This window comes from Grimontia sp. THUN1695 (genome assembly GCF_059704325.2).
Map to the genome: position 1 here is coordinate 519043 of NZ_AP046576.1, position 57671 is coordinate 576713.

Genomic DNA, 57671 nt, shown 5'->3' on the forward strand with positions numbered 1-57671 from the left:
AACAGTCATGCGTATTACCCGCCAAGACGGTGGTGTGATCGGCACATGACTTACTGTAAAGCTTAAAGATTAAAAAGGAAGCGGAAATATCCGCTTCCTTTTGGATCATGAGACATATAAAACAACGTATTTAATTGTATTACTCTCTATTTCTCCATTTAGTATTATAAATTAACACGTCATTTTCCACATCAGAAGATAACGAAAATGCTTCTTCCAACGTCATTATTTTACCCATATCAAGAATGATCTTAGCTTTTGAGTCTTTCAAGTGTCCATGCTCGATAGAGTTTGGTTTTATTGTTAACTCAAAAACGTCCTTACCTGAATTAACTTTTAATACACACTTATCGTTTTTACAGTGTGCCGTAACCCTAACTTCCTCTTCTGTAGAGGTGAAGCTAGAAAGATCAATCTTCTCTGGTGAATCATTATCATTGTTAAGAAAAATATGATGATTTGGCTGAGAAACACCCCAAAAATAGTATCTACTGCCTTTTGCACCATAAACTGAGGCCGGATATTTCTCGGTTATATAAACTGTCGTATTTTCTTTTCTTACTTTATATGTAAACTCTCCCTTTTCGTAAATTGCTTTAAAATTAGCATAATCAAATTCACATATATCCCACTTTAATACCTTCAGCATTTTTAGGTTCAATAAGTCATCTGGTGAGAGTAAGCCAAGATCGGGGTGAAATTCAGCAAATTTTTCCACATTAACTCTTTTTAAAAATGGCTTACCTAACTCATCTAGTTCAATCTCCAAGCCATCCGCAGTTAAAATAACCACTTTTCCCTTGTACTCAGAAAAAATATCATCTTTCGGAGCATAGATCTTAATCACTTTCGCTTCATCGTACAAATTACTGTTTAGATATAAATATGTACGTTGGTTATAACAGTTAACATCTTTAATATCATCAATACCACAACCCAGTTGTAAATATTGAATGTTTTCACTTTCTGGTAAATGAATGTCTGCTAAAAAATATTGTCCTTTTACATCAGGAATCGTTACCACATTGCTTCCTTTGCCAAGGTATACATTGCTACGATATCTACCAAGAATAAAATGATTATCCTCTTCATTACCAATAAAGGTATTTTTACCATTATTAGAACCAACAACAGTGTTAATATTTTCATGAACCAGATCCATCATTGATTCCGGAGCAGAATTCCTGTTATAGGTGACAACTGTCTGGCGATATTTTTTATTCAAATCAACATAAACATCCAGAAAAGGAGGTAATTCACTGAATGAAAGGGTATTCTTCACCCCTTTTCTTCCTTGAATATTATAATTACCCACACCATTAGGATAAACAGTGACTCCTTTATCCCCACCTCTAATGGTAAACCAATAATGCGTGAGTGCATTTAAATCTTTTTTGTTCTCAGGATTAAACATTTCAGATTGTACTGCTGGTTGTACTACCTTAACAGCATGATCACCTGTGATAACTTCAGTATGCTTATGCAAATGTTCAACCGTTGGGTATCCATCCCTCGCCACTTCCTTGAAGTCATCCCATGCCATGCGTATCACCTCAGTATTAGCTACAACCTGAGAAGTGTAACCAACAATAACGGTGCTATATTCACCTTCTGGTATCACAGGCATTTGGGAAGGCCAGTTCCGGTTAGCAAAGCCTTTTACTAAATTAGTTACTGTTGACAGATCTCGACAAAGTGTTCCTCCTGAACTTCCAAAAAGATTAGGTACATTAATTTCGTCTCTATTAACACATGAAACGGCATATTGACTTTTTTGTCGGACTTCTTCATCAGAAAGTTTCGGATTATTACCTATCCCTTTACCAGAATTATATGATGGTTTACCGGTCAATTTTGGTGTATTTGAAGATAAATCCAGCGTTAAATCCCCCACAATTTGACATGGAGACAAATCTATTACGCCATTTTCTTTATCAATTTTTACAATGCTATGTGCAGCCTGATTTAAATACTTTTCCACATTCACCCAGGCCGCTCTTCTCGCGTTATCTTGGTGTAAATGCAATTGAAAGTTCCTCACCTCTTGCTGTAAGAACATCAATGGGAATGTAGCTATACCAAGAGGCGGAAAAGCAAAACTGCCAAGTGTTAATGCCGCAAACGTTGTTGAAAAGGCAATATCAATTTCCGCCAGTAATTTTTCTACGCTGCCCTCACTGGCATCCATATATGCTTGAACGGATTCCCCCAAAGACCATAAATTTAATGCAGTATCTAAAAGCGGAAGCCGGGCAACAGTAGCAAACTTAGACAACATTCTTCCTGCTGTTCCACCTACTTTTGTTGCCAATTGGCTGAGCTTTTGTGCTGCTATAGCTTCAAGAGTAATATCGCTAATGCTAGACCCAAAAGTCTTTTTACCCATAAACATGAGTGTAGCACCAACAGCTTTTTCTGTTACTGTCTTAACGTCTGACCCAAAATTAGCATGGTCCACAGCAGAAACATAATCACTATTCTGTGTCAAACGAGCATATTGCATAATGCCTAAAATAGACATAATGCCATCAAGGTTCATATGATCGACCCCTTCTGACAGGGCATCTAATCCCTCACGTAAGGTCATTTTAAAATCTGAAACATCAATATCGATATTTACAGATTTTTTATCATTAAGATCTTCAACTTGTAATTTTATTGCATCACTCTTATCCTCTAATACTATATTTTTCACTTTAAAATTACTAATATTCTTCGTTTTTATGGCCTCTTGAATTTTTTTATAAAGATTAGAAATCAATTGGCTAACACGTTCACTTTGGGCTTGTAATCTTTGTGCAATATGTTTTTCTTTAGCATCATTAGAGAAGATATCGTCAAGACTAATTTGACGTTTTTCATCTGTAGGTTTTAATGATTCTACTAATGTTTTTATCTCTTCATGATCTTTAGCAGTCAGATAATTCTCATCAGTATATTTTTTTAACAACTCAACATTGATTCTTAATTTATCTACGTCAGCACCATCAAATGTCTTTTGACTGACATTCTCATCAATTCTTACACCACCAAGAAAAATACCATATTTATACAAATCAACCAGATCAAATTTTTTACCCTTAATATCAATAGTAATACTCGCTTGCTTGATTTTCTCAAGTGTAGACTGGTGATGTTCAGTAGTAAGATCAAGCGCATCAGAGCTGACAATATCTTTCCAATGTTTATCTTTTACAAAGCTAATCTCAACAAGATCACCGTTTGTCTTCCCGGTATACAGCTCACGGACTTCAGGCGAAATTTGAATAGATGCCTCAACAAAGTTCAACGCCTTTTCCAAGCTTGAAAAATCTGCATAACCGAAATTAGGATCGGTTACACGGTATTTCCCTTCAAAAGCCGAAACAACCATGCTGTGAAACTCAGTCGTTATTAATAGATTTTTTACCTTGATGTCTGTTAAATAGTCCGCAACACTTTTCGTTTGAAAATCAGACAATCTGATTCTCTCAAGATCTGGGGATTGTAATAACTTATTATTACCATGTTGCTGTGCATGTTCGACTTGGTTAAGTGTCGAAGACAATAGAAGTTTATCGCCTTCAGAGAGTTGAGATTGATCGATTTGACTTTCCTGGTACAACGCACTGGCTAAATCCAGATTTTCTTGCAAGGTGTTGTAACGCTGCTCACTATCAGCAAGAAGGTACAACTCTGCCAATCCCATACAGCGACCTTCCTCCGGTGTCAGCAGCATCTGAGGATGGTATTTAGTATTGCTCCCCTCGAATTTTACCACTGCCTCCTGCCACAATTTGGCATTTCTACCATAAAAATCACTCCATTTGAGTGCCCGATATTTAGCCTGAATAGAAATATCATGTAACTTAAGGCCAGAAACAGGTTTTATAATATAACTGTCACTACCTGCATAGCCTAACCCTTTTAATGTTCCTTGCTCAACAAACGTTGACTCCGGCATGGAATAGACTGACGGTGATTGTGATTTTATTTCTTTTAAAATGTTATTCGTGATACTCGGTAATTTCTCCGCAGTTATCTGAGTCGCACATTCTACAAAACTGTCTTTATTTGTTAAGCCTTCACTAAGATCTGTTAATGATATTTCTTTTACATCCTTAATCAAATCCAGATATTTCTGTAAATTTTCATCATCTTGTAACATGAATTGTAAGGATACAGCGCTAAATTTAGTTTTTAATGCTTCTAAAGTTACTGCCTTACCCTGCCTGATATCACTGCTCACGTCATAAAGCGCAGAAAAGTATTTACTCATGCTATCTAACACAATATTATGTTTTTGGGGTAACCCCTCTTTCATCCCCGATATCATAACATCAGATGTTAGAACTCCATCACTGCTCGAAAATCGAATTCCAAGTGCAGAAACATCCTGGTTCATTACAGATAAAAAATATTTCCCCAGATTATTTTTATCCAATGCTTCTAAAACTGTATCAAAAGAGACTTTTAATGCCTGTTCATAACCACTTGGACCAAAATGAGGCTTTCCTTCACCAAAGAAATGGTGATAAAGCCTTTTTAGGATGATTTTTGCATCAGCATCATTACCTCCTGTAATGTCTAATACTGTCTTAACCAATTCATCTGAGGGTGCTGCCATCGCTGCATCTTGTATCATCACACCAGATTCTTGATTAAGAATGCTATACTTTACAATAGTATCGAGATCATCAAATCCATATCCATCCTGAATCATCTTTTTTATTAAATGATTATCTTGTAGATCTTCTGATATATTTTTAATTACTATTCTATCTGCAATATTTTTTTTCTTTGCATCTTTCAATAAATCATCAATAATATAATTATGACTATAAACATATTTTTCCCAAAGTGTAATCAAATCACCATAATAAGCTATATTTCTCAGGTTAGATATGTCTTTTATTTTTAATAAATCAACGTCTATACCATCAATCATAACACTTTTTTTGATGGGTGCAGATTTCGCCTTATCCTCAATATCAACGAGTTTTCTTCCGATCTTATTGCTTTGAATAAGATCATCTATAATAGCCAATAATGATTGATGTTCATTAGGTAATATTGTACCTAGTTGTACTTTTTTCATAAGCACTAAGTAACTTTCTAAGTTGGCACCTATTTTAGGGTCATCAATATTCCTAAGTAAGTCGATTATAGCTTTTCGTCTTTCTTCCAGTATTGTCAGCTCTTTTAGCACTAATGATCTGTTATAGATATCGTCTTTCCAAACTATAACCTTTGTATCGTTGTCACTGGCCAAAAGTGAATAAATAGATTTTTTATTTTTATCTGGACTTATGTTTATATCTGTCAATAAATAATGTGCTTTGTTTTCAATAGGCACAGTAACTTTATTTAATTTTGATGTTAATTGTTCTGACAACGATATACCGACCCACTTAACAAGATTATTGTCAGATGACAGTAAATAGCGATATATTTTTTGATCGATATCAGAAAGTTTGTCTAAATCAATATGATCACCACTCACTATTTTATTATAGTCATCCTGTAATGTTGGCCATTCCTTTTTAAGTGTGTTTCTTAGTTCAGACGGCCATCCGATCATTAACCGGGTAATATCTAGTTTAGTCGGTGTGATTCCAAATAGTCCTCCTGTTTGTTTTGTATAATCAATCTTACTGAGAGTATCCTTTATATCCGGTCTTTTACCCGTCCATGTACTTTCGTCATCTGGTGTAACATCATTAATACCCACTGATTCCTGGTTAACCCAATCATAATGCTCACCATCGGCTTCAACAATTCGGTCTAAATTACCAACGAATGAATCTTTTCCTAGTCCTTTAAAATCATTATCACTCTGATCCAAACGACACTGGCCGAGCTCTCCCAGTGAACGGTAATAGCTTTTCATGGACTTCATGATCATATCTGGCCCAGTGATGTGAAGTGTGCTGTACATTTTGGGAACGATGCCATCCATCCTGTATTTAGAAAACACCGTTCCTTCTGCGTATTTCTTAGGATCAAATGGTATTTTTTTATCTCTAATTTTTATTGTTTTTATTTTTTTTACTGGTTCAAAAACATTGTTCTTTAATATATCTTGTAACGGTTTATCATTAAAGTCTGTTTTATATTTTGATAATTTCTCACCATCTAAAACAACAATACGATCAAAGACAAATGCTTCACCATTTTTATTTAAATGGTACTTATTTGCCTTATTTAAGCCATTTTTACCAAACAGCCCATCAATATATTGACTAAACTTGTCTATATTTGAGAATTCGACGCTTCCTCCATTGGCGTCATAAAATCCATATACCCTATTTTCTCCCTCACCGACAGCCCATGCGGCCATAGCATGCCCGGGCGCTTCCAATTTTAACAATATGGGGTCTTTTTTCTCGCCCATTGATTTCAGCAATGTTACGACCTCACTAATCGGTTGTTTTTCTATTTTTTGTTTCCATATTTGCTCAATAGTAGAGTGCATTGGATTCTTCGCATGAAGTCTTACCAATGTATTTAGAAGTTGTTTAGCTCTTGTCACTTCCGCTTCTGTATAGCGGGCAGGCTCGCTTAATACTGCTGCTGTAGAATATAAATTTTCAATTAATTTCCCAGATTGACCTTGTTGACCTTGACTCTCAAGAAATTTTGACGTCAGCATAAGAATTGATAGAGGATCACATCGTCCACCGTATCCATCACCCACCAAATTCAGTAAGAACAACTGCGGCATTAATTTTTCTTGAGCCAGTTTATCAAAATCTCCACTGGCAGCAACTTTATCAAAAAGTTTATGGTACTCTTCGACTTTAGGCTGAAATGTTACGGATAAGGCGCGCCTTTCTATTTCATACGCTAATGTCCCCAATTGTTTTTCAGTTAGTTTATTCTTCAAATTTTTCAACAATTTAACCAGGTCTTTAATGTTCATCTCTTCCCGGTATCCAAAGATAAGTTTAGATGCATCTCCATCACTGTACCCATTAAGAAAATCTTTGGATGCCCTAATATCCTTGTGTTTTATTTGTTTTGGATCTAGAGAGAATATTTTTCCATATTCTTTAAGATCTTTTTCTAAATCTTTTAGCACCTCTTTTTTTCTTGCCTTTTTATCATTACTTTCCAGGTCAGAAACAAATAGTTTAGCTTCCACCTTTTCACGGCCACGGGGTGGATCATATTGTTCACTATTATTCGGATTATAATAGTGCTGCTGCTCATTCGTACCTTCCGTTCTTAATTGATCTCTTATTTCATATATTTCTCGGTATGCATTTTCCTGCCCTCCAATTACAAATTCTGTGACTTTACTTCCCTTATGAGTTGCAAGAAAATTATTGTTACCCCGAATATTCCAACCTACTCCTTTACCCCACCATTGATAGCGTTTAGACATCACCATAGAATCACGTATTACTTTGGTGTCTATTGGGGAGAATATTTTATTCTTTTCAATTTTATTTATTTTAGTAATAATAGCTTCTAATCTTTTTTTATATTCTTCAGGCAGTTTATTTTTTAACTCTGAACTTGGTTCATCACTAACATATGATAGTATCTCGTCATTAAGTGCACGGCGAAGCTCTTTTTTTTCCAGAAAATCAAAATTATAACTTTCATCCTGGATTATTTTATAGACTTCTTTTGAATATCCGGGTGTAACATCATAGTCTGTGTAAATTCCGCCATAATCTTTTAATATATACATGCGTAGCTGATCGGTAGCCGCCGCATAGTTTCCTCTTAGAATTAACTCTTGCTGATACTGCTGTTTTCGATGCACCTTCTTCATGTCTGGCAATTTTGTCGCATCATTTATTTTTACTTTATCTTCACCAAAAATCTCTTTAAATTTCTTATCTAGATCGTTTATTTTTTCTTTATTACCCTCTAAGATTTCTTTGAAATCTTCTATTTTTTGTTCATCGTAGTGTAATACTTCTTTCAGAAAATCAATACGGTTTTCATCATTAAATGTCAGTAACCCTTTCGTATACGCATAGTTCATTACCGCATCCTGAACTTGTAATACGGATCTCAATAAATATTTATCAAAAAGGCTTGTTAACTTTATATTCAGCTCATTGCTTAAAGGCCGTTCTGACATTAACTGATTGATTTCTTCTTTCGTTAACACGTTTATAACTTCATATTTTGCATTGTCAAAGGCTGCTTCTCTCAATTTTTTATTGAATGCATACGCTGACATAGCATTGGGATCTGTCCATAAATTGAAAACAAAATCAGGATATGTCGCTTTATAGGCTTTTGCATATTTGATTAGGCTTTCTGGTGGCGCTCCTGCAATCCAAATCACATGAATATTTTTATCAATGTCAACTTTATGTGATTTATACTCTGTTTGTATCTCACCAACTATGTCAATAATATTAATTTTTTCAGTGAGGAAATTCTCATCTTGGGCATCAAGATCATTGTAAATTTTTGCTAAGAGATTGGCTTGATTTTTTAAGTTTTCAATACCTGCTCTACTGTTTTTATCTTTAAGTGCTTGATAGTCGTCTATACTATCTTTTAATAATTTAAGTAATTTATGATTAATCTTTGCTTTTTTTTCAGCATCTTTATTAATTTTCTCTAAAATATTCTCACTCGTGAGATCATATTTTTTTTCTATTTTTTCATTATTTACACTTTCACCGCCATTACTATTTTCAAGGCTTCTTTTTTTTCTTATTTTTATTGTGTTAATTTGATTTTCTGGTGTGGTTGATGCTGTCACAGTTGGTTCATGATAGGCCTGAGGCAACAAAACTGAATCTGGCATAGTAGATGCCTGTGGAATAACGGATGTAGTTTCTTCTTGGTATGTATTATCACTACCTATGAGAGACACAGTAGAAGAACGCCCAGACATCAATAATCCAATTCGATGCATGATCGTTGATTTCCAATTTCCACTTGTAGATGTGACAGGTGTCCTTGTTGGGTTAATGGTTCTTCTTATTTCTTCTTGGATTAATCCTCCAATAGCCACTACATCTTCTGTTGAAACATTTTTGACCTTTGTTATTCTATTGATATAAGGTTCATGTGTTGTGTTTTCTGAGTTTATAAATTCTGTAGCTTTATTTGATATGCTGTTTGTTTTCATTTTATTCTAGCCATTTACAAATTAATTAATCACTTTAAATAATTTTATGATATTTTTACTTGATGACGTTTTACATTTACCCCTCTATTTAAAAATTTATACGACAGAAGGCAGAACATGAAATTTTCATTATTCCCTATAAGAAGAATAACTCACGAGATTTTTATTGAAAAAACAATCATATGAATACACACACCTGCTTCAAACACGCACGTCCTTTTGGGGCGCCATATGCGCATCAACATCTTTTCTCAGTTTTTTTCAGATAAAAACAGCATCCACACTCAATAACTCACAAAAAATGACAACAAAGAGCATAGCGTCACCAACTTAGCTCGACAGGCGGCTCTCTTGTCATGTCAAGATTGAGCCGCAGCCTACGTAATGTCGATGATGTTTGTTTTACTTATTGCACGTCAGTGATAATTATTTTCTATTGGATGCTTTAAAATTTGTCACTATTCCTAAAAATAGAACTAATAAAAGGGTTTCATATAATCACAATTACATATCTACAATTTGACCAAAAATAAATTAAATTTTAGGTCATATACCCATTCAACTTGAAGATGCAGGATTGAGCACTTGAAAATTATCATTTATACGAGACGCTAAAGAGCCTGCGATTTGTGGAAGGATCACAGTGAAAAATCGGCCAATAGCCGCTTCAAAATCCCGTTTACTTTTGAAGTAGACATTGTTCCTTACCTGCTCGTTCATCACTTTCCAAAGCCGGCATCTTTTACTAAGTCGCTTCGGTGATACCCTGCACCATCCAGAATGAGGTGGAGCTTATGCGTCAGTGGGTAGCTTTCTCTCAGCTTGCACAAAAACCTAACGATGTTTTCGCTGTTGATGCTCTCGTAATTATCGATAACAGTGCGGCCAATCTCAGAGAGATTTAATGCACCCACTATGTTGAGGCGACTGCGGCTTCCCGTGGTTTCAGAAGCAAGCAGTACCGCTTTAATGCGGTCACGCACTCGACCATTACGCGTTTTATCGTGCTGGTTTTCGAGTTCATGTTTTTGCTTGTAGGTCAGAGTCACTTTCATGGGGCGTAGCATGATCCTCATACCGATGAAAATCAAGCATCTTCAATGATCACGGGTATCTATCGATATTCCTTCACTCAGCCAAGAGTTTGACAATGTAGACATGAACTTGCTGCATGTGTCAGTGAATTACCTGTTTGATGAAATCAGGAAAACAACTGGCACACCAGCACCGAAGTTACCCGCCTCCTTGCTGGTGATGCCCGCCCGGGTGCGCTTGTAGAAAAATGCAGCAGGCACGAAAAAGTTTTATCTGGAAATCCCCCTTTTCAATACCGGCAGTGAAGCACTGAGCTATTCTGACACCAGCGATCACAAACACTACTTCAAAATAAAAATAGAGACGGCGACAGCTGACAACGCTATACAGCGAGACACAGGGAATACACACTGAAATAAAAACAAAAACGGGAGATGGTACTCCCGTTTTTATTACGTTCATTTCACCGACGCTGGCAAAAGGTATTCAAGAAAAATATGGGCCTTCATGCATTTCCACATCCTTACAAGGCACAAATGCTATTTACAAACAAGACCCCAAAGCGCTCCCTCTCCAGAGAAAAGAAAACGGTTAAAGCCAGCGCCTGACACGGATCATGTACTCAGGAAATGCATCAGGGAACTGCCCAATCAAATACTCTTCTTCAGGCTCTATCTGGAAGCGGTTCATATAAACCACAAACGCGACACATCCCAAGGCAGTAAATAGGTTCGCCCAGTAAAAAATACCGCCAATAAGCGCTAATAACATACCGAGATACATAGGGTTGCGAGTACGTTGATAAATACCGCCAGACACCAGGGCGGTTGCATCAGTTTTCAACAAAGGGTTCAACGTGGTTTTATGACGACGAAACTCCATCACCCCACTCACCGCAACAACTACGCCCAGAGCCACCAACAGAGACGGCAGAATAGAAGGAAGGGAAAGCAAAAACTCACTGGATGGGGTAACAAGGGAAATCAGCTTCATCAAGGCAAGCGCCAGCACAACAACAATCACAGGGGGAATCTTCAGTCTCAGCTTATCCATGGTGTCTTTTCCTCAGGTAACATAGCGTTTCGCTATTCTACCGTTTTCTTACGACAAACACGCCTCCGACCAGCCTCTAAAACGATTCAAACAGTAAGATAAAAAAGATAAAAAAAGCAGCCGACGCTGCTTTTTAGCATTACCCGTTCTTGAATTAAGCGAAGATACCCTCGCCCTTTTCACGGATTGACGCCTGATGGACAGCAATCAATTTCTTGGTTGACTCACTGATCATTTGCACTGGAACCGTTGCAAAATACACCGATGCTAAAATCACCATCATTGGGTCAGCGTAAACCGCATATTCTTCCAGGCCTGTCATCATCAAACCCGTCGCAACCAAAAAGCCCACCAAAACCGCTGCACTGATCACCGTGTCCATCAGCCATTGGCTTGATTCTGCTTTCAGTATGGCAGAAGGGCGTTTACCTGACTGTTTACGAACGGTCATATAGGTCGCCAGACAGCCAACCACGTTGATAATGCCAAATACCAGTGCAAAGCCTGCATTCACTTCGCGGCCACCATCAAACATCGCCTGCATTGCCGAGGCGAATGACACCAGGCACACGACACCCACAACCAGCCCCTTGGTCAGCACCACCAGCGATTCAATAACCTCTGCTTTACGTTCAGACACAGACTTCACCTTTTTATTGGCTTTCTCAGCAGGCTTATGGATATACATGCTGGCTGCCAGTGCCATCAAAGAGAGTACCAGACCGACCAGAGAGTATGCGCCATCAAACACAATAACCATGGAGCCAGCCCAGATCCCTAAGCCAATTCCCAATACCGCGAAACAAAAACAGGCAAAGGTTGAAAATTTCAGTAAGTTGCGTTCTTTCGTATATTCACAAGACATAAATCCTCACAAGTGACAAATTTTTTGACAGTAGCGAGAATACCCAAACCACCTCTGTTCGATTGACGCAGTTGTAACAGGCTAAAAAAGCCAACTTTACAAGGTGACTTGGGTATTCCTTAACGCTATTTGGACACAATACCCCCACCAGATAAAACCGATGAACCGCTGAGCGACAACTTTTTCGTCACCAGGTCTTTTCTCTGATTTATTTAGACGTAAAATTAATGACGACAGGATTGATGAAACGGTGTACATAAATGCGAAGCAGCCAAATAGAAATGTTTTTAACTGCGGTGGAAGAAGGCTCTATTGCCGGCGCTGCCCGGGAATTGGAGAAAAGCCGCACCACGGTCAGTGCAGCCATCAGTGCACTGGAAGACAGCTTAGGTGTGGAATTGCTCGCCCGCTCAGGAAACAGCGTCAAGCTCACGGACGTAGGGCGGATGATACACGACGATTGTGAACGCCTCCTGCAAGCTGCCTATGACATCGAAGCCAAGTGCCGGCAATTTGAAAGTGGCATAGAATCGGCCCTTCGGATTGGCCGGGATGATGCCTTGCCAGAGTCTTTCTGGCGCACAACCATGCGCGAAATTCAACAGCAATTTCCCGATTCAAGTGTGTCGATTTACGTGGCACCACCCCCCGAGCTTTATGAGATGGTGGATGAAAATATGGTGGACGTCGCTTTTGGCCTGCTACCACAAACCCGTGCGTTTGGGCGCATCAACGCCAAAAAGCTCGGTCAGGTTCGTATGATGTCAGTGGTGAGAAAAGATCACCCCCTCGCTGCCATGAAACGCATCCAGCGTGCCGATTTGGAGCGCTATACAGAAATCACATTAGCCTATGTTGACGATGAAGGTTTGAAAGCGCTAGACCCCGTTTCCCCGCACTACATCGCACTGCCGTTTTATGAGCACCTGCGTGATGCCGTGCTGGACGGTTCCGGCTGGTCGAATGTGCCCTCCATGCTGTTACGAAAATACCTCCGTAGCGGCACCTTACAAGTATTGCGACATGCGAATGCCATGCAGTGGCAACCTTATGGTGAAATCACTGCCATGGATGCGCGCGGCGGCGCCCTGACAGCCTGGCTCTCTGACAGGCTGGAAAATTTCCTCATTGCGGATGCAGAGTAAACTTCAGCCGCTTTTCAGTGTTACCTTATTTGACGAAATGACTACCAGGAAGATATTGATGACCACGCTAAACACATACCCAATTGGTATCCCGGGAACACCCTGGGGTGAAGAAGAAAAAGCACAATGGCTGGCAACCACCAGCATCAAACGCAACTATCAGGATGATGTTCTGACCAAGATTAATGCGCTAAAAGATCGCTTCGATGTGGAACAATACGGTGCCCTTTCCTTTGATCCAGCACGTTATCCGCTGTTTGGTCTCCGAAACCGCAGTTTCGATGCGTCTAAACCGACCATTCTGATCACCGGTGGCGTGCACGGTTACGAAACCAGCGGTGTGCATGGCGCATTAAAATTTCTAGATACCGAAGCGCTGGCTTTTACCGAACACTTCAACTTTCTGGTCGCGCCCTGCGTCAGCCCGTGGGGCTATGAAACCATCAACCGCTGGAACCCTTATGCCGTGGATCCAAACCGCTCCTTTATTGAAAACAGCCCATCAGAAGAAGCCGCAAATGTTATGGCCTGGGTGAAAGGGTTAGGCATTGAGGTGTTTGCCCATATCGATCTACACGAAACCACAGATACCGATGAATCTGAATTCCGCCCCGCGCTTGCCGCCCGTGACGGCAAAGCATACGAGGCAGATACCGTGCCGGACGGCTTTTATCTGGTTGGCGATTCAGAGCAGCCCAACACCGAATTCCAGACCGCCATCATCAATGAAGTGCGTAAAGTGACCCATATTGCACCGGCAGATGAAAACGGCAACATCATCAGTGTCCCGATTGAGCAGGAAGGTGTGATTCACTATCCGGTGAAGAAACTGGGCCTTTGCAGTGGGTTTACCCACTGCCAGTATGGCACTACCACGGAAGTGTACCCTGACAGCCCGACAGTGACAGACGAAGAGTGCAACGACGCGCAAGTTGCCGCAGTACGTGGGGCGTTGAACTACCTGCTTTCAGTGTGCTAATTCCAGCGGTCATCATCCATTCAACGCATCTCTTTTCTCCTGAAAGGGATGCGTTCTCGCCATTGAGACGGCATACCTGTAAAAGTATCGCTACACTGCCATTTGATTCAGGGATGGTGGTGAAAATGCCAAAGAACAGAAAGTTTTCTAAACTCATTCACTTACTGGAAAACGGCGTACTGATTTTGATTGTGGTTGCCACAGTCTACGCGATTGGCGAAGAAATCTATTCGGTGCTCGTCAACCGCTCCGTCTCAGTCGGCGACCTGTTACTGATGTTCATTTACCTTGAAGTGCTTGCCATGGTGCATGTTTTCTTCGAATCGGGGAAAGTTCCTGTCCGCATGCCTCTCTATATTAGCATTGTCGCCCTGGCCCGCTACCTGATCCTTGATATGAAAAACATGGATGATTGGCGGATACTCTCCATCACGATTGCAGGACTTATCCTGGCAGTGACAACGTTTGTCATTCGTATAGGGCATGTGAAATTTCCCTACCCAAGACCGGACGATGAATAGGGAAACACATCGTCACTTACCTGTAAACATCAGCGAATCCAGCGCGCCCATGCCACTGTGGACACCACCTTCTGTCACTTTGGATGATTTACTGCGGATGAGATACCCTGCATAACCCTTGTTATCAATCAAGGGTTCACCATTTAAGTGTATGGTGAACAAACCAATTTCACTGATAAGATCATCCACCACATAGATTTCGCCTTTTCGCACCATATACGCAGGTTGAGGCCTTGGGATGGGGTGTAAGCGGCGCATCAACGCCCATGCGCTGTATTCATGCGGGCCAAGCCTGTTCAGCCTGGTGATGATATCGTCACCAAAAATACAGTGACCACCACCTTCACCCTGATTTTTCAATACCCAGTCATCCACATTACCTTCAGAGACCTTCTGCGCACTGTTTTCATCAACCGCCACCATTTCACCCAAGAAATGCTTCACCGTTTCAGCTTCACTTTTCGTCAGCCCAAATTGCATCAGGGATTCAACCGGTGCAGATGAAAGTAACATCTGGACACGTTTACTGGTCGCCAGTTGTTGGCTCACCGTCGCATTGACCGCCACATGGTGTTTTTCAATCATCACACGGGTCTGGGAGAGCGCTTCACAACACGCTACATCAACGATGTCGTGAGCGACATAATCGCTGAACTGGTAACCTGCACGAAGATAGACAGTGTCTATCGGGCCAATACCATCCAGTAACAAGCGGTGGTCGTCTCCGGTGGAAAGCCCGTCATAGAGTTCACGGAAGGTGCGGCGGACAGTTCGTATTCCCCTCGCCTGAAGCGCGTGCTCCAACAGGTGTTGGTCATACACATTGTCTTCACGTTCCTGAACCACCATCAGAAACGTTGGCCGCCCACCATCACCAAAATGATTTTTAATGGATTGGGTTGCCTGCGCAACGCCTTCCGCCAGCCTTTCCAGTGCACGGTTTTCTACTAACTCACCCGGTTTTTCTCCTGCCCACTGGACAAACGGTGTCGGCCACTGGATAGCAAGGTAATCATGCAGTTCATGAATGCGCTGGCCGAACGGCCCCATGCCTGCGGCAATGCCATTGAATTCAACCAGTTTTGGGCCAAGTTCGGCATCATCCATAAAATCGCTGCGCATCATCAACAGAGGCACACGGCGTGCAGGTTCATCACTGTGATGAATTTGCCGGTGCATTTTCAACAATGTTCGGAAGAAGGTATTGCCCGCCGTAATGGGAGAAATCGCGTGGTGGATAAAATGCGCATCTTCAGAGACAGCGTGCACCAGTTTGCCCAGCAGGTGAACCGATGAGACCAGATATTCGAAGCGCTCGCGTTCGATGGTAGTGGGGGTCAGCGTAAACGCCGGATGTCTGGCTGAATCAGGGGTTTGTTTCAGTGCCATGCCATGGGTCAACGCCCACTCAACGGCTTCGTTCTTCGCTTTTTCAGTATTTCGGAATGCCATGATGTTGTCCCGGCAGAGGAAAGCGCAGCATTATGCAACGCATCATGTGTCATATACAGAATATTTGTGCGACGAAGGTGATATTCAAGCACTTCCAATACCGTGTTGTAACCACACCATTCAGTCAGCACAAGCGTGTAAACACGTTTGATCGGATAGATTCACCACCTTCACGCTGTTTATTTGATAACCATGTCAATAAATGATCGGTTTGCTGTTCAGTATGCGACATGAATTTTATATAACACTTATTTTTCAAAGCATTATAAAAAGAATAAAAAAACAATTTTGGATGTTTTTTGGGTACATTAGGAACTTTTATGAATGAGATTTCATACGCCAAAGTAGCTAAGAAGGAAAAGCTTGTCCGGTTGGGCGTATTCGTTGCTGTCTTACTTGCAAGTGCTGTGCTTTGGTTCTCAAGCCAGAAGTCTGGTGAAATCGCAACAGCAAAGCTACTTTGCCAGCAGACGGCCCAGTTTTTCCTGATCCAGATACGTTGCATATTCAGAGAGCGCCCCCGAAACTGCAGGATTCGTCATCAACCCTTGCATGCCCACTTTGTATACCATTTCAAATGCCTGGTTAATTGCCTTTGGGTTGCTTTTATACGCAGACACCAACGCTGTCGGGCAGTCTTCCATCAATAAACGGTTAACAATTTCTCCTACCGCTTTATTGGCCTTCTCTCGATTCGCGGTACTGACATTGGCATAGCCGCGCATGTCTGAATGCGACGCAATCGAAAAGAAAACCCATTGCGACAGTTGTTTACGCTCCTTTCCATTCAGTGCTTTCATCATACACGTAGCCAAAGCATCTACATCGGCTTTAGCCGGAACACTAACCATCAAAAGCACCGTGATGACAGCCATGGTGAGCTTTTTTATCATTGTCTTCGTCCATCCTTTGTCGTTGCCATTTAAACGATAGTGTATGAAATCCCGCTCATTGCCTACTTTATCAAAGCGAAATCCCTACGAAATCTCGTTTCTTTTAAACACGTTACTGATATGAAACCTTACATGTACACCGTCGCCCTAGTCGTCCTCTCATCCTTCCCAAACTTGCACCAAACCTCACATACTCAACCCAAGATGATCACTCGGCATTTTTCAGCCTGAAAATAAAATCTGAGATCCTGCCCTTTAAAAGCGGACTTTTGTCCTGATTGTCTAAGGTAGCCGTAAGTAATATTTGCGCCATTAAAACCAAACAGGAAACACAAGATGACTGCTCATATTGCTGGCTGCGCCGAAGATTTTGCGGATACCGTGATCATGCCGGGTGACCCACTTCGCGCAAAGTACATTGCTGAAACCTACCTGGACGATGCCGTATTGGTTACTGATGTCCGTAACATGCTCGGCTATACCGGTTACTACAAAGGTCACCGAATCTCTGTGATGGGGCATGGTATGGGTATCCCTTCCATGGTGCTTTATGGTCACGAATTAATTCACGATTTTGGTGTTAAGCGCATCATCCGCATTGGTAGTGTTGGCGCGACGCAAAAATACGTAAAAATGCGCGATGTGATCCTGGCGCAGGCGGCAGGTACAGATTCACCAACCAACGCTAAACGCAGCAGCGGCTACCACATGGCAACATCTGCGTCGTTTGAACTGCTGCATACCGCCTATTGCGTGGCAAAAGAAAAAGAGATCGATGTAAAAGTCGGCAACGTGTTTACCGGCGATCTTTACTACGATCCCGACGAAGACTTGATCCCGGCGCTGGAACGTTTCGGCGTGTTGGGTGTGGATATGGAAGTGGCTGGACTGTATGGTTTAGCGCACCAATTCGGTATTGAAGCACTGGCGATCCTGACTGTCTCTGACCACTGTATCACTGGCGAAGAAACCACGGCAGAAGAACGCCAACTCTCTTTTAACAACATGATTGAAATTGCGTTGGAAACCGCCATTAAATAAACCCGTCAGGGCGGCACAAGCCGCCTTTCTATAAAAGCAATAATGATTCAGGGCGGGGTATGACTTCGCAAAACATCACCGCCCAGCTCTCTACCGGGGTGCACATGAAAAACAGAATCACACTCACCGCGATCAGCTTTTTAGCCAACTTTATTATGGCGGGTTTTGCCACACAGTTTGGCATGCTGATCGAACCTATCGCAAACGCCTACAACGCAGATGTCAACGAGGTTGCGTCTATCTTCTCGCTGCTTAACGGTGGCGCGTTGGCAGGCACCATTGCCGCTTTCTTCATCATTGAAAAAGTGGGCGTAAAACGCATGACACTGCTGTGCTACTCAACCATTGCCGCAATGGCTGCGTTGATGCACTTCGTGCCGTCACTGAGCATGGTTATGGTTGCCATGACCATCATTGGTTTCTGCGGCGGCGTTGGCCTGTGCATTGCCGGCACCATTGTGGTGTCAGTATGGAAAGATAAAATCCAGAGCACCATGCTGGTGGTACAGGATGCGACGTTCAATGTGGCTGGTGTTATCTTCCCGCTTATTACAACCTATGCTCTGACAAATGCACTGGGCTGGAGCATCAGTTACCTGAGCATTGGCCTGGTGGCACTGGCAACCACACTGATGGTAATTGCAACCAACTTTTCCTCCTGTGAAGCCCCGGCAGAAACACAGGAAGAAGCAAAATCTGAATGGAATTTCGGCATCATCAGCGGCGGTATCGGTCTGTTCCTGGGTATGCTTGCGCTGTACACCTTCCTGACCTGGGCGCCGATGTTTGTGAAAGAAAAATTCGATATTCCTTTCGAACAAGCGGGTCAGATTATTACCCAGTATTGGTCCGCAGCATTGATTGGTGCGCTGGTTTCAACCGTCATCGTGGCACGTGTGAAGATTCAACATTTCCTGTTGGCTATCATCTCAATGGCACTGGCCCTGACCGCCATGATTGTGACTACCCAGCAGGTCGAATGGCTTTCTTATCTCACTTACGGTTACGGCTTTGTATGTGCCGCACTTTACAATGCCTTTATCGCGTATGGCGTCTCTTTCGTGCGCAATGCGAGCAGCAAAAATGTTTCATACATTTTGATCAGCGGCAGCGCCGGTGCCATGTTCAGCCCGGCAATCAGCGCCATGTTTGAAAGCATCATTGGCTTGCAAGCAGTGATGTATGCCATTCCTGTGATTTATGGTGTGATCGTTGCCATGCTGCTGTCTTCCCTGAAACTGACAAAACCTGCTGCGTAACCGTCAAGACAGACAACGACATTGTATGGATGAAAGGGTCAGCCTTTGTGCTGACCCTTATTGCATCAAATACGCTTCCAGTTTTTTAATGTCGACGATTTCAATGTCATGCTTTTTCTTGACGATCAGCCCCAGATTTTCCAGCTCTTTCACTGCGCGCCGGTAAACACGGTCAGACGTCGCAAACCGTTCTGCTTCCAAGTAATCCTTTTGATAGCCTTCAACAGGGAGTGCATTCAAGTGACGCTGGTAGATGTCATACGCCACGTTATAGGCGATAGGAAACAGCATTCTCCGGGCCAGGATCTCTACGGTATCCTGATAGTCGATAGCAATCGCACTGGCAAAAAACAGCGACAGGCGCGGCTGGGCAAGCAACGCAAGCTGCAACTTGTTGGCATCTAACTCAGCCACTTCAATCGGTTCACTGGCGACAATATCCATTTGGCAGAGATAACCAGAGAAAAACTCCATTTCGCCAAACAACTGTTGGTCGCAATCCAGTGTGCCAAGCGAAAAGGTTTTGCCGTTCCGTGCAGTCATACTCATGGAAACCCTTCCTGATTCAACAAGATACAGGTAATTGACCGGCTCTCCCTGACTCAGCACTTTTTCATTTTCATCATACAGGCGCCGCCTTAAGATACAGCTGCGGACGGTCCGGTTGATAAGCGCCATGTTACTGCTCCATTCGGACTCAAACCGGCCTTTTCCCAATGGCTGTAACTGCATAACCCTCTCTCACTCTCAAAAATAACCTGCAGGTTCTACCAGTCGCAGGCAACAACACAGGCTGATCTCACACAGAATAAACGCGATTAATATCACAAAATCAGTATGACGCCACAATATTGATGCACGGTTATTTATCGTTATCGCCACAGCTTTCTTAGCACCCTGTGTCAAAGAAAGCTGTGTGAGTCATCAATCTGGGATTTTTTGACGCTAGCCTTCTATTGCTGTTGTGAAAATTTCCAGGTGCGATAGCCACCAAGCAGGTTCCGGGCTTTAAAGCCGTTATTCACTAGCTGGCGGTATGCCACATGGCCACGCAAGCCTACCTGACAGGCAACGATAATTTCTTTCTCTTTTGGCAGCTCATTGATTCGCTGGCGAAGCTGATCAACCGGAATATTCACTGCATTCGGGAAGCGCCCTACCGATTCCAGCTCGCCCGGATTACGTACATCCAGCAGGATCTGATCATCGGTCAGTGTCTCGATGTCGTGATAATGAATCGCGCGGACATCACCTTTCATCACGTTTGTCGCCACAAAAGCTGCCTGGTTAATCACATCTTTGGCACTGCCATACGGTGGCGCATACGTCAGTTCAACATGCTGCAATTGCTCAACAGTCATCCCTGCACGCTGCGCGACCGCAAGAATGTCAATACGCTTGTCAACACCATCTTTACCCACTGCCTGCGCGCCCAGTATTTTTCCGGAGTCCGGCGCAAACAACAGTTTGAGGGACACCACTTCCGCCCCTGGGTAGTAGCTGGCATGGCTGGCAGTATGGACATAGACTTTTTCATAGCCGATGCCTTCACGCTGGAGGGTCTTTTCATTTTTTCCGGTCGATGCCACGGCCAGATCAAACACTTTGCAGATTGCCGTGCCTTGTGTGCCCTGATAGGTTTCCCGCGCACCGAGCATGTTGTCGGCTGCCATGCGTCCCTGCCGGTTTGCTGGCCCCGCCAGTGGCACCAACGTCTGTTTGCCTGTCACCAGATCTTTCTCTTCAACAGCATCACCGACGGCATAAATAAACGGATCGCTGGTTTGCATTTCTTCATTGACCCAAATGCCGCCCAGCTCACCAATTCTTAACCCCGCTGCTTTGGCGAGCGAAATCTCAGGACGCACACCAATCGCCATGATCAACAGCCCGGTTTTAAGCTGTTCTCCATGATTGAATGACAGTGTCAGCCCATTACCATGGTGTTCCACCGACTCAAGCGCTGTCCCCAGACGGAGGTCAACGCCTTTGGCCCGAATTTCCTGATGGACAAAGCCTGCCATCTCTTTATCCACCGGTGTCATCACCTGATCGGCCATTTCAACCAGAGAGGTCTGGATACCCAGTTGATGAAACGCTTCCATCATTTCAAGGCCGATAAACCCACCACCGACGACTGTTGCATGGGTTGGCTTGTTGGCTTGGATCGCGTTAATGATGCGATCCATATCGGGAATGTTACGAAGTGAAAATGTCAGGGGGTTGTCGATACCCGTGATTGGCGGAACAACGGGGCTGGCACCGGGACTGAGCAGCAGGAAATCATAGCGTTCTTCATACTCAGTCCCTTCAGGCAGGTTCTTCACCGTAACGGTCTTTGTGTCGCGGTTGATTGAAATGACTTCATTCATTACCCGCACATCAACATTAAAACGGGCAAGGAAGCTCTCCGGCGTTTGCAACAACAGCTTGTTGCGATCTTTGATGTCGCCACCGATATGATACGGCAGCCCGCAGTTGGCGAAAGACACAAATTCGCCGCGTTCAAACATGATGATCTCAGCATCTTCACTCAGACGTCTTGCTCTTGCTGCCGCTGATGCACCGCCAGCCACACCACCAACAATGAGGATCTTAACCATACGTAACTCCTGTTTTATAAATCTCCGGACAAACAAACACAGTAGGGCTGACCGACTTTATATATCAAACATTATCAGTATCAGCACACTACATTAGTTAAAACTCATATGCAAATAACTAATTTAGCATTGACTTATATATGGTAATGAATTCTAATGCCTTCACTTTCTTCAGGTTGCAGATTTACTTTAGTTAAGGAGAGAAAATGACGTTCCAAATTCCATGGGATGCACTTTTTGGGGGTGCACTGGTTGGTGTATCAGGACTTGCTCTGATGATCCTGAACGGCCGGGTTGCAGGAATTAGTGGCATTATCAGTGGCCTTTTCACATCCGGAAAATCTGAGTTTTCATGGCGGCTTTTATTCCTTATTGGCATGGTCCTGGCGGGTCTTTCTGCCTCTGCCATGGGATTTTCATTTCCGGACTTTAAATCACTGGCGGCAGAAAGCTCTCCATTGATGATCATCACTGCCGGGCTGTTGGTTGGCATCGGAACCAAGCTCTCTAACGGCTGTACCAGTGGGCATGGCATCTGTGGTATTGGCCGCCTTTCCAAGCGCTCGATTGTGGCGACCCTGACCTTTATGGCAGCGGCTTTTGCAACTGTCTTTGTCCGTTTTCATGTCTAGGAGAACCCCTATGCTTTTTAAAATCGTTGCCTTGTTTTCCGGGTTTCTGTTCGGTTTAGGATTGATGATTTCCGGGTTGGTTGACCCCGCTAAAGTCATCGGGTTTCTGGATATATTTGGCCATTGGGATCCAAGCCTGGCATTTGTTATGGGAAGTGCACTGGGAACCTTCTTACCCGGTTATTTCTTATTGGTCCGCAAGCTCTCTAAACCTGTATTGTCAGATGCATTCTGCGTGAATAAAACACAGCATATTGATAAAAAATTACTATCAGGATCATTGCTCTTCGGTACAGGCTGGGGGTTGGCAGGGATATGTCCTGGGCCATCTGTTACTGCTTTGGGATCAGGCTCTGGCATGATTGCGTTATTCTTTGCCAGCATGGTCGCTGGGATGTATTTGGTGACACGGTTATCCACCCATAAAACCAAGCTAATCCCGTCAAATGCAGCGTAACGGTTTGGGGTAAAAAATCAGGATAAAAAGATCCGGTACAGCTTGCTCAAACAAACCGCTTCGCCGTTAATGGAATGGTGGATCTTTTGATATTGATAAAATGTAATAAAGCTGGCTATCTGGCTTTATACCCATTCAACTTGAAGATGAAAGAGGGGGCGAATACGGTTGAAGGTATCGCCAGAGATACGGCACGCAATGTGGCAAAAGAAGAGTGTATTGTGCTCGACATTGAGGGCGAGGACGTTTTGATTGTGCTCGACAAAGTTGCATCGATGACCGCATTGGTCGATAACCCGCACTTCAGTTCTGTTGCATTCAGTTGATGATCATTCAGCTGATTAAGATATGCAATCGCATCCGTGCTTATTTCGGTTGCGACACGGCGTTAAGTCACCTTTTTAATCCATGCTCCAGCACGATAAATGCGTTAACGCTATGCTTCCTGTGACATCATCGCTTGCGGTCAGTGATTTTTTGCGCTTGGTTTTGCAGCTGGATGTGTGTTTTTTATCTCAGGCTGGAGGCGGTATGCCACTCGCTTGAGTAAGACAGATAACGCCGGAGAACAGCGACAGGAATGACCCATCGCAAGACACAAGATGGCAAGACCGAGCCATTACCTCCCCACTCGCTCCATCATTACATTGATGATGCCAGTCAGGTCACGTCGTTTGCCACGCTGCCTACGGAAACGCCGTTAGCCATCAGCTATAACGGCGTCAGCCATGCAGTAATGATGGTGACACCGCAGGACATCGAAGACTTTATCTACGGTTTTTCCTTCAGTGAACGCATCATCCGGGATGGAAATGAAATTCACGACATTGTGATTGAGCAAAAAGACGATGCCCTGATTGCTGCTGTGCAACTGGCCAACCGTGCCCACGCAAGGCTGTCGCTGACAAAACGCCACCTTGCCGGGCGCACCGGCTGTGGTATCTGTGGTACTGAGTCGCTCGACCATGCAATGCCAGCGTTTGATCCCTTACCCTATATCGCCACACTGGAGAACAGCAGTATCATCAACCTGCGTGAAAGCCTGCGTCAATGGCAGTCACTCGGTCATATCAGCGGGGCGGTTCACGCGGCGATGCTGGTAAATGAAGATGGCGACATTTTACTGTGTCGCGAAGATATTGGCCGCCACAACGCGCTGGATAAAGCGCTGGGAACCGTCATCCGTAGCAAGGCATTATCCCCCTCCCAGGCACTACTGGTAACCAGCCGGTGCAGTATCGAGCTAGTGCAAAAAACCATCCTTACGGGTGTTGGCACACTGATCACCCTGGGAACACCCACTTCGCTCGCTGTTAATACAGCCATCCAGGCCAACCTGAACCTGATTCACCTTCCAAGGCAGGATGCCCCGCGCTTTTATAACCGCGCATCTCAGTAGGTGACGAGCTGTTCGCCTGTTAATCCTCTCTTTTCCGTGGGCCACGACGTCGAAACGATATCGATCTTGACTTTGTCTTTCACAGCCCAAAAGGTGGTTTGAGGTTGATTATGGTAACCTTGATCATCTTTTCAACCAGTTTACTTTTTGTAATCTTGTAGAGGTTTTAACCATGGCACCCAAAATAGAAGTAGACAGCCGCGGCAGAAAAACAGCGTAACGAAAAGAATTGCCAGCAGTTGCATTGTCTTCTCCTTGGTTTATATCTCATCTTGCAAAATACCCTTCATGAAAGGGAAAAGACACGCGAATGAAAGAGAACATGGGGTCCACAGGTCTTTGCTTTTATCGGCCACTGACAGGAATTTCTATGCGTACGTTGTTTACCCTCACCCTGCTTTTCACTTTGCTCTCCCCCGCAGCACATGCTGTGCAAACCTGGAAAAACAGTGGTTCTCCAGCGACTGTCGTTGAGCTTTATACTTCAGAAGGTTGCTACAGTTGTCCGCCGGCGGAAGCTGCATTGAACCAATTGAAAAACAAGTCTGCGCTTTGGCAACGTGTTATTCCTATGGCTTTCCATGTCGATTACTGGAACTACATTGGCTGGATTGACCAATATGCCAAGCCAGAATTCAGCCAGCGCCAGCGTGATAAAGTCTCTGACGGCAAAGGTAGTGGTGTATACACGCCCGGTTGGTTTATCAATGATCAGGAATGGCGCGGATTTTTTGCCAGACAACCTGTACCTTATGCAAATGGGCCACTCGCTCCCGCTCTGAAAGCCTCGCTTGATGGCCGAATTCTAAAGATCGAATTCGAGGGTGATGAAACCCTTACCGCACAATTTGCCCTGCTTGCCATGGACATTACCACTCAAGTTAAACGGGGTGAAAATCGGGGTAAAACCCTTGAGCATGATTTTGTGGTGGTGGACTTTGGTAGCCAGTCAGGTCAAAAGCAGTGGCAATTTGTCCTGAATGACGAAACAGCCGCTTCACCGTCTGCCATTGCCGTATGGCTTACCCCATCCACAGGTGGCGTTCCGGTCCAAACCGTCGCAGGCTGGTTAGCGCCCTGACGCTAACCCAACAAAACCTAGCAGGGGCATTTGTAAGTCCCTGTCCATAAATCCTGTATCAATTGGCTTGTACTGAATCATCCCTTTTGCTTTTTGATTCGGGTTTACTTTCTTGGTTATCCAGTAATTTTTTCAGGTTTTCTATATCAACCGGTCGGCTCAAGTAGTAACCCTGTGCCAAATCGCAACCTTTCGATTTTAGCATCTCGAGCTGCTCTTCTGTTTCTACACCCTCTGCCACTGTTTTAATTTGCAACCCCTGAGCCATAGAAATCACCGCCGTTGCCAGCGCTTCTTTCATTTCCACGTCCGTGATACCGTCCACAAACGTACGGTCTATTTTAAGTGCATCGAACGGGAACTGGAGAAGGTAACTCAACGACGAATAACCGGTTCCAAAATCATCCATCGAAAACTCGGTGCCCAGATTGTGGAGCTTTTTGATCATCCTTTTCACGTTAGGCAGGTTGCTTAGCAGCAAGTTTTCTGTGACTTCCAGCTCTAACCGACTGGCTTCAAACCCATGTTTTTCCAGAATACCGGTCAAATCATCGATAAAATGCGGTTGACGAATCTGCTGGGGGGAAATATTGACCGCCAAATGCAAGGGGTTTCCCGACGGATCATTCAACGAAGAAAAATCTTCCATCGCCTTATCCAACACAAACTTGCCGATTTCATAAATAAGATTTGACTGTTCTGCAATTGGAATAAACTCTGCGGGTGCTACTGCACCAAGCTCATCATTGTTCCAGCGAAGTAACGCTTCTGCACCGGTAATACTGTTGTTTTTCAGATCATACAACGGCTGATAAACCAAAGAGAACTCACAGCGGGAGAGCGCCCAGACCAAGTGATATTCGAGCCGCAATCTGCGGTGAACATTATCGTTCATTTCACTGGTGAATAGCCGGAAGCTGTCTTTCCCACCTTCTTTGGCCTGGTGTTTCGCAACGTCAGCATTGCCGAAAAGGCGTTTGAAATCATCGGAGTCCAACGGAGAGAGAGAGAGCCCAATACTGGCGGTCACATGCAATTCGCCACCACCGTTGATTTCAATGGGTTGGTTAATGGCTTTACGCAACTTGCTGGCAAGCTGGCAGGCATTTTCCGTTTGGTGCAACCCGGGTAAGACGATAAGAAATTCATCACCACTGACCCGCCCTACGGTGTCGACTTCCCGTAACGTCTTCACAATACGACGCGATAATTCAACCAGCACCTGATCGCCGACATCATGACTCAGGGTGTCATTGATCATTTTGAAATTATCAATATCTACCAGCATCGCCCCCGTCATCAACCCTCGGCGCAGATCATGGGCAATGGCATATCGCAACCTGTCGAGGGTAAGGTTGCGGTTAGCGAGTCCCGTCAAGGAATCATAGAGCGCGCGCTGCATGATCAAGGCTTCATTACGCCGTATCCTGAGCTGGTTGTAGATACGCAATTTCACCTCTGCCGGTGACACCGGCTTAGAGATGTAGTCAGCGCAACCTATCCTCATCCCCATCTCCCGGCCTTCATCTTCTTGATGTTCGGTGATCAGGATCACTGGGATGTCCTTGGTGTCGAGATCGGTTTTAAAGGTTTGGCAAAGTGAATAACCGTCGATATCGGGCAGTTGAACATCCATCAGGATAAGTCTGGGCACCTCCGATTTTGCCAGCACTTTCGCTTTCTCTCCCGAGGTGGAGAAAATCACTCTGTATTCTTCGCTCAAAATCGCATTCAGGATCCGGATGCTGTTCGGTGAAGCGTCGACAAGCAAAATGGTGTCCTTATCCATGGCGGTAGGGTTAGCGTGCATGCGAAGCTCCTTGTTCATCTGCCAGCCCGATGTCTAATTTGCTCTCTTTGACAAAATGGTTGAAGGCAATGATCGCTTTGGCGTAGTCCAACTCAATCAACTTATCACCCACCGGTTTGAGTTCCCGGGCAAGGTCATGGTAATCAACCAGCATCTGATAGTAGGTATCGATAGCCATCAAATCCTGCGATAGCATTTGGTCGCGGAAAAGGGTCAAACGGGTAATCATCGTGCGGTCTATTTTCTTGCTACTGCCAGCGGTCAACACTGGCGACGAACCCGCCTGCACCGGCTCAATGGCAGTCTGGTTACGCTTGAGGAGGATCTGACCAATTTCCTTGATGGCGTTCTCCATGTCACGCTTAAAATGGCTTAACGGCAGTTGGTAGTCCTCGGGCCCCTGCAGTGCGTTCTGCAACTGCTTGGCAGAGCGGCGCAAGCCAATGATCGATAGGTTGCCGGCACTACCTGCTATGGTATGGGCCACTTCCGATGCCTGGGTTAACTCACCATCTTCAATGCTCCGGTAGATATGATTTTCCTGCCCACGGGACTGATGGACAAAATCACTCAGCAGTTTGAAATAGAGATTTTCATTTCCCATAACCCGTTTGATGCCATCTTCAACATCCACATATTCGTATTCTTCTTCTTGTCCCGTTTTCTCCCCTTCGGTCTTAACAACAGAGGTGACAGCAAGACCAAGGTAACCGGCCAGCTTTTGTAGCAAATTGTCCGCGTCGAGCGGTTTGGGAATGTGATCGTTCATGCCTGCGTCTGCACAGCGGTGGCGGTCCCGCTCCATGGTGTGGGCAGTAACGGCAAAAATGGGTAACGTCTCTCTGTCAGCCGTCTCCCGGATAATACGGGTCGCTTCCAGTCCGTTCATATCTGGCATTTCCAGATCCATCAATATCGCATCATAAAGTTCAGGTGCCGGACACACTTTCACTAAAGCCTCACGGCCAGAAGACGCCAGCTCGACTTGAAAATCATTTGCCATCAGCACCTCACGGACAATTTGCTGGTTAATCGGCATGTCGTCCACCACCAATACCCTGCGGCCGCTGCCATTAACTGTGACACCGGAACCTTGATGTTTGCCGCCAATGATACGGTGGTGCGTTTTTGGCAAGTTCTGCCCCATCACATCCATGATGGTGTCGAACATCACAGACGCGGAAATCGGTTTGTGCAAGTAGCCCGCAATCTGACCGCCGCCCCGCTCTTTATCCACTTTCTTGTGGTCATAGGCACTGATCACGACGACTAACGGGTGTCGGTCTTCCTCCAGCTCGTTCTTCAGTTTCTCCAACAGGTGAAAGCCTTTTTTCCCCGGCATGTGCCAGTCCAACAAAACCAGATCGTAAGGCTCCAGGTTCAGATCAAGGTAACCTTCCACGATGGCAGTGAAGGCACTGTCAACATCACTGGCGGCATCAACATGAAAACCGAGGGATTCCACAATCGCACGGTGTACAGCGATTGAAGAAGGGTTATCGTCAACAATCAAAACCCGTAACCCCCGCAAGTCTACCGGCACAGAGAAACTTTTGTCTGACGTTGCCTTGGCACGTTGTAGCTCTATGTCGAAATAAACGCCTGGTTCACCACCAGAATCAAACTGAACCGTTCCTCCCATCTGCTCAATCAGGTAAGTTGCAATCAACAGGTTGACAGACTCATCGACTTCGGACGTTGCCATCACCAACCTCTCTGCCAGCTCTGCAAGATCATCAACAGTATCTTCTTCATCTGTCACTTTCTGGTTGATAGAAAACGTCAGCTTTGCACTGTGTTGATCCACCTTGCCGGAGGTAATACTCAGGATAAGTGGCCTGCCTTCACCGATGACCATCGCTTCATCAATGATATTCAGTAACACACGGCGGAGTCGATCCGGATCGCCGATCAGCGAGCGGGGCACATCCAATGGCACATTAAAAAGTAGCTCTACTTCCCGGCTTTCCGCCTCACCAAGCAAGTAGTCACGGATACTTTCCAATAGTTGGTCGAGATCAAAAGGTGTGGTTTCCAACGATAGGGAAGATGAACATAGCTCCTCAAAATCACGCAAGTTGTCGCAGATGATGCCCGTTCTCTTGAGCGACCGAACCAGGCTTTCTAGGTATAGCGCCTGTTTATTGCTAAGCGAGGTTTGGTTCAGCATTTGCGCACAGGTGGTGGCCGTCGCCATCATCGGATACAGGGCTGTGTTCGTTTCGGCAAGAATGTTGAAGCTGCGGCTTAACGTATTGGTCACGTTTTTACATGCGTCCGCCGTAAGATGTGTAGACATTTTCAAAAACAGTTCTTGCGGTGCGATGGGGTAAACCACATAGTCGCAGCCACCACTTTCGTATGCCTGTTGCTTTTGCCGGGAAGAAAACGTTTCAGACGTCAGCACAATACGGGTATCACGACAGGTTGGAAGTTGTTGGATCCTGGTGATTTCATCAGCCAGTTTTCCCCCGCCCTCAAACGGGAAATCCATATCGATGACCAGAATATTAACCGGGTGCTGTTCAAGAATCGTCATCAACTTTGCGGGAGTCGCCACTGAACGCAACCAGTACCCGCATTCACTCAACACCTGCTGGTAAAAATCAATATGGGAGAGATCGTCGTCGACGAGCACGATGAGTGGCTCGTTCTTCACCAAACCTGTCATTAGGCCTTCCTTTGAGAGAACTTTTAGGGACGGAGACCGCCTCTACCTACCGCCAATTCATGCACAACTGGCCGATTCTCTGCCGACCTTACAACACGAAACACGAGAAGATTGCCTGGCCTTATTACACGGCAACCTTTTTATCTCATTGGCGAATCTTTCGATTACTTTATAAAACTAGTGGCTTTTCTTCGTGACTGCCAAATCTCTCCCTCTTCTACTTTTAAGGTTCTCAGTTGCATACAGCAATGTTCCTCCTTTCCCAGCCCAACCTTTATGTCAGTTTTATTAGCAAAGTGACGCGTAAAAGAGACTGAATCTCATATATGAAACAAAATGCAAAGAAAAACGACTGAACCGCTTTTCTTCTCTTATCACCCAGATCGTTCTGTACTATTTTTAACAAATCGCTCAATTTACGAACAAAAATCACATAAATGAGTCATCATTTGTTGGGAGGAAGATATGGCTATCAATGTGCTCCTCAGTCAGGTCGTTGGGCAGGTATTTATCGTAAAAGCCAACGGAGAGGTGGTTCCTGCTGCGCAAGGTACACTGCTGCAAACCGGCGATGTCGTTTCCGTACCGAGAGGGCGTAATGGCTGGTTGGTGACTGAGGAGGATGAGCAAATTGATGTTCTTGATGAAGCACTCCTCGTGCGTACAGGAAACGTTGAGTCCCTGGCGTTTCCCTCCGACGTGCTGGACATCATTGCCGCCATTGAAGAAGGGGAGGATCCCACCCAAAGAGAAGGGACAGAAACTGCGGCCGGTGAAGGGGCCCGTGGTTCGGCTATCACGACTGGCGTCGTCATTGAGTACAATGGTGCAACCGGTACGTTAGATATTCAGGGGTTTGATACCACAGGCCTCACCGCAGCCGGCCTGACCGAAGAACAGGCGAATGCGTTGGTCTCTGCGCGCTTTGTCCCCCAACAGGGGACATTGGAAGAGGGCAGTGAAACCATCACAGTGCCGGTTACCCGCACGGATGACGAAGCCACTGTCGAGGGCGATACCCACGCCTCTGTCTCTGACCGTATAGGCACAGTACCCGCTTCGGTGTCAGGCACATTGACGGTAGTTGATCCGGATTCGAATAACCAAACCACGCTGGTCGATGACACTTACAAAGGAACATACGGCACCCTGGTGGTTGAAAATGGCAACTGGATTTATACCGTTGAGAAAGAGGCCGTCGCACCACTGGATGACAATAAACGTGTCACTGATACCATCACCATTGTCGCCAGTGATGGCAGTACCCATCCAATCATTCTGTCTATTGACGGTATCAATGACCCCGCTGTGATCGCCGGTGACATTGTGGGCACAGTGGTGGAGGCTGATGGCACGATGACTGCCCACGGACAATTAACCGCTACCGATGTGGATGGCAATGACAATGCGTTTACGCCGCAAATCCTTGAAGGGCGCTGGGGCGAATTGACCATTGATGAGAAAGGCTCCTGGACCTACCGTTCTAACGATGACGAAGGCGCGATTAATCGTCTAGGCGAAGGCGAGAACCTGACAGATACTCTGACCGTGCAAGCCGAGGATGGCACACCATTGACCATCAGTATCACTATTCAGGGAACAGACGATCTGCCTGTGGTCAGCGGCGAAACAAGGGCCGCATTAACCGACAATACAACCGGTGAAGTCCAGACAGTGTCAGGCACCCTGGCTATCACAGATGCCGATGCCAATGACACCCCAAGGTTTGATGATGTTACGATAGACAGTGATTACGGAGTGCTGGAAATAATGGGGGGAGAGTGGACCTACACCCTCAATAAAGTGGCTGCCTCGCGTCTTAATGCGGGCGAAACTGACACCGACATCATCACCCTGTTTGCAAGCGATGGTACCCAACAAATCCTCGTCATCTCAGTGACAGGCACCGACGATAAGCCCATATTGAAAGGTGACACCATTGGCTCAGTGTCTGACAATGAAACGCCCACCACCTCTGGTTTTATCAACATTTTTGACCCGGATTCTGCTCACTCGCCTACGCTACCAGACACCACTGTCAACGGCGAATATGGGTCACTGGTGCTTGTCGATGGCATCTGGACATATACCCTTACCCCTGGTTCTGTCGCCGCTTTACCCGAAGGCGAAACCACGATTGATATCTTGACTGTGACTGCATCAGACGGCTCAACCCATGACATTATCATTTCGATAACCGGCACGGACCAGGAACCGGTGATGACAGGCACCACGACAGGAGCTATTAGGGAAGGCAGCACAACATTAACGGCAACAGGCAGTATTGAATTAGTGGATGTTGACACAGGCGACTCCCCCACACTGCCGAACGGCACGACAGCGGGGCAATACGGCACCCTGGCATTGGTTGACGGTAACTGGACTTATACCCTGGATCCCGAGCTGGCGCAGTATCTGGATGAAGGCCAATCGACTACCGATACTATCAGTATCACCGCCTCAGACGGCACAGTACACGATATTGTGATCACCATTACCGGCAGCGAAGATGCCGCGGTGTTAAGCGGTGACACCACAGGTAGCGTCATAGACGAAGCCCATTCATTCACAGCCACTGGCATTGTTTCTATCAGTGATCCCGACGCCAGCGATAACCCCACCCTGCCGGATACCCACCAGCAGGGACAATACGGTACCTTCAGTATGGTTGAAGGCAACTGGAGCTACAACCTGGATCCAGAGCTGGCTGCCGTACTGGATGAAGGTGCCACAGTGACAGACACCATCACCGTCACTGATTCCCTGGGCGCCAGCCATGACATAGTGATCTCAGTAACCGGCACCGACAATGCCGCTGTTATCAGCGGTACGATATCGGGTGACATAGACGCAGGTACGCAGCCTGTAACCGGAGAGGATGCGATAACCACATCGGGAACACTGTCGATTTCTGATAGAGACAGCAGTGACAATCCCACATTTAATGCCACCACACAGGCGGGTGAATACGGCACTTTCGAGATGGCAGACGGTAAGTGGACTTATACGCTGGATCCGCTAAAGGCCAAGCCGCTGGATGAAGACGAAACCGCACAGGATAGCTTTACCGTCACAGCATCAGACGGCACATCACAGGTTATTACTGTTAATCTGACCGGCAGTGAGGATGCGGCGGTACTTTCAGGTGACACCACCGCCACCATTAACGCCACAACCCCGCCGACACAGAATATCATGGTGGACCGTAACCCTGACGGCACCTGGAATGTAGGCAATGGCGACAACCTCCACCTCAATCTGGGCAACATCACATCTAATGCCTCTTACCAAAACAGCGTCGGTTACTACGTGATGGATACAAGCGGCAACGTGATCCGCGCTGCTATCCTCTTTGATAATGCCCACGATCTGGACAACACCAGCGTCAATATCAATACATCCGGAGGAGAAAAAGTCGGACTGTTTATGATCCCGGACGGGGACAGTAAAGGCTTTAACGTCGGCAGCGTGAACCTGAGTTTTGGCAGCAGCGGCGTGATAGCTTACCAAGGCAGCACATATGGTACTGCCTTCGTTTCCGAATCGTCGAAAAATGGCGGTTACGACTATGAAGATAATCAAGGAACCTATTCTGGCTGGGAGGACACTGTCGGCGGCGGCGACTGGGACCTTAATGATGTTGCCTTCTATGTCACGGCTACACAACAACAGTCGCAGCCTATCTCTGCCAGCGGCATTATTTCGGTCTCTGACATCGACAATGGCGATAATCCAACCCTGCCAGATACCACCGTACAGGGCAAATTCGGCACTCTGGTGCTCACCGATGGCCACTTGACCTACACCGTTGATGAAAGCAAAGCACAGCAAATCAAAGAAGAAGTGCGGGAACCCCTCCTCATTACAGATTCTGAGGGGGGCCAACACGAGATTGTCATTGCCCTCCAGGGTATTGATGACGTGCCGGTTGTTACCGGTGTCTTTACCGGTGCTGTTACCGAAGGCAACATGGGGGATGACATTAAAGTCAGTGGTACCCTTGCCATTTCCGATCCCGATATCGATGACACACCGGCATTTCTCGACACAACGGTGCAAGGTGATTACGGCTCGCTCACTCTGGCAGACGGTGTTTGGACTTATGAACTGGACAATGCGAAAGCAGAAACGTTGTCTGACACTGACCATGTCACTGACACTCTCTCACTGACCGCCACCGATGGCACGGTGCAAAACATCACCATCTCCATCTCAGGTACCAATGATGCTCCGTTTGTAGTTGGTACCAACAGTGGAACTCTTGTCGCACCGGACACGGTCACCAGAGAGTATGTCGATATCAGAAATATTTTCTGGCTCAACGACGGCTATTCCTTCACCTCTGGAGACATGCAATATATCGGAAACGAGCCGCCAACACTCAGTTTCCATAAGGAAGCGACGACTGTACGCATATATGATACAGACAGTGTGATGCACGGTGACGGTACTGACTGGCAAGGAACCAACGAATACGTGTACGACACGACGCAAAAAGTCGAGATCAACGACAGATTCTACAACGTCAACTTCGACTACACCTTTGATTACACAGACGATGCAGGTAACCGCTACACCTTTGGCGTGGCAGATATCGATCTTGACGGCGATCGCTGGCATCACCGGGATCCTAACGAACAGGGCAACTTCATCATTCAACTATCTGGCCCTCAGATCCTAGCAGGCACACAACTGAACTATTTACCCTACTCTACCAGCCGTCAAGGCAGTCTCCGTTACCGTGACATTGCAGTAGAAAACGCTGACACTGACGCATTCGAGGCAAGAGGCACCCTGTTCATGTTGGAGGTAGATGCCAACGACACGCCTCCCGTGTTTGCTGATACCACCGTAAACGGGCAATACGGTTCGCTGAATCTGGTCAACGGTAACTGGACATACACCCTGGATCCGCGCTCAACACCGGCCCTTGGCGACAACGATACCCTCACCGAGGTCATCACACTGACCGCGACAAACGGTGCCCAAACCCAGATTAACGTCACGATCGGCGGTTCTGAATCGGCAATCACCAATGCAATACCCAGCGGTGTCAGCCGTTCGTTGAGCGATGTGATTGCACTCGATGACATCACCTTCTCAGGCAATGACAGCAACAATCGTGTCGCAGGCAGCAATGACATCGACATCTTACTCGGCAATGCTGGCCATGATGTTATTCATGGCAATGCCGGGGACGACATTATTGATGGCGGTTTGGGGGATGATCTCCTTGTCGGTGGTCAGGGGAACGACCTTCTCGCCGGCGGTGCAGGTTCAGATACCTATGCATTCTTACAAGGCGACCAGGGTACGGTGAATAAACCCACCGTGGACCATATCATAGACTTCAACACCCAACAGGATGCCATCAACCTTTCAGATTTGCTCAACAACGAAACCTCAGACACCCTAGAAGGTTATCTCTCTATGGTGGATGATGGCGAGGGCCACGCCATGCTGAATATCTCGACCCAGGGAGATGGCCATGTCGACCAGCAGGTGGTGTTTGATAATATGAGCGTGGAAGAAATGGCATATGCCTACAGCATTGACACCAATGGCATGACCTCTGAGCAAATCAGCGCATCGGTAATCGACACTATGGTTCTGCAAAGCAAGATGATTATTGATTAATCAACAAATCATAAAAAGCCCAAGCGCATCTTGCCAGCTGCCTCCCAGCTGGCAACTTTTTGTCTTTAATTTCGCAGGGGTAAGGTATACTCCTGCGTCTAAAAAGCTACCCATCGCGAGCACAACTCGCTAAAAACAATGATTGAGTGTTATGAAGCTGAAACGTTTCTTTCTTCCCTTGATTACCGCCCTTGCCTTGTCAGGCTGCAGTGAAGAGGCTCCACAAGCCTCGAAATACACCACGCTGGACACACCAATAACCGTTCAGGATCTGCCCGTTGTCACCGAACTGTTCAGCCTTTCCTGTGATCACTGCCGCTCAATAGAAACGGTAATCCCAGCCATTGAAACAGCAGCAAACGTGAAAATCGGCAAAACACATGTCACTTTTAATGAGAGTGCAACCCTGACCGCATTGATTTATTACGCCGCCATGACTCAGGTTGATGCTCCTCCACCCGCGGGCCTGACCGACGATCTGTTTACATTTGTACAAGAACAGCAGTCAAAAGATAACGACAAAAACAGAGCTATTCTCAATGAACTGTTTGCAAAATATGGTCTGACGTCACCTTTTGATCTCACAGAAGCACAGCAACAAGTGATGTTCGCTGAGATGGAAAAAGCCGATCAAATCACCGTGGCGTCCGAAATCACATCCGTGCCGACGTTTATCGTTAACGGCAAATATGTGGTCAATACCCGTGCACATGAGAGCGCAGAGGATCTGGCCGACACATTAAAAATGCTGATAGCAAAAGGCCAGTAAACGCCCCCAGGAATGACAGATAAAAAACGGCGCTGACTTCACATCAGCGCCGTTTTTCTTTCCTGTCCCATTCTTTACTTCAAGCGTTCAAAGCCTGCTTCAAGATCAGCAATCAGATCTTCCACATCTTCAAGGCCAATATGAAGGCGCACTAAGGTCCCTTTAAAATCCACCGGACCGGCAGGACGAATCGCATTTAACGCTTCCGGTTGATTAGTCAGGATCAACGACTCATAACCGCCCCACGAATACGCCATGCTGAAATGGGTGAAATTGTCGAGATAACTGGCAATCTGTTCCGGGCTGAGCTTCTCTTTCAGTATAAAGGAGAACAGGCCACAGCAGCCATTGAAATCACGCTGGTAATTTTCGTGCCCAACGCACTCTGGCAACGCAGGGTGGTTAACCCGCTCAACGTCGGGACGCGCACTCAACCACCTGGCAATAGCAATACTGCTTTCCTGATGCTGTTTCAGGCGAACCCCCAGCGTTCTCAGACCCCGCGCAGCCATATATGCCGTATCGGCATCCACCATTTGCCCCATCAGGTAAGAACGCTCACGCAAACGCTCCCAGCAACGCGCATTGGCGACCGCCGTGCCAATCATGGCATCAGAATGGCCCACGATATACTTGGTACCAGCCTGAATGGAAATGTCGATATCATGCTTAAGGGCGTTAAAAAGAATACCTGCCGCCCAGGTATTGTCCATCATGATCACAGCGTCGGGATTCACGGCACGGACGGCTTTTACCATCGCAGGAATGTCCGGGACTTCCATGGTGATAGAGCTCGGGGATTCAAGGAAAACCACCGTGGTTTTCGGTGTGACCAACGTACCGAGACCGCCACCAATCATGGGGTCGTAATAGGTCGTCGAAATACCCATATCCGCCAAAATGGTGTTACAAAACGCCTGGGTAGGTTCATAGGCACCACCAGACATCAATACATGATCACCGGTTTTTACGAATGAAAGAAGGCTGTTAGCAATCGCTGCCGCACCGCACGGATACAGCACACAGCCAGCCCCACCTTCAAGTTCTGCCATTGCATCTTGAAACGCGAAGTGTGTCAGGGTGCCCCGACGACCATAGAACAATTCGCGCTCGCCACGGTGTTTAGTCGCCCGCTTTTTTTGTTCTACCGATTCAAAAACAATCGATGAAGCGCGTTGGATGACACTGTTGACACCGCCTTTACAATAAGCAGTTTTCCGTCCTGCAGATACCAACGTGGTATTCAATTTTCCGGATGACATGAACGCTCCTTATTCAACCGAATTAAACAGGGCACCCTATGCGGTGCCCCAAAACCAATCAGGCACAAAGGTTACCTTAGATTCACCGTAATTGCAGCGGGTTAGCCACCGCCAAAGACAAGAACGTCTCCGTAATCAGTCATAACAACACAAAATGTGCACCGCTTAACTCCTGCCAATCCACACTGACGCAAAAATGAGACACTGTACTATATTTATTTACACATCAGGTGGATAAGGAAATAACGCGAATGGGATCAATAGTAGGACGACTGTTCTATAGGCCTAACCAATCGGTGCTCATGCTCATCGGTTGCTTTTTCATGCTATCGACAATGCACGCTCACGCCCATGCAGGTGCCCATGATGAAAGCGGCCAGCCACTGGTGTTTGGTATCGTACCCCAACAGTCCTCTGCCAAACTGATACGGGATTGGAGCCCCGTAATGAAAGCGATCAGCACACTCTCTGGCCTGAAGATCCGCTTTGCCACTGCCCCCAATATTCCGGAGTTTGAAAAGCGCCTCGGCGAAGGCAAGTATGACATTGCTTACATGAACCCTTACCATTTCACCGTGTTTAACCAGACGCCAGGATACAAAGCTGTGGCACACGCCAAAGACAAGCGCATCAAAGGTATTCTGGTGGTGCGGAAAGGCTCGCCCGTTAAAACACTGGAAGATCTGGCAGGTAAAGATCTCGCGTTCCCCGCTCCTGCTGCATTTGCGGCGACCTTGCTGACACAAGCCGCCCTGAAAAGTAACGGAATCCACTTCAACCCGAAATATGTTGGGTCTCATGACTCCGCTTACCTGGGTGTCGCTGACGGCCTTTATGAAGCCGGAGGCGGCATTATCCGGACCCTTGGTGCTGCTCCATCCAATGCCAAAGACAACCTGAGGGTGTTATACACCACGGAAGGATTCACGCCCCATGCCATTGCCACGCACCCGAATGTTACCGAAGATGAACGTCGCCGTCTTCAAGAGGCTCTTGTGGCCCTGTCTGACACTCCTGAAAAACAGCAGGTCTTGAAAGCGCTGAATATCAAAGGTTTCCAAAGTGCGACGGACGAAGACTGGGATGATGTCCGGGCCCTGAACATTTCCGTGATTAAACCGGACTGATTGAGGCTGTCTTTTATGTCATTTCGCCTGAAGACAATCCTGGGTATCGCACTGATCGAATTAGTATTACTCGCTATCCTGATTGCTTCCGGTATTGGGTGGTTACGGGACTCCAATGAACAACAAATCATCGCCAACGGTGAACGTCTGTCCAACACCTTTGCTATTGCAGTACGTGACGCCATTATTGCTACGGATCTGGCCAACCTCCGAGCCTTTACCCAAGAAGCTATCCGGGACGGTGATATCGCCTATATCCGGGTGAAAGACAATCAGCGTCTGGTTCTGGCAGAAGCCTCAAGCCTGACAGACGAATCGCCGGCCCCAAATTATGCGCAGACACCCACGGAAGCCCGGGATGGTATTTATGACATTCGTTATACCGTTTACATTGATGAATACCCGGTGGGAGAAATTGAGATTGGCTTGGATGTCAGTGCCTTCAGCCAATTGATTGATGATGCAAAAAAATACGCTATTTCGATTGCGGCGCTTGAGATGGTACTGGTTGCCCTTTTCTCCCTCGGTTTTGGTGCGCTATTGACCAAGCAATTGCTTGCTTTACAGGAGGGGGCGCTCAGCATCCAGCAAAATGGCCCCGGTAAAACTGTCCCTGTCCGAGGTAACGATGAAGTCGCCCAGGTCGCCAGCGCCTTCAATGAAATGTCCTTGGCACTGTCGCAAACCTATCAGGAGTTGTCACTGGAAAAAAACCGCTATAAACAACTTGCGGTGCAGAACAAAATGCTGGCTGAAATTGTAGAACAATCCCATGAGGCCTATCTCATCACTGACCTCAGTGGATACGTTTCATTATCCAACAAAGCACTGGACAATCTGTTTGGGTTCAGGGATAACGAGGCCTGTGACAAAGATTTCCAAACCCTGCTTTTTGGCGAGAACACCGCTGAAGACGCCGCCTACCAACTTCGGGATGCCATGCAATTAGGGCAAAGCATCACTGTCAGGGCAGAATGTCTATCCATTGACGGACGTGCGGTGCAGACTGAAATCACCGCCTTTCCCATTGTCAACAACGCTGGCGTCAACGATCGCTATGTGTTGATTGTCCGCGATGTCCATGAACAACTTGAATTTGAGAAAGCCTTAAAACATGCCGCCGATACGGCACACCAAGCAACACGGGCGAAATCCCAGTTTCTGGCTAACATGAGCCATGAAATACGCACGCCGATGAATGGTATTATCGGGGTATCCGAAATGCTGAGGGAGTCCTCCCTGCCAAAAGAACAAAAAGGGTTTGTTGATATCATCTATTCTTCGGCAACAAGCTTACTACAACTTATCAACGACATTCTCGACTTTTCCAAGCTCGAAGAAAAAAAGCTCAAACTCAGCGAGGAAACATTCTGTCTGCGAACCATGGTTGAGGAAACAGCATCCATGGTTGCAATATCTGCTTCACGCAAAGAACTGCTGGTTGTTGTTGATATCCCGCCAGATATCAACACGCTGGTGATCAGTGATGAGTTGCGCCTACGTCAAGTGTTCAATAACCTGCTTGGCAACGCAGTCAAATTCACCGAGCATGGATACATCCGGATTTCAGTCCGCGCTGAGCCCAAACCTGGCGACACTTCATCAACATATACCCTGACCATAGAAGATACCGGAATCGGTATTCCTGAAGATAAACTGTCAGACATTACTAAAGCCTTTGAACAGGTCAACAGCTCCACCTCGCGCCGATACAAGGGAACCGGGCTTGGCCTGTCCATTACTAAAAGCCTGCTGAGTTTGTTCAACAGCGAATTGGAGGTGGTGTCGGAATACAACAAAGGCAGCCGCTTTTCCTTTACCCTGACATTGCCCACCGTCCCCACAGAGGGCACTGATGAGGGGGCACTGACTGCACGGCATATTGCCATTATCAATGCCGATCCATTGCACCGTCCCATTTTTGATCGCTATTTTACCTACTGGCAGGCAAAACATACCTATCTCACTACCGTGGAACTGCTTGAGGAAACCAAGACCCTCTTTGATGCCGCCGTCGTATTAATAGATCAGGATACTGCTCTGTACCCAGAACCCTATTGTCCTTGGATAGGCGTGGTTTCTAACCCACATCATTTTAACGCTCTATCTGAAAACACTGGGCACCAGATAATCATCATTAAGCCCATCAAAATGAGGCAACTGCTTCAGGAGTTACAACTCAGCATGCAAGAAGAAGCTCCCTTACCGCTTCCCAATGAATGCGCTGGTGATAAGCCCCATCACACACTCGACGCGATGTCTATCGTAGTGGTTGACGATATCGAATATAACCGTGATGTCACCAAAATATTTCTTTCAGGCATGAATGATCACGTCACTTACTACGCCACGGGACAGGACGTCCTTTCCCATTACAAAAAAAACCAGTTTGATATTTTGGTCACAGACATCTCTATGCCTGATCTCGATGGCTATGAGCTGACCGCAACGCTTCGCCAGTTTGAGCGTGAGCATGACGTGCCTCCCGTGTTTATTATCGGTTTATCCGCACACGCAGGGCGAGAAGACTATGACAGGGCTGTTGATGCAGGAATGGACATCTATCTCACCAAGCCCGTCCGTCGGGCCGATCTCATTACCGCGTTGGAGCAGGCCGCACAAAAACGCGCGTCCCTTACCAAATGTTAATCAGCTTCCTTTTAGGCGTCACTGGCATACTGTAGACAAAACACGGTCAGGAACAGGGAAAGGAAGGAAAGCACATACGTTATATCCCAACGCGCTTCCCTTGGTCGTCTGAGTTGTATGAATGTTACTTGGCATTATCCTTGGCTTGTATGTCTTCATCTGACAATGGTTCAACGGTAAACCGACCCACATCAACAGCGATCACTTTGACTGACGCGCCAGCCGGAACAATGGCTTCCCGGTGCGCGGCACCAAGTACCAGCTTCCAGTTCACGCCTGAATATTTGACAATGGCCGGATGGTTGGCATCAAGTTCCTGATCCAACTCAAAGTGAAGCCCAATAAGATCGCTGTGAATGTTATATTCACGGCGCACACCCTTTTGTGACTTTTTCAGTGGTCGCCAAAGGATTACCGTTAACACACCAGCACCAATACCTGAACAGGCAATCACTGCTGTCAAGGTATCAGGCAATATTCCGAGCCAGACCAGGCTACCGGTCACCACCGCTGAGACACCAAGCGCCAATAACACAATAGTAGAAAGGCCAAGTAGCCAGACTTCGACAATCAACAGAACCAAACCAATGATAATGGTAGATTCTGCCAGATTGGTTTGCAGGTACGATATCGCATCCATCGTTATTTCCCGGCGTTAAGCGTATTGATAATGCTCATTGATTCTGCCACTAAGGACGCTGCGCTTGATTGACTGTCAGGCAGCAGTACCACGGAAGATTCATTGGCAATCGCTTTTTTGGCTTCAATGGCCTTGTCAGCAAGGTCGAGCTGAATCGCTTTCTGACCTTCTTCCGTTGCGGCAGTGCGGCCAACAATTTCCAGCGCTTCCGCCTGCGCCTGCGCAACGGCCAGAATGGCCTGGGCTTCACCTTCCGCCTTCAGAATTTGTTCCGACTTTTCCGCTTCTGCTGCCAGAACACGAGCCTGTTTCTGACCTTCAGCCACGTTGATATCAGATTGGCGGGCCCCTTCCGACTCCAAGATAACGGCCCGTTTTTCACGTTCAGCTTTCATTTGGCGTTCCATCGCTTCCAGTACTGAGCGCGGTGGATCGATATCTTTGATTTCGTAGCGCATCACCTGCACCCCCCAAGGTTGGGCCGCCTCATTGATCGCAGAAACAATGGCAGTATTCAAGCTCTCACGCTCTTCAAAGGTTTTATCCAGTTCCAGACGACCAATTTCTGAACGCATAGAGGTTTGCGCCAACTGGGTCACGGAAAAGATGTAGTCATCAACGCCGTAGCACGCTTTCACCGGATCCAGCACCTTCAGATATAACACGCCATCGACGCCGAGAGAAATATTGTCCCGGGTGATTGCCGACTGGGAAGGCACATCGAACGCCTGCTCTTTCAAGGTTCGCACATACGCAACACGGTCAATAAAAGGCACAAGAATATTCAAGCCTGCTTCCATGGTTTTGTTGTATTTTCCAAACCGTTCAATCACATAAGCGGTATTCTGTGGCACAAATTTCACTGCAGAACGCAGTACAATCACCACCAGAATCGCTAACACAACCCAAGTGTTTATCAGTGAGGGTAGAAGTTCTAGAAAGTTCATTTTTGCTGTCCTAACCAATTGAAATCCCATTTATCATATCGAAACAGGCCGATGACTATTGCATCAAATGAGGAAATTGGGACTTGGCGGGAAGTTTATTTTTTCTCCAGTTGCGTGAGCAATGACCAAAAAGCCAGCAAATAAACGTACCCCAGCACCATGAAATGCTGGGGGAAAAATCACCAGAGCCTTGCCGCACCGCGCACGCCACTGGAATCTCCGTATTTGGCTTTGACGATTGGGGTGCCACATTCACCGCCCATCACCCATTTTTGCATGAGCATCGGCACATTGTGGTACAGGCGATCAACGTTAGACATGCCACCTCCCAGAACAATGACATCCGGATCGAGCATGTTAACAACGGATGCCAGTGCACGAGCTAGCCTGTCCTCATAACGCTGGATGCAGGCTTCCGCATCTTTATCACCCTTGGCGACACGTGCCATGATGTCCGGACCTCGTAACGTTTCGCCATGCAGGCGTTCAAAGTCTTTCCAAAAACCGGTGCCAGAAATAAACACTTCCAGGCATCCCGGTCTACCACAGTAACAAGGAATAGCTTCCGCATGGCGGCGATCATGGTCGTTTTGCCAGGGCAGAGGATTATGTCCCCACTCACCGGCAACACCGTTTCCACCTGCATGCACATTGCCGTCAATCGCAATGCCCCCACCACAGCCTGTGCCGATGATCACGCCAAACACCATATGTTTACCCGCCCCAGCACCATCTACGGCTTCGGACACCGCCAGACAATTTGCATCATTGGCAATGCGTACTTCTCGTCCTAATAAGGTGCTGAGATCGGCATCCAAAGGCTGACCATTGAGCCAAACCGAGTTTGCGTTCTTCACCTTGCCGGTGACAGGCGAAAGGGTCCCAGGAATGCCAAGGCCAACCGAGCAGGTCTCCCCCACTACTGTTTCGGCCCGCTCAACCAGTCCTTTGATGGCATCCAATGTTCCTTGATAGTCATGCTGCGGTGTCGATACACGTTCGACATAAATCTGCTCACCACTGGCATTCAGGACAACGACCTCAATTTTGGTGCCACCCAAGTCAATCCCAATTTTCACCTCAGTCCTCCAGAACATTACTTTCACTTCACGAGTATGGCATTAGCTGCCTGTTTTCGGGGTGGTTCCCGTTTGTTGATGATTTTATTTTTTTCTTTTAGCCCGAACAGTGACCAGTCCTAAACATCAGGGTAGCCATCCCAGAAAGGATGGAAAAAGTGATAGGTTATTTGACAAAATTGTGACACTTTCGCTTTATAGAGACACATAACATTATGATTCCTAGAGAAAATACATTTTATGATTCGAAAATCGAGAGACGTCTCACTTTCTTTTCCTGTAAATCCGACTATTTTTAATATGTGCTGATGTTCAACAGGGTTCTCTGCTGATTTTCGCCTTTTGGGTGACGTGAAGCACAAGGTGAAGCAGATTGACCATAAATTCACTATACAATTGGTCCTTCTGTGGTACTATCGTTTGGCCTGGTTAATAGAGCTCTTTATGCTGCAATTGAAAACTTCGTTACACCCTACCTTCTTCGCAAAAGTAAGTTGTCCTGAAGATATTCGCTACATTTGCCACCATAAGTGATTCATTAATAAAAGGTCTAAATGCGCTCGCGCGCAATGTTACAAATGGAAATATATTCAGGAGACAACATGTCTAAATCTACCGGTACCGTGAAGTGGTTTAACGAAGAAAAAGGTTTTGGCTTCATTCAACAAGAAAATGGCCCAGACGTTTTTGTTCACTTCCGTGCTATTACTGGCGAAGGTTTCAAAACTCTGGCTGAAGGCCAACAAGTCGCTTTCGAAATCGAACAAGGCCAAAAAGGCCCACAAGCTGCAAACGTAGAAAAAGTATAATTTTTCTAACCGCAGAGAATTACAAAAGGATGCCCCAGTGGCATCCTTTTTCTTTTTATCCTGATCGCATTTTTGTCTGTATGCTGAGTCTGCGTTAATGAAGGCAATAGAAACTTCTCTATTTCAATGATCTTCTTCTGGTTTATCCGCTAACGGGATCTGTATCAGATTTAATAATATCGATATTGAAACATCTGACTTATTCATTGAAAACAACACCATCTAAGCTATTCCTTAATAAGAGGGAGTGTGCTTGGAGCCAAACATGCTAGAGAGATGTTTAGTGGTTGATGACCACGAAATGATTCGGGAGACTATCGCGATCATGGTGAAGTCTCTCGGCTTTGAAGAGTCTATTACTGCTATCGACGGCGCTGATGCCATATCCAAGCTGTATCACCAGAAACCGTCCCTGATTATTACTGACCTGCAGATGGAGCCTATTGATGGCTTGGAAATGCTACGGTTGATCCGCAGCGGCCGCTATGGGCTGCCTCATGATATTCCTATTATTATTCTGACCGCCAACGCCGCAGAACACGTTATCGCCCAGTGTATCGCTTTCGATGTGGACGCCTTTCTGGTGAAACCAGTAAACCGACAAGCCCTTCAAGATCGCATTAATCAGCTTTCACAACAATCGAAACCTAAAAAAACCGTTGAGCACTATTTCTCGATGTACGAACAGGACCCGGCGAAAACAACGGCGTTTCAAGTCAACGGTACGGTTGCGTTTACTGATGAGGATTTACGTGAAATTGATACCCTTATACACGACCACAAGACGCAAACCGCACACCATGAAGCTGAAGAGCACTTCATTCGTCATCCAGCGCCCGGCCAGCCACAGCCTGACAACAAGAAGAAATTCATCAGGTGGCAGGATCGCTTTACCGTCGGAAATGCTGAGCTCGATGACAGCAACAAAGAGCTGCTTGCCATCATTAATGATACCTACGACCTTATCATTACCCATCAAGAAGGCCAGGCGTTTGAAGAAATATCCCAACGATTCCAGCGTTATGTGGAGCACCATCTTGCCCGGGAGGAGGAATTACTCGCCACCAAGAGTTACCCACGTCTTAACATTCACCGGGATATGCATGCCAGGTTAGTGAAGCAGGCGGAATTTGTGGTGCTGAAATGTCAGGCTGATCCAAGTTTCTATAAAACAGACTTTTTCCGGTTACTGCGTTTTTGGTGGGTAAAACACGTGGTGCAAGAAGACACTGGCTACCGCGGTATCTTCGAACCCCATCAACAGTGAGGATGCCATGCCAACCCCGCTGAACCATAACGGAAAGGAAACGCATCACAACCTATATCAACTGTTTCTCAGTGGCGGGTTAGTGATTGCTGCACTGGTATCTTCCCTGCTCTGGTTCTACCAATTCATTTATAACGATACCCACCAAAAGCTCGAATATTTCCTAAGTTCAGAAATCAACAACCTCACAGCCGCCATCACCGACTGGCATACATCAAGGGAAAGAGAACTGCAAATTATTAAAAATGATAGTGATCTGAGAGAAGGACTTTTTGCCAGCGGGGCCTATCAATCTTCGTCGTTTTTCAACGCTGGCGAAATATCCAAACACCTTGAGCTGTACCGCGACTCTTTTTCCCTCAACAATGTGCTACTTTTCTCACCACAAGGAGAGTTACTGATCAGTCTGAGTGATGGACTTAACGGGTTTACCGAGAGTGCTTTTAACAAATATATCAACGAACTTCTGCGTGTCAGCCACATTGTTAAGTACCCGGGTGGGACGCCTGACAATCAGGAACCAGAAATACATCTGGGAGTCATCTTGCCAAGTCCAGGGCCTTACGATCAACCATTTATTCTACTGGCTTCCCGAAAAAGCGCTGACTTTGAAAAGCTTTTTACCTCCCATACCCTTGAAGGCTCAAATGTGTCGTTTGCTATCAGTCGCAATGGCACAGTGGTTTATCCCTCGAGGCAACACACTCTACCCCCCCTTGGCAAAGAAATACTTTACAAACTTTCACATCCTGATGCTGCCCATCCCGCTGATCTCTTAAGAACCCTGTCAGATAAAATAGCTTTAAACACCCAAGGCTATAAAGGCCACCTTCCGACAGATTCCATTGGTGCCTGGCGCTGGCATCCTTCAATTCCCCTGGGGTTGGTGGTTGAATACGATGCCAACAATGGGCTCAGTATCCTAAAATCAACCCGTATCTATCTTATCATTGCTTTCTTGGTCGTCACCGGAGCCTACCTACTGTTTCTGGTCAAGCAATCTGGTTACGTGCTCCGCATCGGTTTCAGTAAGCGCTATCTCGAATCTATTCTCCGCAACTACGCGGATGGTGTCATCATTGTTAACGAGGAAGGTGTCGCAGTAACCATCAATGATAAAACCCTGTCTTTTGTTTGCCCACCCGCCAACTTGAGCAATAAACCCAAATTGATAGAACTCAGCACCGAAAAGAATGAACCCCTCGTCGCTATTTTGAGCAAGCTTTTTGATGCGGCGATGGAGAAAAATGAAGCGAGTAAAATCTATAAACAATCACCCGATGAAGAGACCAGTTCCCTTTGCCTGAGTCTGAAGGCGAGAAAACAACAGATTGATGACAGTATCTACGTTGTTATTAATATCCGGGATATCACGGAAAGTGCCCGGGCTGAAGCCAAGCTAAGCAAAAGCAATGCCCTTTACTCGGTGTTTAACACCGTACAAGATCTTTATATGACGACGGGCAATTCTGAGAAGTCATTCAAAAAAGCCCTGGTAGTGCTTGCAACCTTTACTGACAGCAAGCTGGCATCAATGCTTGCCTTGAAAGATAGAAATCAAAAGGTGATGTTCAAACACCAGACCACCTTTCTGGATCAAACATTTGACGGTCTTCCAGCACACCTTGTGCCTTATGCGGAGTCATCCATCCAACAGAGACGAACCCATTATTCTTCTGATCATCCACAACATGGAGAGCATGACGACAGTTTTTTCGAGCACTACGCTTTTATTCCGCTTATCACCAAAGGAGAAGATATCGGTGTTATTGTGATTGCAGGCCGCAGCAGTCCCTATACCGAAGAGCTGATCAGCTGGATTGCACCGGTTGTTAAAAGCATGAGCAGTATGCTGTACTCAGACCGTCAGGCCCAGCTAAATCAGGAAGTGAATGAGGCCTTAAGACGCGCCAAGGAAGATGCGGAACAGGCCAATGACGCTAAATCTAATTTTCTTGCCATGATGAGTCACGAGATACGCACCCCGATAAACGGCATTATCGGTATGTCAGAAGTTCTGTCCCACACCGAATTGGCTTTTGAACAGCGCCGCTACAACGACACCATTGCCACTTCTGCCAACGCCCTGCTGGACATCATTAATGATGTGCTGGATTTATCGAAAATCGAAGCGGGCAAAATGACTGTACGCCACGAAACCTTTTGCATCCATGAATTAGTTGAAAATGTCACCAATATTGTCTCTCCCCGCGTAAAAAGTAATGTCACTTTCACAACCTATACCGACCCATTACTCCCACACCAGATCACGTCTGACTTCTCCAAATTGCGCCAAATTCTGGTTAATCTTGCCGGCAACGCAGCCAAATTTACCGACAGCGGTTACGTTGATGTTTCTATCACCCAGGTTAGTCGTATAGAAAACTGTTGTGAAATAGCACTAAAAGTCACCGACACGGGGATCGGGATTGAAAAAGCACAACTCGATAAAGCGTTTGAAAACTTTTCCCAGATTGATAACTCCAGTAAGCGGCGCTACCAGGGCACCGGACTTGGCCTGCCAATTTGCCGAAAGTTTACTGAATTGCTCAATGGTGACATAAAAGCTGAGAGCAGCATTGGACAAGGATCCACCTTCACCGCCCGGTTTACGGTGGATGTCCCAGCGAACACACGGGCGCAACTGACCACATCTATCGACGCACTCCAAGACATCAAAACCCTGCTGATTTCCCGCAGTGTCAGCCAAATTAAAAACCTGCAAAAGTACTTCCGTTTCCTTGGCTTGTCTGTCACTGTCGCACGGGATGAAAACGCGGCTGCCTACACGCTATCTTCAGAAGGCGGATTTGTTTTCACTCTGGTCGATCACACAATTTCACTAGAAAAAATCAAGAACGCACTCCAACCGCCCAGCCACTCACGGAACACGGTTTACCTGGCAGATATCCGGGGTGTTTTAACGCAGGATGCAGTGCCTATTTCAGCGGCCTTAACGGCCCCCTATAACATTGAAGCCTTGAGCCAAACACTACAACAGGTCGCCAGCCTTGATGCCAGTGGCTTAAATCAAGAAGACATATTCCACCAGCTCACCCAAAAAGCACACACAGCACGCAATGCTACGATCAGCTTGAACAGAAAAGGAGTATCGGTACTGGTTGCTGAAGACCATCCCGTCAATCAAGAACTGATCACAACCATACTCACCAAACTCGGCTGTAAGACAACAGTTGCAAACAACGGCGCCCTTGCTTTTGAGCGCTTTATGTCGAATCGTTACGACATGATCTTCATGGATTGCCAGATGCCCGTCATGGACGGATTCGAAGCCACCCATAAAATCCGCCAGCTAGAATCTGAAAACAGCCTGCCCGCCGTTCCCATCGTGGCAATGACCGCAAATGTCATGAGTGGTGACAAAGAAAAATGCCTCGATGTGGGCATGACCGAATACATCGCCAAACCGTTTAAACAGGCCGAATTGATCGCCGTGATGAACAAGCTCCTCCCCGCCCCAGACGCAGAACCTTTATTACAGAATGCCACGGACAACCTTGCCGCCACACAGCGCACAATACCTGCCAAACCGGCGAGTGCACCCAGACAAGAACCTGAACACACTAACGCGTTCAGCGAAACCCTTGAGCCCTTTGACTTCTCAACACTGAAAGAAAATACCGGAGATGATCCAGCATTGATTGGTATGCTGGTTGACAGGTATCTGTCAACACAGGAAAGCGACATGAACGAACTGACGATCGCCTGGCAGGAAAATCGTTTTCCCGAGGTAAAAAAAATCGCCCACAAGATGAAAGGGGCTGCGTTAATGGTGGGGGCAGTGGACTTCTCAGTAGACTGCAAAACACTCGAACAGCATGACTTCGAAGCCGATGGCTGTCCTGATGTCTTGTACGAGAAAATCCAACAAAGTTCTCTTATGCTCTGTCAAAGAATGCAGGATTCAAAACCCTAGATAGGGCTTACGCTATCAAAACACCAGCAAAAACTCACCCAGCGTCTGATTAGTCGAACATTTGCGATTGTGCAAGTATAAAATAGTCTCTATTTGCATGTTTTTTACTAAGATTGCAAACCTAGCTGCACTATCTCAAGCATACCCTGGTCAAATACGCTGACTTTGCCTAACTTACTAAACAAACAAGAAAAAACTGTCTGATAGACAGATACCAATACTGATTATTTTAAGAGATAACGCTATGCCGACTGTAATTCCATTCCCCACTGTGGGAGGTTCATCACGTGAGCCCCGAACCAACGACATAACAGAATTAATCCGCGAAGAGTTGACCCAGCTCAGTTCTAACGAGTACATGGTGAGCTGTATTCTGGAGCGGCTGAAGTCCTTCATTGCCACTCTGGACTGTGATTTAAGTCTGGACATAGAAGTGACTGAAGAAAACGAAGCGGGAGTCATGCCGCTCATTCCTTCCGTACAGAACCTTCAAAGCCGTTTTGACGGGATCATTTCCGAGATCATCTCTGAACGGATTTTGCATGAAATTTATTTATACCATGTTGAACGAGCCACTAGGATATAAGCTTCTCCACCGGTTTTTACCTGCATAAACGGCGCTATGGCGTCGTTATTGTTAATACCTAAACGGCCTGATTCAGGGTGCCCGCATCTAGGGTCTGTTAAGTTCGCGGGTATTATCCAACGCGTTGTCGTTTCCCAACAGCCACTCTTCAAACCGGTCTGGTGTGATAAACGTTCTCTGGAGAGCAACCAAGGCCCCATCACCATGTTTCCCCTCTTTTGATAAGAAAAGACTGACAAGCCTAAGGGGAAAGTAAGGGGCAGAGTTTCCACCCCTCATTCTCAAATGATTAGACAGCTCGCGATGGTGTTCCAACGGCCACCGAATCATATAACCCTACGCCTGTCAGTTTGGAGATTTCATCCAGATACTGGCGGACATTTCCTGGATAACGCAAGCCTTTCACCACCGTGTAGTTACGAAGGTAAGGGAAAATATTGATATCATCATAAGTCAGCCTGTTGTCCCGTTGCGACGGGGGCACCAGCCAATCCAGTTTCAGCAACTCGACGTTTAACTTGGCAATGTACTCGTCACTGTTGGCAAAGACGTCCTCAAACGACATTTTGATCATGGCAGACTTGTTTTTGGTGAACCAGGCTGTCGCTTCTTCGCACTGGAATTCGGGTAAATCGATCATCATCCAGCGCGGGTAAGTCAATCTCGAACTATACTGCCCCGCCACGTCCAGCCACGCCGCAATACGCTCACCCAGGTGCCCTTCATCAACCACTGGTGCACCATCAAGGTTATCCAGATAAGCGACAATATCGAGGCTTTCGGCCATGTAACTCCCATCTGGTTTTTGCAGGATAGGGACCAGATTAGCCCCCACTTTTTCGACACGGGCATCCACGTCGTGGTTTTGCAGGTAGACCACATCAAGGTCAATTTTCTTCAAACCCGCAACCATCATAGCTTTCACACAGAATGGACAATGATCAAATACAAACAGTTTCATAAGACATCCTTTTTGAAACGTATGCGCCAGCGCGATGTGGAACATACATGACTCGAGATTCTAGAAGTTTTTGGGCCAAAGGAAAATGACCGCCTTTTATGTGGGATCACATCATGAATAATTCGTGGCCCAACATCATGGGTTTCAGCGTTATCCATTACCTAAAAATAACCACGCGGGAAAACAGGGATAACATGTATGGAACGCCTCGTTCTGGCTGACGCTTTCAGTTCTAGGGTAGAGTATGAAAACAGAAAAAGCCCGGCTGGGCTTTTTCTCATTCACATCTATTCCAAGGGATCTGTTGGTATCCAGCAATCCTCGCCGTCGTCACTGGCATCAGATAAGACGACCAGTAATCCCATCTCGACCATTTCTTTCAACGTCAGGTCATCGGCCAGATGCATGGTTTCCCCTCGTTCATTTTCCAATTCCATACCACTCACTCCTCCGTTTCAAAAGGGTGGTTCAGTAAAGATAGCAGTGTGACAAAGCGCACAGGATCATTTCTGGTGCTGTTATGCCACTATTTTCTTTGGAGTCCGTGTAAACAGTAGATAAATAAGGGGAACTGCACACACAAATGGCAATACGATTAGATTCAATGTTTGCCAGCCAAGGCTTGCCTCCAGAAAGCCCGCGGCCAATGCAGTAACCGTTACGCTGCCAAAAACGGCAAACTCGTTCATCGCCTGAGCCCTTGCTTTGTCTTGTGGCAAATAGGTTTGGGTGAGCTGGCTGGTCGCCCCGATAAACATAAAATTCCAACCCACGCCCAACATCACCAATGCTGTCCTGAAGTGCCACTCAGAAACACCGTTGAGATTTACCAGAATACAACCAACAAAAAACAGGCTGCCAAGAAGGATTGTCATACGTGCGCCAATTTTTCCAATAATAGTGCCGGTGAAAAATGAAGGAATAAACATTCCCAACACGTGCCATTCAATGACCAATGCCGCCTGCTCAAAATGAAAACCGTGTTTGTGCATGGCGATGGGAGTCACTGTCATCAGCAAATTCATGACTGCATACGCCACCACTGCCGCGATCACCGCCACCAGATACCCTGGCGCTTTGAGGATTTTTCCAACCGGGCTTTGCACATCCCGGTCGCGGGACTCAACAGCTGACGGAAGTGCAATAAAATGCAACACAAGCAAGGAAATAATATAGAGCGCAGTAATGCCGACAAATGCGCCGCTGAAATTAACGCCGGGCAACCAGTGTTGGCTTGAAATGGCCAGGTTGGGGCCGAGAATAGCGGCCAACACGCCCCCTGCCATCGATAGCGAAATGGCCTTATCTCGCACCGCCGGCTCACTCACTTCAATCGCCGCAAACCGGTATAACGTTCCAAAACCAATGCCGATACCGAGAAGCAGGGTACTTAAACAAAACAGCCAGAATGCCCCTTGGTTCAACGCATAAACACAGAGCAGCGCACCGAGAATACCGATAATATTTCCCAACCGGAAACCGTTCTTACGGCCAATTTTCGCCATGATCAACGACGCAGGAATCGTGGCCATCATTAAGCCAACAAACTGGGTGGAAACGGGCAGCGTTACCCAAGTGTCACTCGGTGAGAGCTGCTGACCAATAAGGCCATTGACAGAAATCAGCACAATGTTTCCGCTCATCAGCAGAGCCTGACAAAGTGACAACAACCAAACGTTTTTATTCATTCCATGAATACTCTGGACAGTAGGTAAGGGGTCGAGTATCTCCCACCATGTTAAGCACCGCAACCCGTTGCGAAGAACACCATCAGTAAGGGGAGGCCATAGTCATAAAGCCCTTTATTCTCACTGAAACTGGTCACTTCAGCTTGCTCAGAAACAAAAAGAGCACCAAAAAAATGGTGCCCTTATTCAGACTATCTGGCATTAAGCCGCTTCAGCGGTTTCCAAGTCTTGTGATTTATCAAACAACAGCTTGTAAGTCATGATGCCGATAACCAACGCTTTGATCACCATCATCTGAGGATTACCGTAATACGCCGCCATACCGATGAAACCTGACAGCAACATCAACTTGCGGTAATTGGGCAATGTCGTCATATAAAGAGCCAACAGAATAATGCCAAGATCGGCAAATTGCAGCGCAACAGGTAATGTCGGATCAGCAATAAAGGCCGTTACGGCGATATAAGCAATGTAAAGAATGCCTGCCGCCATCACGCTCCCCAACGCAAGGATCACTGTCTTGGATGCATTGGTAAAGTCTTTTGCATAACGATAGGTATTCAGTGAGGCCACAGAAAGATTCAGAATAACTTTTGGCCACCAGCCCATCAAAAACGCCCAAACCGTGTCATTGGCTGCTGAGCCAAACGCCGCAAAGCGGGTAAATTTCATGCTGTTAAAAATTGTGATGCCAATATAAAAAGCAACGGATGTCCATCCAAGAATATCTGTGATGAGATCTAACGTCATTCAGGGTACTTCTCTTGCAGATGAGCGCAGGGCTCGACAATGTTTTACTTGTCCGGCACCTGCCGGATTTTAACCACCTGATAACGCAACCGCGGGCGATTCTCAGGAGAGAACCGGATAATAAAGTGATATTGATGTACTAATCAACGAGTATTTTTGGGGTTTATTTCAATGGCACGTTGTCTTTGTCAGCCTGGCATCATTCCTCATGATCGGCGTTTTTGGCTAAGGTACTGAATCCACAACTCACTTTGGCTGGACGGCGTGAGTTCATGGGCACGCTTGGCATGCAACAGCGCGTTTTCTGTTTTCCCGAGCTTGTCATACGCGATGGCTTTTGCCAGCTCAATGTCAGCGGCTTTTTCTGGCTGTTGAACGTTCTCCAGCAGTGTCAGCGCTTTTTGGTAATAGCCGTGCTGAAGCGAGAGCTGGGAAGCGGCCCAGTAGTACTTCGGAGCAAGGCGTGCTGCCAGCTCCCAGGCGCCGATTGCTTTCTCCCATTCTTTCGCCTGCTGCCAGTAAGAGGCCTCCATCACGACACGGGTCACGTCCGGCTTGTTGTCTGCCCGGTTCACTTCCTGCATCAGCGCAGCCGCTTTTTCCGGCACTCCCTGTTGCTGGTAAAGCTGTGCCATCATGACTTTTTCAGACGCCGTCAGCGAAATACCGTCACGGGAAGCCAGTATCAATGTATTCAACATTTGCCGGTTATCTTTAAGCTGTTGGTAGCTGCCCACCAGTTGAACCCACCAGGTTTTGTTTTTGGGCTCAAGGGCAATCAGCTGCTTCAGTGTCCGCGTCGAGCCTTTCCAGTGCTTGAGCTGCATTTGTGCGCCAAGTTTGAGCGACAGAGACGACACGGTTGCTGCAGTGCGTTTCAGGTGTTGGTCAATGCCTTTCAGCGCATCACTGTACTGCTTGTTTTGATAGTGCGCCTGCGCAATACGAAGCCAGATTTCGGCTTTATCCCTGGCTGGTACCTGCTCTTGTCGTGTCAACGGGTAATAAAACGCTAAGGCATCACGATACCGTGACTGGATCATCAGCAAATCCGCCAGCATACGCTCGGAGGAGAGCTGTTCTTTCTCTTCCAGCACTTTGCTGTTTACCGCAGCATAAAGGGCATTGATGGCTTTAATGGGCTCGCCCTTCTGCCAATACACTACGCCCAGAATACGGTTTACAAACGCCTTGTCGAAATCAGTGGGTGCACCGGCACTTTCCAGCACTTCCGCCGCCTGTTGCCACTGCTCCTGTGATTGCAGCGTCAGTGCTTTTTGTACTTGCCGTGCGGTTGAGGGAGAAAGCTCGCCGGCTTCCACAAAGGGAACAACAAACAGTACGCCAGCCAGCAAAAGAAGCAACGAACGGCGGCGCAGACATTGTTGGGTAGAAGGCTTCATTGTGCGAGGGTGAACTCCAGTTTAACAGTCTGCCCCGTTTGTGGCTCAGGCTTGCCGTCAACGAGCAGTGGTGAGTATTTCCATTTTTTCAATGCCCTTAAGGCTTCACGGTCAAACACCCGTTTTGGCGAAGCTTCCACGACTTTCATGTCTGTTGGGCGACCTTCTTCATTAATGGTAAAGCTGACAATCACATAGCCTTCGATGCCACGTTTCAGTGCCCGGGCGGGATAGCTAGGCTGCACACGGACCAGCGGCATTGCCGATTGATTACCCTGACCAAACCCAGGGGAAGGGTTCGCTACTGCAGGCACGGCAATAGCCGGCATAGTGATGTTCATCCCCTCGACCTGAATATCCATGGATACATCCGGCATGGTTGCCTGGATTGAAGGAGCCGAAACAGCGGTGGTGGTCGCCGTGCTCATCTGCATACTTGGCGGCGGGGGCGGCACATCCGGTTTGGGCGGGGCAACGCGATCGCGACGCTCTATCTCACTCTCCGGCTCGTTCATAAACACATCAAACGCGAACAGGGTATCTTCACCCGCCTCGGAGTTTGGAGGTGGCGTCACCATGGTTGCCATCAGAGCAAACAGTCCTAACGCAATCACTATACCGAACGGCAGTGCGAGCAGCATGCGCAGCATCAGGGTTTCTCCGCTGCCAGGGCAATTTTCACGATGCCTGCACCCTTCGCCGCATCAATGACTTTGACCACGGTACCGTTGTACGCATGCTCATCTGCCTGAATGACCAGTGAGGCTTCTGGCTGCTCACTCACCAAACGGGTCAGAGTGGCTTCTACCCGCTCTTCATCGACACGGGTTTTATCGATATAGATATCGTTATTCGCTGTGACTGCCACATAAATACCCACGCTCTTTTGCGCCGTCGCATTATTTGCGGTTGGGCGGTTCACGTCCACACCGGATTCCCGCACAAACGTGCTGGTAACGATGAAGAAAATAAGCATGATAAATACGATATCGAGCATAGAAGTCAGGTCGATTTGCACATCTTCGCGTTGTTTTTGGTGACGTTGAAATCTCACGACTGACTCCTTAATGCCTGAGCCAGCGACGCTTCACGGCGCTCGCAGGTTTTCTGTAACCTTGCATGGGCAAATAGCCCTGCCAGCGCAATGACCATACCAGCCATGGTCGGCAGCGTTGCCAGGGAAATACCCGCTGCCATAGAGCGGGGCTCTCCCGAGCCTTGCAAAGCCATAACGTCAAACACCGAAATCATGCCGGTGACAGTACCAAGCAACCCCAGCATCGGACAAATAGCAACCAGAGCTTTGAGGAAATTGAGGTTGCGGTAAAGTTGGGTATGGGCATCGAAAAGCCAGCTTTCACACATCGCACGGGCTACCCAGGACGTTTTGTCTTCCCGTGAGTACCATTTTTCAACATACTGCTTTTTCAACGCTGGAAAGGATGTAGTCAAAAACAGCAAACGTTCAAAGACCAACAGCCAGCTAAGTACGGCAACTAACGCCAGCCCCCACAAAACCGGGCCACCCTGAGTCATAAAACTCTGCAGTGAATCCCACCAGTGGCCGAAACTGCCGGATTCTAAAATCATCAGTTCTGTCATGCCAGCTTCACTATCGGCGTCACGTTTTGAGTTGATTCAGACTGTTCAGCGACGAGACTGACGCCCACTTTTTCGAGCATGCCACGCAGGGTATCAGCCTGTGTGCTGAGCACATTGTGCGCGAGCAACAGCGGGATTGCTGCCACCAGCCCCATCACTGTGGTAACAAGCGCCATGGATATACCACCCGCCATAATGGTTGGATCGCCATTCCCGTATTGGGTGATCACCTGGAAGGTCTCGATCATCCCGGTAACGGTTCCCAGCAGGCCCAGCATCGGTGCCAGAGCCGCCAGCAACTTGAGCATGGAAAGGCCTTTTTCAAAGTGTTGCTGTTCATCCATGATGGCTTCCATCAGGCGAAGTTCCAGCGTATCCAGTGAACGGTCTGGCTCATTGGCATAAACATTGAGAATACGGCCAAGCGGGTTATTTCCGGGCTGTGTTGGGGTTTTAATCTGTTTATTGATAGCAATGCGGGCCCGGAACATCGAGATGCCACGCACCAGTGCGATTATCAGCCCAACCGCCAGCAATACGGCAATGATCTTTCCGACAATCCCGCCCTGCTCAAACC

Annotated in this window: 41 protein-coding genes and 1 pseudogene (2 of these 42 only partly in view); 19 read left to right on the top strand and 23 right to left on the bottom strand. The window is 46.7% G+C overall.

Features of this window, described 5'->3' with window-relative positions; genetic code table 11:
- Positions 1-49: the final stretch of an alkaline phosphatase PhoX gene (locus tag AC6IB1_RS02515; RefSeq protein ID WP_497566689.1), read on the top strand. 1769 nt of this gene lie to the left of the window's left edge; 49 of the gene's 1818 nt are visible here — the last part of the coding sequence; its start codon lies beyond the left edge, outside the window; the stop codon is at positions 47-49.
- 90 nt (positions 50-139) lie between these two features.
- Here AC6IB1_RS02515 and AC6IB1_RS02520 read toward each other — a convergent pair whose 3' ends face one another.
- From AC6IB1_RS02520 to AC6IB1_RS02535, 4 genes and pseudogenes are all read right to left on the bottom strand, one after another.
- Positions 140-9085 carry a DUF3491 domain-containing protein gene (locus tag AC6IB1_RS02520; protein WP_497566216.1) on the bottom strand — a complete coding sequence of 2982 codons (8946 nt, stop codon included), beginning with the start codon at positions 9083-9085 and terminating at the stop codon, positions 140-142.
- Between the two features lie 558 nt (positions 9086-9643).
- Positions 9644-10032: pseudogene (locus AC6IB1_RS02525) on the bottom strand (transposase); the annotation flags it as partial.
- A 679-nt stretch (positions 10033-10711) separates the two neighbouring features.
- The gene (locus AC6IB1_RS02530) at positions 10712-11173 is read right to left on the bottom strand and encodes a methyltransferase family protein (RefSeq protein WP_497566217.1); all 462 of its coding nucleotides are present in this window, start codon (positions 11171-11173) and stop codon (positions 10712-10714) included.
- Between the two features lie 154 nt (positions 11174-11327).
- Entirely contained in the window at positions 11328-12038 is a 711-nt protein-coding gene (locus tag AC6IB1_RS02535) for a cation efflux transmembrane domain-containing protein (RefSeq protein WP_497566218.1), read from the bottom strand.
- A gap of 260 nt (positions 12039-12298) precedes the next feature.
- Here AC6IB1_RS02535 and AC6IB1_RS02540 point away from each other — a divergent pair, with 260 nt between their 5' ends.
- From AC6IB1_RS02540 to AC6IB1_RS02550, 3 genes are all read left to right on the top strand, one after another.
- Positions 12299-13183, top strand: coding sequence for a LysR substrate-binding domain-containing protein (locus AC6IB1_RS02540; protein WP_497566219.1), 885 nt, complete (start codon positions 12299-12301; stop codon positions 13181-13183).
- Positions 13184-13241: 58 nt separating this feature from the next.
- The gene (locus tag AC6IB1_RS02545) at positions 13242-14162 is read left to right on the top strand and encodes a M14 family metallopeptidase (RefSeq protein ID WP_497566220.1); all 921 of its coding nucleotides are present in this window, start codon (positions 13242-13244) and stop codon (positions 14160-14162) included.
- Between the two features lie 125 nt (positions 14163-14287).
- Positions 14288-14683, top strand: coding sequence for a phosphate-starvation-inducible protein PsiE (locus AC6IB1_RS02550; protein WP_503692891.1), 396 nt, complete (start codon positions 14288-14290; stop codon positions 14681-14683).
- Positions 14684-14695: 12 nt separating this feature from the next.
- Here AC6IB1_RS02550 and AC6IB1_RS02555 read toward each other — a convergent pair whose 3' ends face one another.
- Both AC6IB1_RS02555 and AC6IB1_RS02560 read right to left on the bottom strand, forming a co-directional pair.
- Positions 14696-16135 (bottom strand): glutathione synthase, encoded by a 1440-nt coding sequence (locus tag AC6IB1_RS02555; RefSeq protein ID WP_497566221.1) that lies wholly within the window; start codon positions 16133-16135, stop codon positions 14696-14698.
- A 455-nt stretch (positions 16136-16590) separates the two neighbouring features.
- Complete coding sequence (locus tag AC6IB1_RS02560; RefSeq protein WP_497566222.1) at positions 16591-17028, bottom strand: hypothetical protein; 438 nt, start codon at positions 17026-17028, stop codon at positions 16591-16593.
- Between the two features lie 336 nt (positions 17029-17364).
- Between AC6IB1_RS02560 and deoD the strand changes: the two genes are divergently transcribed.
- Together deoD and tsgA are read left to right on the top strand one after the other, a co-directional pair.
- The gene (gene deoD / locus AC6IB1_RS02565) at positions 17365-18069 is read left to right on the top strand and encodes a purine-nucleoside phosphorylase (protein WP_115660314.1); all 705 of its coding nucleotides are present in this window, start codon (positions 17365-17367) and stop codon (positions 18067-18069) included.
- 104 nt (positions 18070-18173) lie between these two features.
- On the top strand, positions 18174-19328 hold the full coding sequence (gene tsgA, locus AC6IB1_RS02570; RefSeq protein WP_497566223.1) for an MFS transporter TsgA: 1155 nt from the start codon (positions 18174-18176) through the stop codon (positions 19326-19328).
- A 57-nt stretch (positions 19329-19385) separates the two neighbouring features.
- Here tsgA and AC6IB1_RS02575 read toward each other — a convergent pair whose 3' ends face one another.
- Both AC6IB1_RS02575 and AC6IB1_RS02580 read right to left on the bottom strand, forming a co-directional pair.
- Positions 19386-20060: a Crp/Fnr family transcriptional regulator gene (locus AC6IB1_RS02575; protein ID WP_005504894.1), complete on the bottom strand. Its 675-nt coding sequence runs from the start codon at positions 20058-20060 to the stop codon at positions 19386-19388.
- Positions 20061-20281: 221 nt separating this feature from the next.
- Positions 20282-21931, bottom strand: coding sequence for an FAD-dependent oxidoreductase (locus tag AC6IB1_RS02580; RefSeq protein WP_497566224.1), 1650 nt, complete (start codon positions 21929-21931; stop codon positions 20282-20284).
- A gap of 206 nt (positions 21932-22137) precedes the next feature.
- Between AC6IB1_RS02580 and AC6IB1_RS02585 the strand changes: the two genes are divergently transcribed.
- The 5 genes from AC6IB1_RS02585 to AC6IB1_RS02605 all read left to right on the top strand — a co-directional run bounded on the left by AC6IB1_RS02585 (position 22138) and on the right by AC6IB1_RS02605 (position 25500).
- Positions 22138-22563, top strand: a complete 426-nt coding sequence (locus tag AC6IB1_RS02585) for a YeeE/YedE family protein (protein ID WP_497566225.1) — start codon at positions 22138-22140, stop codon at positions 22561-22563.
- Between the two features lie 10 nt (positions 22564-22573).
- Positions 22574-23020, top strand: coding sequence for a YeeE/YedE family protein (locus AC6IB1_RS02590; RefSeq protein ID WP_005504889.1), 447 nt, complete (start codon positions 22574-22576; stop codon positions 23018-23020).
- Between the two features lie 92 nt (positions 23021-23112).
- The gene (locus tag AC6IB1_RS02595; protein ID WP_497566226.1) at positions 23113-23346 is read left to right on the top strand and encodes a Rho-binding antiterminator; all 234 of its coding nucleotides are present in this window, start codon (positions 23113-23115) and stop codon (positions 23344-23346) included.
- A gap of 254 nt (positions 23347-23600) precedes the next feature.
- Complete coding sequence (gene fdhD / locus AC6IB1_RS02600) at positions 23601-24419, top strand: formate dehydrogenase accessory sulfurtransferase FdhD (protein ID WP_497566227.1); 819 nt, start codon at positions 23601-23603, stop codon at positions 24417-24419.
- 370 nt (positions 24420-24789) lie between these two features.
- Positions 24790-25500 (top strand): DUF1223 domain-containing protein, encoded by a 711-nt coding sequence (locus AC6IB1_RS02605; protein WP_497566228.1) that lies wholly within the window; start codon positions 24790-24792, stop codon positions 25498-25500.
- 58 nt (positions 25501-25558) lie between these two features.
- Here AC6IB1_RS02605 and AC6IB1_RS02610 read toward each other — a convergent pair whose 3' ends face one another.
- On the bottom strand, positions 25559-27310 hold the full coding sequence (locus AC6IB1_RS02610; RefSeq protein ID WP_497566229.1) for a two-component system response regulator: 1752 nt from the start codon (positions 27308-27310) through the stop codon (positions 25559-25561).
- The gene (locus tag AC6IB1_RS02615) at positions 27300-29981 is read right to left on the bottom strand and encodes a response regulator (protein ID WP_497566230.1); all 2682 of its coding nucleotides are present in this window, start codon (positions 29979-29981) and stop codon (positions 27300-27302) included. The genes AC6IB1_RS02610 and AC6IB1_RS02615 overlap by 11 nt, the downstream gene beginning before the upstream one ends.
- Positions 29982-30446: 465 nt before the next feature.
- On the opposite strand from AC6IB1_RS02615, the gene AC6IB1_RS02620 reads away from it, so the two are divergent.
- Positions 30447-35618: a VCBS domain-containing protein gene (locus AC6IB1_RS02620; protein WP_497566231.1), complete on the top strand. Its 5172-nt coding sequence runs from the start codon at positions 30447-30449 to the stop codon at positions 35616-35618.
- Positions 35619-35769: 151 nt separating this feature from the next.
- Positions 35770-36387 carry a thioredoxin domain-containing protein gene (locus tag AC6IB1_RS02625; RefSeq protein WP_497566232.1) on the top strand — a complete coding sequence of 206 codons (618 nt, stop codon included), beginning with the start codon at positions 35770-35772 and terminating at the stop codon, positions 36385-36387.
- Between the two features lie 74 nt (positions 36388-36461).
- Here AC6IB1_RS02625 and metC read toward each other — a convergent pair whose 3' ends face one another.
- Positions 36462-37649 (bottom strand): cystathionine beta-lyase, encoded by a 1188-nt coding sequence (gene metC, locus AC6IB1_RS02630; protein ID WP_497566233.1) that lies wholly within the window; start codon positions 37647-37649, stop codon positions 36462-36464.
- Positions 37650-37972: 323 nt separating this feature from the next.
- On the opposite strand from metC, the gene AC6IB1_RS02635 reads away from it, so the two are divergent.
- Positions 37973-38776, top strand: a complete 804-nt coding sequence (locus AC6IB1_RS02635; protein WP_497566234.1) for a PhnD/SsuA/transferrin family substrate-binding protein — start codon at positions 37973-37975, stop codon at positions 38774-38776.
- A 15-nt stretch (positions 38777-38791) separates the two neighbouring features.
- Positions 38792-41425, top strand: a complete 2634-nt coding sequence (locus tag AC6IB1_RS02640) for a hybrid sensor histidine kinase/response regulator (protein WP_497566235.1) — start codon at positions 38792-38794, stop codon at positions 41423-41425.
- Positions 41426-41549: 124 nt separating this feature from the next.
- Here the strand turns inward: AC6IB1_RS02640 and AC6IB1_RS02645 are convergent, their stop codons facing one another.
- The 3 genes from AC6IB1_RS02645 to mak form a co-directional block, all read right to left on the bottom strand.
- Positions 41550-42065 carry an NfeD family protein gene (locus AC6IB1_RS02645; RefSeq protein WP_497566236.1) on the bottom strand — a complete coding sequence of 172 codons (516 nt, stop codon included), beginning with the start codon at positions 42063-42065 and terminating at the stop codon, positions 41550-41552.
- Positions 42066-42067: 2 nt separating this feature from the next.
- Positions 42068-43012, bottom strand: coding sequence for an SPFH domain-containing protein (locus AC6IB1_RS02650; protein WP_497566237.1), 945 nt, complete (start codon positions 43010-43012; stop codon positions 42068-42070).
- Between the two features lie 179 nt (positions 43013-43191).
- Complete coding sequence (gene mak, locus AC6IB1_RS02655; RefSeq protein WP_497566238.1) at positions 43192-44091, bottom strand: fructokinase; 900 nt, start codon at positions 44089-44091, stop codon at positions 43192-43194.
- Positions 44092-44693: 602 nt separating this feature from the next.
- Here mak and cspE point away from each other — a divergent pair.
- From cspE to AC6IB1_RS02675, 4 genes are all read left to right on the top strand, one after another.
- A complete protein-coding gene (gene cspE / locus AC6IB1_RS02660; protein WP_005504837.1) occupies positions 44694-44900 on the top strand; it encodes a transcription antiterminator/RNA stability regulator CspE in 207 nt (68 codons plus the stop codon).
- 265 nt (positions 44901-45165) lie between these two features.
- Positions 45166-46167, top strand: coding sequence for a hemerythrin domain-containing protein (locus AC6IB1_RS02665; protein ID WP_497566239.1), 1002 nt, complete (start codon positions 45166-45168; stop codon positions 46165-46167).
- 7 nt (positions 46168-46174) lie between these two features.
- A complete protein-coding gene (locus AC6IB1_RS02670) occupies positions 46175-50104 on the top strand; it encodes a hybrid sensor histidine kinase/response regulator (RefSeq protein ID WP_497566240.1) in 3930 nt (1309 codons plus the stop codon).
- Between the two features lie 244 nt (positions 50105-50348).
- On the top strand, positions 50349-50690 hold the full coding sequence (locus AC6IB1_RS02675) for a hypothetical protein (RefSeq protein WP_497566241.1): 342 nt from the start codon (positions 50349-50351) through the stop codon (positions 50688-50690).
- A gap of 289 nt (positions 50691-50979) precedes the next feature.
- Here AC6IB1_RS02675 and grxB read toward each other — a convergent pair whose 3' ends face one another.
- The 9 genes from grxB to AC6IB1_RS02720 form a co-directional block, all read right to left on the bottom strand.
- A complete protein-coding gene (grxB, locus tag AC6IB1_RS02680) occupies positions 50980-51651 on the bottom strand; it encodes a glutaredoxin 2 (protein WP_497566242.1) in 672 nt (223 codons plus the stop codon).
- Positions 51652-51938: 287 nt separating this feature from the next.
- Positions 51939-52088: a hypothetical protein gene (locus AC6IB1_RS02685; protein ID WP_497566243.1), complete on the bottom strand. Its 150-nt coding sequence runs from the start codon at positions 52086-52088 to the stop codon at positions 51939-51941.
- A gap of 81 nt (positions 52089-52169) precedes the next feature.
- A complete protein-coding gene (locus AC6IB1_RS02690) occupies positions 52170-53339 on the bottom strand; it encodes an MFS transporter (protein WP_497566244.1) in 1170 nt (389 codons plus the stop codon).
- A 201-nt stretch (positions 53340-53540) separates the two neighbouring features.
- The gene (locus AC6IB1_RS02695) at positions 53541-54089 is read right to left on the bottom strand and encodes a hypothetical protein (protein ID WP_497566245.1); all 549 of its coding nucleotides are present in this window, start codon (positions 54087-54089) and stop codon (positions 53541-53543) included.
- 206 nt (positions 54090-54295) lie between these two features.
- The gene (locus tag AC6IB1_RS02700; protein ID WP_497566246.1) at positions 54296-55492 is read right to left on the bottom strand and encodes a tetratricopeptide repeat protein; all 1197 of its coding nucleotides are present in this window, start codon (positions 55490-55492) and stop codon (positions 54296-54298) included.
- Positions 55489-56142 carry an energy transducer TonB gene (locus AC6IB1_RS02705; RefSeq protein ID WP_497566247.1) on the bottom strand — a complete coding sequence of 218 codons (654 nt, stop codon included), beginning with the start codon at positions 56140-56142 and terminating at the stop codon, positions 55489-55491. The genes AC6IB1_RS02700 and AC6IB1_RS02705 overlap by 4 nt, the downstream gene beginning before the upstream one ends.
- The gene (locus tag AC6IB1_RS02710) at positions 56142-56489 is read right to left on the bottom strand and encodes an ExbD/TolR family protein (protein ID WP_223173085.1); all 348 of its coding nucleotides are present in this window, start codon (positions 56487-56489) and stop codon (positions 56142-56144) included. The genes AC6IB1_RS02705 and AC6IB1_RS02710 overlap by 1 nt, the downstream gene beginning before the upstream one ends.
- 53 nt (positions 56490-56542) lie before the next feature.
- A complete protein-coding gene (locus tag AC6IB1_RS02715) occupies positions 56543-57094 on the bottom strand; it encodes a MotA/TolQ/ExbB proton channel family protein (RefSeq protein ID WP_497566248.1) in 552 nt (183 codons plus the stop codon).
- Positions 57091-57671 carry the 3' end of a MotA/TolQ/ExbB proton channel family protein gene (locus AC6IB1_RS02720; protein WP_497566249.1) on the bottom strand. The gene runs 766 nt beyond the window's last position, so the window shows 581 of its 1347 coding nt (coding positions 767-1347); its start codon lies off the right edge, out of view — the gene reads right to left on this strand; its stop codon occupies positions 57091-57093. Before AC6IB1_RS02720 ends, AC6IB1_RS02715 begins: the two co-directional genes overlap by 4 nt.

Excerpts from the sequence above, each read along its gene's own strand:
- AC6IB1_RS02635 (WP_497566234.1), top strand. The coding sequence starts at position 37,973 with ATGCTATCGACAATGCACGCTCACGCCCATGCAGGTGCCCATGATGAA.
- AC6IB1_RS02530 (WP_497566217.1), bottom strand. The coding sequence starts at position 11,173 with ATGGATAAGCTGAGACTGAAGATTCCCCCTGTGATTGTTGTTGTGCTG.
- cspE (WP_005504837.1), top strand. The coding sequence starts at position 44,694 with ATGTCTAAATCTACCGGTACCGTGAAGTGGTTTAACGAAGAAAAAGGT.
- AC6IB1_RS02685 (WP_497566243.1), bottom strand. The coding sequence starts at position 52,088 with ATGGAATTGGAAAATGAACGAGGGGAAACCATGCATCTGGCCGATGAC.
- AC6IB1_RS02520 (WP_497566216.1), bottom strand. The coding sequence starts at position 9,085 with ATGAAAACAAACAGCATATCAAATAAAGCTACAGAATTTATAAACTCA.
- AC6IB1_RS02675 (WP_497566241.1), top strand. The coding sequence starts at position 50,349 with ATGCCGACTGTAATTCCATTCCCCACTGTGGGAGGTTCATCACGTGAG.
- AC6IB1_RS02700 (WP_497566246.1), bottom strand. The coding sequence starts at position 55,492 with ATGAAGCCTTCTACCCAACAATGTCTGCGCCGCCGTTCGTTGCTTCTT.
- AC6IB1_RS02620 (WP_497566231.1), top strand. The coding sequence starts at position 30,447 with ATGGCTATCAATGTGCTCCTCAGTCAGGTCGTTGGGCAGGTATTTATC.
- AC6IB1_RS02535 (WP_497566218.1), bottom strand. The coding sequence starts at position 12,038 with ATGTCTTGTGAATATACGAAAGAACGCAACTTACTGAAATTTTCAACC.
- AC6IB1_RS02580 (WP_497566224.1), bottom strand. The coding sequence starts at position 21,931 with ATGGTTAAGATCCTCATTGTTGGTGGTGTGGCTGGCGGTGCATCAGCG.
- AC6IB1_RS02540 (WP_497566219.1), top strand. The coding sequence starts at position 12,299 with ATGCGAAGCAGCCAAATAGAAATGTTTTTAACTGCGGTGGAAGAAGGC.
- AC6IB1_RS02645 (WP_497566236.1), bottom strand. The coding sequence starts at position 42,065 with ATGGATGCGATATCGTACCTGCAAACCAATCTGGCAGAATCTACCATT.
- grxB (WP_497566242.1), bottom strand. The coding sequence starts at position 51,651 with ATGAAACTGTTTGTATTTGATCATTGTCCATTCTGTGTGAAAGCTATG.
- AC6IB1_RS02640 (WP_497566235.1), top strand. The coding sequence starts at position 38,792 with ATGTCATTTCGCCTGAAGACAATCCTGGGTATCGCACTGATCGAATTA.
- AC6IB1_RS02670 (WP_497566240.1), top strand. The coding sequence starts at position 46,175 with ATGCCAACCCCGCTGAACCATAACGGAAAGGAAACGCATCACAACCTA.
- AC6IB1_RS02715 (WP_497566248.1), bottom strand. The coding sequence starts at position 57,094 with ATGACAGAACTGATGATTTTAGAATCCGGCAGTTTCGGCCACTGGTGG.
- AC6IB1_RS02560 (WP_497566222.1), bottom strand. The coding sequence starts at position 17,028 with ATGATAAAAAAGCTCACCATGGCTGTCATCACGGTGCTTTTGATGGTT.
- AC6IB1_RS02705 (WP_497566247.1), bottom strand. The coding sequence starts at position 56,142 with ATGCTGCGCATGCTGCTCGCACTGCCGTTCGGTATAGTGATTGCGTTA.
- AC6IB1_RS02605 (WP_497566228.1), top strand. The coding sequence starts at position 24,790 with ATGCGTACGTTGTTTACCCTCACCCTGCTTTTCACTTTGCTCTCCCCC.
- metC (WP_497566233.1), bottom strand. The coding sequence starts at position 37,649 with ATGTCATCCGGAAAATTGAATACCACGTTGGTATCTGCAGGACGGAAA.
- AC6IB1_RS02555 (WP_497566221.1), bottom strand. The coding sequence starts at position 16,135 with ATGGCATTCCGAAATACTGAAAAAGCGAAGAACGAAGCCGTTGAGTGG.
- AC6IB1_RS02590 (WP_005504889.1), top strand. The coding sequence starts at position 22,574 with ATGCTTTTTAAAATCGTTGCCTTGTTTTCCGGGTTTCTGTTCGGTTTA.
- fdhD (WP_497566227.1), top strand. The coding sequence starts at position 23,601 with ATGACCCATCGCAAGACACAAGATGGCAAGACCGAGCCATTACCTCCC.
- AC6IB1_RS02665 (WP_497566239.1), top strand. The coding sequence starts at position 45,166 with ATGCTAGAGAGATGTTTAGTGGTTGATGACCACGAAATGATTCGGGAG.
- AC6IB1_RS02690 (WP_497566244.1), bottom strand. The coding sequence starts at position 53,339 with ATGAATAAAAACGTTTGGTTGTTGTCACTTTGTCAGGCTCTGCTGATG.
- AC6IB1_RS02615 (WP_497566230.1), bottom strand. The coding sequence starts at position 29,981 with ATGACAGGTTTGGTGAAGAACGAGCCACTCATCGTGCTCGTCGACGAC.
- AC6IB1_RS02545 (WP_497566220.1), top strand. The coding sequence starts at position 13,242 with ATGACCACGCTAAACACATACCCAATTGGTATCCCGGGAACACCCTGG.
- tsgA (WP_497566223.1), top strand. The coding sequence starts at position 18,174 with ATGAAAAACAGAATCACACTCACCGCGATCAGCTTTTTAGCCAACTTT.
- AC6IB1_RS02625 (WP_497566232.1), top strand. The coding sequence starts at position 35,770 with ATGAAGCTGAAACGTTTCTTTCTTCCCTTGATTACCGCCCTTGCCTTG.
- AC6IB1_RS02585 (WP_497566225.1), top strand. The coding sequence starts at position 22,138 with ATGACGTTCCAAATTCCATGGGATGCACTTTTTGGGGGTGCACTGGTT.
- AC6IB1_RS02610 (WP_497566229.1), bottom strand. The coding sequence starts at position 27,310 with ATGCACGCTAACCCTACCGCCATGGATAAGGACACCATTTTGCTTGTC.
- AC6IB1_RS02710 (WP_223173085.1), bottom strand. The coding sequence starts at position 56,489 with ATGCTCGATATCGTATTTATCATGCTTATTTTCTTCATCGTTACCAGC.
- AC6IB1_RS02575 (WP_005504894.1), bottom strand. The coding sequence starts at position 20,060 with ATGCAGTTACAGCCATTGGGAAAAGGCCGGTTTGAGTCCGAATGGAGC.
- AC6IB1_RS02650 (WP_497566237.1), bottom strand. The coding sequence starts at position 43,012 with ATGAACTTTCTAGAACTTCTACCCTCACTGATAAACACTTGGGTTGTG.
- deoD (WP_115660314.1), top strand. The coding sequence starts at position 17,365 with ATGACTGCTCATATTGCTGGCTGCGCCGAAGATTTTGCGGATACCGTG.
- AC6IB1_RS02695 (WP_497566245.1), bottom strand. The coding sequence starts at position 54,089 with ATGACGTTAGATCTCATCACAGATATTCTTGGATGGACATCCGTTGCT.
- AC6IB1_RS02550 (WP_503692891.1), top strand. The coding sequence starts at position 14,288 with ATGCCAAAGAACAGAAAGTTTTCTAAACTCATTCACTTACTGGAAAAC.